The organism is Stenotrophomonas sp. (assembly GCF_032066555.1).
GTDB lineage: Bacteria > Pseudomonadota > Gammaproteobacteria > Xanthomonadales > Xanthomonadaceae > Stenotrophomonas.
This window is the reverse complement of sequence record NZ_DAMBKV010000025.1, coordinates 1-47,815: the sequence shown is the minus strand read 5'-3', so window position 1 is coordinate 47,815 and position 47,815 is coordinate 1. Positions and strand designations below refer to the sequence as shown.

Here is a 47,815-nt window from a genome sequence, read left to right as displayed (position 1 = left end):
CGAGGTCGAACATCGGCCGGTTCTGCTTGTCCACGATCTGGATGCGCAGGCCTTCGGGGGTGATGTCCAACAGCAACTGGTCCTTGAACGGCTCCAGCGCCTGGCTCTTGCTGATCGCCTCCTGCAGCTCCTGCTTCAGCGCCTCCAGGCGTTGCCTGTCGCGTTCGCGTTCCTGCACCGGCGTGGGCACGGCTTCCTGCTGGTTCTGGAAGGGATCATTGCTGTTGCCGCGCGACACATCGGTGGCGCCGCCCAGTTTGATCATCGAGGTGCTGGCGCCGCCAGGGCCGGCCATGCCCGGGGCAGGGGTGCTGCTGGTACCACTCAAGGGGCTGGGGTTGCGGAAGTATTCGGAGATTGCAGCGCGCTCGGGCTTGGTGGTGGCCGCCATCAGCCATAGCACCAGGAAGAAAGCCATCATCGCGGTGACGAAGTCGGCATAAGCCACCTTCCAGGAACCGCCGTGATGGCCGCCGCCCTGGACTTTCTTCACCCGGCGCACGATCACCGTGGGTTTGGTCTCGGTCATGGCACGCGCCTTACTTGACCGACTTCAGGTGCTGCTCGAACTCGCTGAAACCCGGACGCAGTGCCGAAGGCACGGTCTTGCGGGCGAACTCCAGCGCGATCTTCGGGTTGTAGCCACGCAGGCAGGCCAGCAGCGCGGTTTTCACTGATTCGTAGATGCGTGCGTCCTGCTCGGCACGGGCTTCCACCGCTGCTGCCAGCGGGCCGATGAAGCCATAGCCGAGCAGGATGCCGAGGAAGGTGCCGACCAGCGCCCCGGCCACGTGTGCACCGACTTCCTTGATGTCGCCGCCGATCGCGCCCATGGTGATGACGATGCCCAGCACCGCGGCGACGATGCCGAAGCCCGGCAGACCGTCGGCTACCTTGTTCAGCACGTGCGCAGGTTCCAGCGCTTCGTGGTGGTGCTTTTCCAGCTCCAGTTCCAGCAACGGTTCCAGCTCGTGCGGCTCGATGTTGGAGCCGATCATCAACCGCAGGCAGTCGGTGATGAAATCGAGCAGGTGGTGGTCGGCCAGGACCTTGGGGTAGTTGGCGAACACCGCGCTGTCCTGCGGGTTCTCGACGTGGTCTTCCAGCGCCATGAAGCCTTCGCGGCGGGCCTTGTTGAGCAGTTCATAGAGCAGGCTGAGCACGTCCAGGTAGTCCTGGCGCTTGTACTGCGGGCCCTTGAACACGCTGACGGTGGCCCGCAAGGTCTGCTTGACGGTCTTGAGTGGCGTGGCGATCAGGAATGCGCCCAGCGCCGCGCCACCGATGATGACCAGTTCGTAGGGCTGCCACAGCGCGGCCAGGCGGCCATGCGCACCGACGTAGCCGCCCAGGACAGCAAATATGACAACGAGCAGGCCGACGATGATAAGCATGGTGACAGACAAGGGATGGGGATATCCCGTTGTCGGCCGTCAGCGAAGAATCTGTAGCGCCGGGCGGCTCCTGTAGAGCCGAGCCATGCTCGGCTGAGGCTTTACCGGTAATGCTGCTCTGTAGAGCCGAGCCATGCTCGGCTGAGGCTCTACTGGCGATGCTTCTGCCGAGCATGGCTCGGCACTACAGGTGGTGCGCTTGCTCAGGCTGCGGGCTGGGATTCGGCGCCGCCGCGCTGCAGCGGGTCAGGGTAGGGCTGGCCATTGTCGACAAAGGCCAGCGACACCGAGTTCAGGCAGTGGCGTTCGAAGGTCGGCGGCGGGCCGTCCGGGAACACGTGGCCGAGGTGGCTGCCACACCGTGCGCAGACGATCTCGGTGCGGATCATGTTGTGGCTGGTGTCGCGGATCTCGCGTACATGTGCCGGTTCGAACGGCGCGAAGAAGCTGGGCCAGCCGGTGCCGGAATCGAATTTGGTGCTGGAGCGGAACAGCGGCAGTGCACACAGCCGGCAGCAGTACACGCCCTCGCGCTTGTTATCGAGGAACACGCCACAGAACGGCGCCTCGGTGCCGTGATGCAGCAGCACGCGCTGTTCCTCGCTGCTGAGGCCAGCGATCAGCGCCTCGCGCTGGGCGGTGCTGGGGGGAGTCAGGTCGAAAGCGGTCATGGCGTGGCATCCGTGGGACAGGTATTGATGGTGGGGGCGGGCCGCGGCCAGTCCAAGGTCGCATTCATGGCGGCGCAAGCCGGGCAGGTGCATGCTCGGCGAGTGGACGCAAAGGAGACGCTGATGAAGCTGAAGGGATATCTGGCGCTGGTTGTGCTGGCGGCATTGCCGGCGTTCGCACAGGCCCAGCTCGCACAACCGCCCGCGCCGACGGCAACGCGGCCGGTGACCTTGCAGGCGCCTTCGCCGCCCGCCAGCGCGCCGCGCGAAACGCCGCAGGATCCGGCGCGTCCGGAACCGTCGCGTCCGCCCAACAAACCCAAGCCGGTTCCGAAGCCGAAGCTGGTTGTGCCGCCGCCGCCGGCGCGGCCGATCTACGACAGCAAGGGCCAGTTGGCGCCGCATATGCGCCAGACCAGCCCGGGCCGGGTGCTGGACACGCGTACCAACCGCTATTACGACACCGTGCCCAGCGGCATCGGCCAGAAAGTGGTGCCCCCGCCGGTAGGCACGCGATGACCCTGTAGTGCCGAGCCATGCTCGGCAGAGGCTTCACCGATAGAGCCCACCCTGTAGTGCCGAGCCATGCTCGGCAGGGGCTTTCCAAGCCAACGTCAAAAGCACCCCTCCCCAGCCCTCTCCTTGACCTGCAGCCAAAGGGAGGGGGCGTAGTGCCGAGCCATGCTCGGCAATGGGGCTTTACCGGTAGAACCCCTGCCGAGCATGGCTCGGCACTACAGGGTGGGATTGCCGGTAGAACCCCTGCCGAGCATGGCTCGGCACTACAGGGTGGGATTGCCGGTAGAGCCCCTGCCGAGCATGGCTCGGCACTACTCGGCGATTGGCAGGCACAGGGTCTCTTTGACTTCTTCCATCACGATGTAGCTCTTGGATTCACGTACGTGCGGCAAGGTCAGCAGAGTGCTGCCCAGCAGTTTGCGGTAGGAGGCCATTTCATTGATGCGCGCCTTGAGCAGGTAGTCGAAATCCCCGGACATCAGGTGGCACTCCAGCACGTTGGGCAGCTTCAGCGCGGCGCGGCGGAATTCCTCGAAGATGTCGCCGGACTTGTAGGCCAGGCTTATCTCCACGAACACCAGCAGGCTGGCCTTCACCGAGGACGGGTCCAGCCGCGCGTAATAGCCGGTGATCACGCCTTCGCGCTCCAGCCGGCGCACCCGCTCGGTGCAGGGCGTGGTCGACAGGCCAACGCGCTCGCCCAGCTCGGTGAAGGAGATGCGCCCCTCCTGCTGCAGGATGCGCAGGATCTTGCGGTCGATCTTGTCCAGTTCGCGGCTGCGGGTGGCCATGGCGGCTCTGCTTTTGATGAACGAAACGGGAAATTAACCTGATTCGGCAAGCTAATACAGGGAAAACAACTGGCTGACCCTGAATATACTGCGCCGTTCCTAGCCCCTGCCGTCCCGTGTGCAGGGAATGATGTGGTCCGGAGAAAGAAAATGCGCGTTCTGGTGCTTGGCAGCGGTGTGATCGGCACGACCAGTGCCTGGTATCTGCGGCAGGCCGGCTTTGAGGTCACCGTGGTGGATCGGCAGCCGGCCCCGGCGCTGGAAACCAGCTTTGCCAATGCCGGCCAGCTGTCCTTCGGCTATACCTCGCCGTGGGCGGCACCGGGCGTGCCGTTCAAGGCGATCAAGTGGCTGTTCGAGGAACACGCGCCGCTGGCGATCCGCCCCACCGCCGACATGGCCCAGTACCGCTGGCTGTGGCAGATGCTGCGCAACTGCACCTCGGCCCGCTATGCGGTCAACAAGGCGCGCATGGTGCGGGTGTCCGACTACAGCCGCGATTGCATCAACGAGCTGCGTGCGGTCACCGGCATCGACTACGAAGGCCGTCAGCTGGGCACCACCCAGCTGTTCCGCACCCAGCAGCAGCTGGACGCCGCCGCTCAGGATATCGAGGTGCTGCGCGAATACGGCGTGCCCTACGAAGTGCTGGACCGCCAGGGCATCGCGCGGGTGGAACCGGCGCTGGCCGGCAAGACGGAGATGCTGGTCGGCGCACTGCGCCTGCCCGAAGACCAGACCGGCGATTGCCAGCTGTTCACCACCAAGCTGGCCGCGCTGGCCGAAGCCGCCGGCGTCGAGTTCCGTTTCGACCAGGACATTGCCTCGATCCAGCGTGACGGCGACCGCATCACCGGCGTGCGCATCAACGGCAAGCTGGAAACCGCCGATCACTACGTGGTCGCACTGGGCAGCTATTCGCCGCAGCTGCTGGCACCGCTGGGCATGCAGCTGCCGGTGTATCCGCTGAAGGGCTATTCGCTGACCCTGCCGATCACCAATGCGGCGATGGCGCCGAACTCGACCATCCTCGACGAGAGCTACAAGATCGCCATCACCCGCTTCGAGGACCGCATCCGCGTTGGCGGCATGGCCGAAGTAGCCGGCTTCGACCTGTCGCTGGAGCCGCGTCGTCGCGCCACGCTGGAGAAGGTGGTCAAGGACCTGTATCCGGATGGCGGCGACCTGTCGCAGGCCAGCTTCTGGACCGGCCTGCGCCCGGCCACCCCGGACGGCACGCCGGTGATCGGCGCAACACCGTATCGCAACCTGTTCCTCAACACCGGCCACGGTACCCTTGGCTGGACCATGGCGGCGGGCTCGGGTCGTTACCTGGCCGACCTGATGAGCGGGAAGCAGCCGCAGATCAGCACCGAAGGCCTGGATATCTTCCGCTATGGCAAGGGGCAGCACTGATGCGCCCGGCACAGGCACTGATCGACCTGGAGGCCCTGCGCCACAACTACCGCCTGGCCCGCCAGCTCGGTGGCGGCAAGGCGCTGGCGATCATCAAGGCCGATGCCTACGGTCATGGCGCGGTGCAATGCGCGCGCGCGCTGCAGGACGAGGCCGATGGCTTTGGCGTGGCCTGCATCGAAGAAGCCTTGGAACTGCGCCAGGCTGGCATCCGCGGCCCGATCCTGCTGATGGAAGGCTTCTTCGACGCGGCCGAACTGCCGTTGATCGTCGAGCATGATTTCTGGGTGGTAGTGGCCACGTCCTGGCAGCTGGAGGCGGTGGAGGCGTTCAAGACCGATGCCACGCTGCGTATCTGGCTGAAGCTGGACAGCGGCATGCACCGCCTGGGCCTGTCGCCGGAAGAATTCCGCGATGCGCATGCGCGCCTGAGCGCGTTGCCGCAGGTGGGTCCGCTGGTGCTGATGACCCATCTGGCGCGCGCCGATGAGCTGGACAGCAACCGCACCCGCGAACAGCTCGATGTTTTCGTGCGTGCGACGGAAGGTTTGGCAGGTGAAACCAGCCTATGCAATTCGCCGGCACTGTTGGGCTGGCCGGACGTGCGCAGTGACTGGGTACGCCCGGGCCTGATGCTGTACGGCGCCGATCCGCTCTATCCGCAGCCCAGCCCGCATGCGGGTCAGCTGCGGCCGGTGATGACCCTGCAGTCGCGGGTGATCGCGGTACGCGAACTGGCTGTCGGCGAGCCGCTGGGTTATGGCGCACGTTTTGTGGCGGAAAAGCCGACCCGGGTGGGCGTGGTGGCGATGGGCTATGCCGATGGCTACCCGCAGTTCGCCCCCAATGGCACGCCGGTGCTGATCGACGGCGTGCCCGGGCAGCTGATCGGCCGCGTGTCGATGGACATGCTGACCGTGGACCTGACCGATCACCCGCAGGCCGCGCGTGGCAGCATCGTGCAGTTGTGGGGCAATGCGCCGACCATCTCGGAGCTGGCACCGCGCTGCAATACCAGTGCGTATCGCCTGCCGTGCAGCCTCAAGCGCACGCCGCGGGTGTATTTGTCGGCGTGAGGCCTTTACTCCCTCCCTTGCGCCGTAGGCGGAGGGGAGGGCTGGGGAGGGGTTGGCTCTTTGCTGATGGGGTGCCGGTAGAGCCTCTGCCGAGCATGGCTCGGCACTACCGGTGAAACAGATGCGCCGGCAAAGCCTCTGCCGAGCATGGCTCGGCACTACAGGTAAAAAAAGGGCCGCATTGCGGCCCTTTCTGTTTCCATCAATCCCGGATCACAGCCCGGCAGTACTGCGATCGCTCTGCAGCTCGCGGCGCAGCCAGTCATTGAGCATGCGCTTCTCATAACGCAGCGGATCGGTATTGCTGGGCAGGCTGCTGTTGAGCAGGTAGCCGGTGTCGGACAACTTGCGCTCGCCCTGGTCGATGACCTGGCCATTGGCGTCGGTCAGGGTGAACTGCAGCTCGATCCGCGGCGGATAGATGTCGCGCATGATGCGCACATCATCCAGGCGCGGGCCGTGCCACGGCTCGTAGTCGCCGGCGCGCTTGATGTCGGTAATGGTCACGTCCAGTTTCTGTCCGGGCTGCAGCTGCTTGCTGGCCTGCTTGCGAAGGTGTTCGGCCAGGTCCTCCACCCAGTTGCCACGCTGCGCGTCCCAGCGGTTGCGGCTGTAACGCAGCTCGGTGAACTGGCTTGGATCGGTCCATTGCACCTGCACCGGGCCTTCGACGTTCAGGGCGTGCGGTGCCTGCGGATCGGACACAGTGCGGGGCTTGGCATCGGCACCGCCAACAGCCAGCAGGCAGGCCAGCGCAAGTCCGGTAACTGTCAGGGTTTTCATGACGTACTCCTGAGGACTTTGATGCTGGAAGTGTGCAACTGACACTCCTACGCTGCAATGAATCCAGTGCCAGTTCGCAACAGCGGATTGCGCGATGGTTCATCATCACAGGGTGTGGATGCTTGCTCGCCCAGACTGGCCACCACGTCCCACCCCCTCTTTGCCGCGCCCCCGCCTTCAGCCCATGCCCGCTCCCCGCCCGGACTCCCACCTGTCGTTGCTGTCCCTGGATGAAGAGGATCTGGAAAGCTCCAGCCTTTATCGGGAGGTATTCAACGCGGTGGCCAGCGGTTTCTGTGTGATCGAGCTGGTGTTCGAGGACGGCGCCGCGGTGGATTTCATCTACCGCAAGGTCAATGCCGGTTTCCAGAAGGTGACCGGCCTGAGCAATGTCACCGGTCGGCGCGCGAGCGAGGTGGTGCCGGCGATGGAGGCCGATTGGTTCCAGGCCTTTGGGCGGGTCGTCAGCGAGGGTGGGATCAGCCAGTTCGAGCGCCAGGTGTCGGAGCCGTCGCGCTGGTATTCGGTGGAGGCGGTCCGCATCGGCGCGCCGGAAAAACACCAGGTGGCGGTGTTTCTGTTCGATATCTCCGCACGCAAACGCATTGAAACCGAGCTGGCGGAAAGCGAGGCCCGTTTCAGCGCCTTGGCGGACGGCCTGCCGATGCCGGTCTGGGTGGTGGATGACCTGGGCCAGCTGCGCTTCGTCAATACCGCGTTCTTCACCTTCTTCGGCTTGCCGGCCGATCAGGATCTGGGCCCTGATCCCTGGCAGCGCTTCCTGCACCCGGATGAGCGGGCGTCATTCGAGTACGAGCTGCAGGCGGCCTTGAACGGCCGTACCGAGCTGCACACCAACACTCGTGTGCGCCGCCACGATGGGCAGTGGCGCTGGTTGGAAATGAACGCCGTGCCGCGTTTCTCGGCCGATGGCCGCTTCATCGGCCTGGCTGGCAACAGCCCGGATATCACCGAGCGCCGCGAGATCGAGATGGCACGTGAAGACCTGCTCACCGCCGAGCGCGTAGCGCGCAACGCGGCCGAAGGCATGGCGCGGATGAAGGATGAGTTCCTCGCCACCTTGTCGCATGAGCTGCGCACGCCATTGACCACGGTGCTGGGCTGGAGCGAGTTGTTGCTGCAGCGCATGGAGGACGATCACCCGATGCGTCGCGGCATGGAAGTGATCGCCAGCAGTGCGATGACGCAGAAGAACCTGATGTCGGACATGCTCGACCTGAGCAGCATGTTGCTGGGCAAGGTGCAGCTGGAGGTGGAGGTCCTGGATCTTTGCGAGCAGCTGCGCGAGGCGGTCCGCGCGCAGGAGCTGGTGGCCGAGGGCAAGGCGCAGACCGTGGTGCTGGACCTGCCCGAGCTACCACAGCCGGTACTGGGCGATGCCACCCGTCTGCAGCAGATCCTCGGCAACCTGCTGTCCAACGCAATCAAGTTCACGCCGGTGGAAGGGCGCATCGAGATCAGCCTGCTGCACGAAGCCGGGCACCTGGTGGTACAGATCAAGGACGACGGCGACGGCATCGCGGCGGAGTTCCTGGAGCATCTTTTCAGCCGTTTCAGCCAGGCCGACAGCACCACCACCCGCCGTCACGGTGGCCTGGGGCTGGGCCTGGCCATCGTCCAGCAGCTGACGGAGTTGCATGGCGGTACCGTCTCTGCGGCCAGCGCCGGGCCGGGGCTGGGTTCCACGTTCCGCGTGTGCCTGCCGGAGTTCCAGGCGCAGAAGGCGGCGCGCCACCCGCGCCGGCGCGTCCAGCGCGGCCGCATCGGCGAGCAGGTGGTGGTGCCCAATGCCCTGCAGGGCCTGCGCGTGCTGGCGGTCGAAGACCAGCTCGACATGCTCGGCTACATCCGCCGCCTGCTGGAAGAGCAGGGTGCGTCGGTGGTCACCGCCGGTACTGCCGCCGAGGCGTTGGAACTGCTGGACCTGCGCGGGCATACCGCGTTTGATGTGCTGATCAGCGATATCGGCATGCCGGGCATGGACGGTTATGGGCTGATCCACACCCTGCGCCAGACCCTGGGGGTCAGTGGCGAAGAACTGCCGGCGGTGGCGGTGACCGCACTGGCGCGGGCCGATGACCGGCGTCGTGCGTTTTCCTCGGGTTTCCAGGGGCATCTGGCCAAGCCGTACAGCGTGGCTCAACTGATTGCGGCGATCCGCGATGCGCGTTTGCCGCGCTGAAATAGTTGGTTCTTCTCTCAACTGAAGGTGAAAGATCCGATGCCAGGGGACGTGCAGCGGATTGCGGGTGACTCAAATGCTCTGTGGATGGGGCAGAAGATGTGGGAGCGGCGTGAGCCGCGAAGCTCAGGGTGCTGACGCTGCTGGCATCTGCCCCATCTGCGGATGCACCTGCTTCGCGGCTCATGCCGCTTCCTCAAAATCTTTGCACGGATTTCACGCGGAAAAACGCTACTGTGACGGTGTTCACTCATGGACGCTGCCATGCCCCTGTACGCGCCCCATGTTTACTCCGACCCGATGCTGATCGCATCGCTGGAGGCCTTGCTCGGCGAGTTGCCGGAGCAGGCCCGGGTCATGTTGGTCCTCAAGGATGGCAGCCGCGTGGCTGGCACGGTTACCGCGCAGCCGGCGTTGCAGCACTTCGCGGACCATAACGAGGAGCCAGGGGTGAATGCGACGGTGCGTCTGGAAGACCTGCTACGGGCCTGCCAGCAGCATGTGGTGTGGCTGGACAGCGTATTGCAGGTACTGCACCTGCCGCCCGCCGAGCCTTGAGGCGGCGTCTGGCCAGAGCCCATTCAGCTGCGCGGGGCCGGTGATCGGGGTCGGCCCGGTAGAATGGCGGGCCCTGCTAGACGAATGACCGGCATGCCTGCTCCGCACGACGCTCCGTTGGAAACCCTGTTCCTCCCGTTCTCCAAGGCTGGCCTGCGCTGGCCACAGGGACCGGTGCTGTTCCTGCGCGCGCGCGATGGTTGGCCGCTGCGCGAGTATGCAGACAGTAACCAGTTGGTCTGCGCACAGAGCTTCCGCCCGTTTGCCGAGGCGCTGCAGCGTAGCGGCTGGGAAGTGCGCGACGAGCAGGCACTGGAGCAGTCCGACGAGCGTTACGCGCTGGTGCTGGTGCTGCCACCGCGGCAGCGCGACGAAGCCCGCGCGCTGTTCGCGCAGGCGCTGGGCAAGCTGGCCCCGGGCGGCATCATCCTCGCTTGCCAGTCCAATAACGAGGGCGCCCGCTCCGGTGAAAGCGACCTGCAGCAGTTGGCGGGGCTGGGCGGCACGCTGACCAAGAACCACTGCCGCGCCTACTGGTCGCTGCCGGCCGAAGGCCAGCACGACGCGGCGCTGTACCAGCGCTGGGCGGCACTGGATGCACCGCGCAAGATCGTCGACGGCCGCTTCCTGAGCCGCCCGGGCGTGTTTGCCTGGGACCGTATCGATCCGGCTTCGGCCCTGCTGGTCGAGCAGCTGCCCGCGGATCTGGCCGGCCGTGGCGCCGACCTGGGCGCCGGCTGGGGCTATCTGTCGGCCGAAGTGCTGGCACGCTGCCCCAAGGTCACTGCGCTGGATCTGTACGAAGCCGAGGCGCGTGCGCTGGCCCTGGCCCGCCACAACCTGGCCGACGTCGGCGAGCGGGTGAAGCTGGATTTCCGTTGGCAGGACGTCACCGCCGGTATTGATGGCCGTTACGACTTCGTCGTCTCCAATCCGCCGTTCCACACCCCGGCGCGCGAAGACCGGCCCGACATCGGCCGCCGCTTCATCGCCGTGGCCGCGCAGTCGCTGCGTCCGGGCGGGCAGTTGTTCATGGTTGCCAACCGCCATCTGCCCTACGAGCAGATCCTGACCGAGAGTTTCGGTGAAGTGCGGGTTGCTGCCGAGCGTGATGGCTTCAAGGTCATCGTCGGCACCCGGGGCCGCGCATGAAGCTGGTCAAGCACATCGCCAACCTTGGTTACGGCAGTCGCAAGCAGGTCCAGCAGATGTTCCGCGAAGGCCGCATCACCGATGCACAGGGTGATGTGCTGTATGCCGACGACAAGGTCGAGCACGACAATATCCGCATCGATGACGAAGTGCTGGACCCGCCACCTGGCTTGACCCTGATGCTGCACAAGCCGGCTGGCTACACCTGTTCGACCAAGGACCAGGGCAGGTTGATCTATGACCTGCTGCCCGATCGCTTCCGCGACCGTGATCCGGTGCTGTCCAGCGTGGGCCGGCTGGACCGCGACACCTCGGGGCTGCTGCTGATGACCGATGACGGCCAGCTGCTGCACCGCATCGTCTCGCCCAAGTCGAAGCTGGACAAGGTCTACGAAGCGCAGCTGGCGCAGGATCTGGACGGCAGCGAAGGTGCACGTTTCGCCAGCGGCACGCTGCTGCTGGAGTCGGACGACAAGCCCTTGCTGCCGGCCGAGCTTGAGGTGCTGGGTCCACGCGCCGGGCGCCTGACCCTGCACGAAGGCCGCTACCACCAGGTGAGGCGCATGTTTGCCGCGGTCGGCAACCACGTGCAGGCGCTGCACCGCTCGCGTATCGGCGGCCTGGGGCTGGGCGATCTGCCTGAAGGCCAATGGCGTCAGCTGGACGCCGCCGACCTGGCCGTGTTGTTTGGAGAAAAGGCGTGATGGAATTGCGTTTCCGCCCGAAGGCGGTGGTGTTCGACATGGACGGCCTGATGCTGGACAGCGAACGCGCCTTGATGGGCTGTCTGGAACACACCGCACAGCAGCATGGCTATGTATTGCCGCACCCGCTGTTGCTGTCCCTGATCGGCTCGTCCGATGCGACCACCCGGCAGAAACTGGCCGACGTGCTGGGTTTCGAACGTACCGATGCACTGCTGGCCGCTTCCTATGCACGCTATGCCGGCATCGTTGATGCCGGTGTGCCGCTGCGGCCGGGCATCATCGAGTTGCTGGAACTGCTGCGTGAGCACGAGATGCCACGTGCGGTAGCTACCGCCACCCGTTCACCGTTGGCCCAACGCAAGCTGGAGGCGGCCGGGCTGCTGCCGTATTTCCAGTTCGTTGCCACCAGCAGCGATGTTGCCCATTCCAAGCCGGCCCCGGACATCTACCTGCACGCCGCACGCGGCCTGGGCGTCCCTCCCGCGCATTGCCTGGCATTGGAAGATTCACCCACCGGTGTACGTGCCGCTTTGGCCGCCGGCATGACCACGATCCAGATTCCGGACCTGTTGGAGCCGGACGAAGAGGTGCGCGGCTACGGCCACCACATCACCGCCTCGCTGCACGATGTGCGCGAGCTGCTGCAGCAATGGCTGCCGGTAAGCGCAGCCTAGGCCTCACCGTAGTGCCGAGCCATGCTCGGCAAGGGGCTTCACCAGGAATGCCGCAGCCAGACGTTCCACCTGTAGTGCCGAGCCATGCTCGGCAGAGGCCTTGCCGGTAACGCCTCTGCCGAGCATGGCTCGGCACTACATTGGACATTACCGGTAACGCCCCTGCCGAGCATGGCTCGGCACTACATTGGACATTGCCGGTAACGCCTCTGCCGAGCATGGCTCGGCACTACAGGTGCATCTCTCAGGCGTTGCCTTCACCGCCGCCCAGCACCCGATGCCAGCCTTCCACGCCCAGCTTGTCCAGCGTGGCGATGTTGCGCTCGACAATCACATCCGGGTCGGGGAAAGCGGCCACCGCGCGCTCCACGCTGTCTTCGCGCAGCAGGTGCAGGGTCGGGTAGGGCGAGCGGTTGGTGTAGTTGCTCACGTCATCGGCAGCAGCACCGGCGAACTGGTACTGCGGGTGGAAACTGGCCACCTGCAGGATGCCCTGCAGATCCAGTGCTTCCACCGCCGCGTCCGCGTTCTCGAGGAAGTCGTTGTAGTCCAGGAAATTTTCCAGCACGTCCGGATGGATGATCAGCGTGGTGTCGATCTGCTCGGCCGGGGTGTCGCGCAACAACACCAGCTCCTCGGCCAACTGCTCCAGCAGCGCCTCGGGCGTGCTCGCATCGCTCAGCACGAAACGCACCTGCTGCTTGACGTAGACGGCCTTGGCGAACGGGCACAGGTTCAATCCGATCACGGCCTTCTCCACCCAGTTGCGGGTGACGGCGATGGGATCGATGGCGGCTTCGTCGTTCATGGCTGGTTCGTTCATGGCTGGCGCTTGGGCTGGCAGGGCAGGCGATTGTAGTGGCCAACCACGTCGGCTGCCGTGCTGGTGTCATCGCGGTGACGTTCACTGTCCACAAACTGGACAGCATGCATTGTTGAAATCCCCATGCTTTCAGCGGCTTGCAAGGATCTCGCCGGCGGCTAATAGGCAGCTGCCGGGCGCAGGTATTCAATGTCGGCACAGACCCCGCCAGGAGTACAGGCAATGGCAGAACAGGTATTTCTTCCCCCCGCGCTATGGGCAGGCAAGCAGTTTGATGGTCAATGGCAGGCCGGCAGCAGCCAGCAGGATGTGATCGAGCCGGCCACCGGCAAGGTGCTGGGCAGCATTGCGATGGCCGACCCGGCGCAGATCGCGCGCTCGGCCGCAGCCGCCGCCAAGGCACAGCGCGACTGGGCCAACGCACCTTATGAAACCCGCGCGCAGGTGCTGCGTCGCGCCGCGCAGCTGGCCGATGAACACGCTGCCGAGATCATCGACTGGCTGGTGCGTGAGTCCGGTTCAACCAGGCTCAAGGCCGGCTTCGAGAACAAGGTAAGCACCAAGGCCCTGCACGAGGCCGTCGCGCTGCCTTCGCGCAGCGTTGGCGAGATCCTGCCGTCGGCGTCGGGTCGGTTGAATCTGGCGCGACGTCGACCGCTGGGTGTGGTCGGAGTGATCTCGCCGTTCAACTTCCCCTTGTACCTGGCGATGCGTGCCGTTGCGCCGGCGCTGGCGCTGGGCAATGCGGTGGTGCTCAAGCCGGATCCGCGTACGGCGGTCTGCGGTGGATTCGTGATTGCGCGCCTGTTTGAACTGGCCGGATTGCCGGCGGGTGTGCTTCACGTGCTGCCTGGCGATGGTGCCGCCGGTGCCGCGCTGACCAGTGATCCCAATATCGCCATGATCCAGTTCACCGGCTCCACCGCTGCTGGTCGCAAGGTTGGTGAAGCAGCCGGTCGGCACCTGAAGAAAGTGTCGCTGGAACTCGGCGGCAAGAACGCGCTGATCGTGCTCGACGATGCCGACATCGACCTGGCTATTGCCAATACCGCCTGGGGTGTCTACCTGCACCAGGGCCAGATCTGCATGGCCACCGGCCGCGTGCTGGTCCAGCGTGGCATCTATGCGCAGTTCCTCGAAAAGCTCGTCGCCAAGGCGCAATCAATCACCGTCGGTGATCCGGCGCTTGCCGATGTCGCGCTGGGCCCCTTGATCAACGCACAGCAGCGTGACCATGCCGCGCGCGTGGTGGCCGAGGCGGCAGCGGCCGGGGCGACACTGGAAACCGGCGGCACCTATCAGGATCTGTTCTTCGAGCCCACCGTGCTCAGTGGCGTGGACAAGACCAATCCTGCTTTCCGTGAGGAGATCTTCGCACCGGTGGCGGTGGTGGTGCCGTTCGACAGCGATGAAGACGCCGCAGCGTTGGCCAACGACACCGAGTACGGCCTGTCGATGGCCATCGTCTCCAGCAATGTTGGCCGTGCCCTGAAGCTGGGCGAACAACTGCACACCGGCATCCTGCATATCAACGACCAGACCGTGAATGACGAGGTCGTCAATCCGTTTGGCGGTGTCGGTGCCTCCGGCAATGGCAGCAGCATCGGCGGCCCGGCCAACATCGAAGAGTTCACCCAATGGCAGTGGCTGACCATCAAGGGCGAAGCCCCGGCCTATCCACTCTGAACAGGAGAAACCCATGAGTGCATCTGCAGAACTGCGTGACATCACCGTGGCGGTGGTGCGCGAGAAGGAAAAGCCGTTCACCATCGAGAAGGCGCGCATCCGCGGGCCCAAGGATGACGAGGTGCTGGTGCGTGTCGTTGCGACCGGCCTGTGCCATACCGACCTGATCGTGCGCGACCAGTACTACCCGGTGCCGTTGCCGGCAGTACTTGTCCATGAAGGTGCGGGCGTGATCGAAGCGCTGGGCCCGGGTGTCAAGGATCTGAAGGTCGGCGACCATGTAGTGCTCACCTACGGTGCCTGCGGGCATTGCAACCCCTGCAGTGGCGGTCATGGTGCGTACTGCAAGGATTTCTACGGGCTGAACTTCGGCGGTGGTGAACTGGACGGCAGCACCGCCATCCAGGACCCGCACGGCCAGCCGCTGCACGATCATTTCTTCGCCCAGTCCTCGTTCGCAACCTACGCGCTGAGCCGCGAGAACAATGCGATCAAGGTGCCGGTCGATGCGCCGTTGGAGCTGCTCGGCCCGTTGGGCTGTGGCATCCAGACCGGTGCCGGTGCGGTGATCAACTCGCTCAAGGTCGGCGCTGGCAGCAGCTTTGCGTCCTATGGTGCGGGTGCGGTTGGCTTGAGTGCGGTGATGGCTGCGCGTGTGGCCGGTGCCACCACCATCATCGCCATCGACGTGGTGCCGTCGCGGCTGGAGCTGGCCAAGGAACTGGGTGCCACCCATACGATCAACAGCCGCGAGGTGGATGTGATCGAGGCGGTGCGTGCCATCACCGACGGCGGTGCTGACTTCGCGCTGGAATCCACCGGTCGCCCGGAGGTGTTGGCGCAGGGCATCGAAGCGCTGGGCGGGTTGGGCATGATCGGCGTGGTGGGTGCGCCCAAGCTGGGCACCAAGGCCGAGTTCGATGTCAACAACCTGTTGCTGGGCGGGCGCAGCATCCGCGGCATCGTCGAAGGCGACAGCGTGCCCAAGGTATTCATTCCACAGCTGGTACAGCTGTACCAGCAGGGCCGCTTCCCGTTCGACAAGCTGGTGAAGTTCTATCCGTTGGAGCAGATCAACCAGGCAGCCGAGGACAGCACCAAGGGCATTACCTTGAAGCCGATCCTCAAGATCGGTTGATGGAACAAACCATCGCGGGCCGAACGGCTCCGCGATGGCAATTCAGTCAGCGAGCGAGGTGTAGGCTGGGTGCAGTTGTCTGGAGGACGCCCATGGCCACCACGCTCGTGCAGCAGCAACGCCTGGCAGCAGCGCGACAGCGCTTCGCGGAAGGCGGCAGCCTGCCTGCGCAACTGCTGGCACCGGCCGTGCTGCGTTCCTGGGAGCGCTCGCGGCAAGCGGGCGTGCGTCCGCAGCAGGCGCCACAGTATTCTGCGTTGGTGCAACGCAAGCTGCGTCTGGACGATCCGGTGGATCGTTTGTTGGCGCGGTGCGTGCGCCAGGACATGGATGATCTATGGGCGGCGTTCGGTGGTCGCCGTTGGACCCTGTTCTGCGTCAACCGCGACGGCCTGATCATCGCCCAACGCGAACACGGCCTGGGCGATGAGGCGATACTGCGGCCGATCCAGCTAGGGCGGCGCGTGCGTGAGATCGAGATCGGCACCACCGCGCCGTCCTGCGCACTGGCCGAGGATGCGCCGGCCCTGGTACGCGGGAACGAGCATTACCTTGATGAGTTCTCGCAGGTCTATTGCCTGAGCGTGCCCCTGCACGGCGCCGATGGTGAAGTACTGGGCGCACTGGATATCACCGGCATCGGCGAGCGTGACAGCGAGTTGCTGCGCGGCTACTTCCGCCAGGCCGCGTTGTCGATAGAGAACCAGTTGATCCAGCAGCAGCGTGATTGCTATCTACTGGCCGTGCAGCACGACGCGCGTTGGCTGGGCACGCCGCTACAGGGCGTGCTGGCGGTGGGCGAAGACGGCCAGCTGCGTGCCGCAAACAGCGTGGCGCGGCGCCTTCTCGGCCTTCCGCGCAGTGGTGTCCTGCCGTTGATGACATTGGACGCAATGTTTGCCGAAGCCAGCACGCACCAGCGTCGCCGCCTGCTGCAGGCCGGGCCGGTACATCGGGTACCGCTGCGTGCAGACAGCGCCTTGCAGGTGCAGTACCTGCGCGGACCGGTGCGCGCGCGTGCCAGTACCCAGGCGGTTGCGGTGGCAGCGACGGGTTCGCTACGTAGCCAGGGCGCACAGGCGGTGCGCGAGGCGGTGGCGGCGCATGCCGGCAATCTCAGCGCCGCGGCACGTCAGCTGGGTATTTCGCGCACCACCCTGTACCGCAAGCTGCAGCAGGCCGGTTGAGCCTGCTGCAACGGGTTCAGATCAGTCGCGGAAGTTGTCGAACTGCAGCGGCTGTTCGAAGTCGCCCTTCTTCAGCAGCGCCATCACTTCCTGCAGGTCATCGCGCTTCTTGCCGTTGACGCGCAGCTTGTCGCCGTTGATCTGGGTGTCGACCTTGATCTTGGATTCCTTGATCTTGGCGGCGATCTGCTTGGCCAGCTTCTGCTCGATCCCCTGCTTGACCGTCACCTGCTGGCGCGCGCCACCCAGGTTGGTCTCGATGTCGCCGAATTCCATGCAACGGAAGTCGATGTTACGCGCGGCCAGGCGCTGCTTGAGGATGTCCGACATCTGCTTGAGCTGGAAATCGGTGGGCGCGGTGAGCTTGATCAGCTTCTCGCCATCCTGCTCGAAGCTTGCGGCCACACCCTTGAAATCGAAGCGGGTGGACAGCTCGCGGTTGGCCTGGTCGATGGCGTTGGTCAGCTCGTGCTTGTCAACTTCGGATACGACGTCAAAAGAAGGCATGGGGCCTGCTCCAATCAGAAAACAGCGGCCATTCTAGGCGATTGGCGGGGAGGGGATGGTGGAGGACGGACGGTGCCGATGCCGATAGGCGTCGGCGGTGCTTCTGCCTTGGCTTCTGCCGTTGCTTCTGTCTTGGCTTGTGTTGTTGCTGTTGCCGTTTCTTTTGCTTTTCAAGCTCGTCATTCCCGCGAAGGCGGGAATCGCTCCTGCCCTTGCTCCTGTATTTGCTGTGCTTTGGTTCCTCTTTCGTACGGAGGAATCGAAGCCAGAGCCAAAAGCGATTCCCGCCTTCGCGGGAATTACGATCCAGGGGCGAAGGCCACTGCCACAGCCAGGAGCCAGAGCCAAGAGCGATTCCCGCCTTCGCGGGAATGACCAGCCAGGGGCGAAGGCCGCCGCCACAGCCAGGAGCCAGAGCCAAAAGCGATTCCCGCCTTCGCGGGAATGACCAGCCAGGGGCGAAGGTCAGAGGCAGAGTCAGAGCCGCTCACAACCCCAAGCGCAACTTCACCTCAGCCGCAATGCGGGTGGTCTCGCGCAAGGGTTCAACCGCCATGCCCAAATCAACATCAAACGCGGCCAGCCCATCCAGCAACCGCCCACGCTCCCGCAAGGCCTGCTGGAAGCGTGCCATCCGTTCCTGCGAGCGCTGGCCCAGCAGCACGCCGACCGGCACACGGGTAGCGCAGGCTTCCGACAGCAGGTTGACCGAGTCCGGCGTGCAGACGATGCGGTCGGCCCAGCCCAGCAGGCCGGCATAGGGATTGGAGCCATCACCGCCGTCGGCCCATATGACCCCCGGCACGTCGTCGAAGGCGCGCAGCAGGGCGGCCGTCACCGCCCGCGGGGTGCGCCGCGAGGTGGTGGCCAGCACGCTGCCGCCGTCGGCGCGGATGCGGGCAGCCAGTTGCTGGAACAGCGGCTGGATGTCGTCGTCCTGCCACGGTGCATGATCGGTGGGGCCGCCCACCAGCAAGGCGGTGCGTGGCCCCGGCAGTTGCTCGAAGCTGGAGAAGGCGGCCCGGCCCCAGGCCAGCCAGTCATCGCTGACCGGGTTGAGGCTGCCCAACAGGGTCAGCACATTGCCCGCGCGCAGGCGGTCGTGCTCGGGCACCACCAGCAGGTCCCAGTGGCGCGGCGGAATACGTGGGTCGAGGATCTGTACGGTGCGGCTACCGCGTTGGCCGAGTACCCGCAATGCGCCCGCCGCCTGCCGGCCGCAGCCAATCGCCAGCGCTGGCGGGTTGCCGGCCAGCTGCGCAAACTGCGGTCCAAAGCCCTGTGCGGCACCCGGCAGCAGCCGCGGCGACAGCCAGCGCCACGGCGCCCGTGGCAGCAGCTGCAGACGCTGCTGGCCGCCCAGCGCCAGCGCGGACGCCAGTGCCACCGCCTGGCGCACGTTGCCTGCGCGGCCGTCGGTGATCGTCCAGGGGAGCGTCGATCGTTTCGCGTATGGCATTAATTCGTTTCAATAAGGCTGGGTGTTGCAACAGCCAGAGGGCTCTACACTGCGACCTCTGATCGGTGTGCCATTGTCCCGGCCTGACCGGTCCAATGTCACGACCGTAGCCAATTCATCACGGAGTTTCCATGTCCGACATCTTCAACGATGCCGCGCTTGACCAGCTGTTCCGCACCGCCCGCACCCAGAACACGTTCCAGGACCGTCCGGTCGAGGATAGCCAGCTGCGCGCCCTGTATGACCTGCTGAAGTGGGCCCCCACCTCCGCCAACGCCAGTCCAGCCCGCTTCGTGTTCGTCAAATCGGCCGAAGCCAAGCAGAAGCTGGCCCCGGCCCTGTCCGAGGGCAACCTGGCCAAGACCCTGGCTGCACCGGTCACCGCGATCATTGGTTTTGACCTGGATTTCCACGAGAAGCTGCCGTACCTGTTCCCGCACACCGACGCCAAGGCCTGGTTTGATGGCCCGCGCGAAGGCCGCCACGAGGCTGCGTTCCGCAACGGCAGCCTGCAGGGGGCCTATCTGATCCTCGCCGCGCGCGCGCTGGGATTGGATGCAGGCCCGATGTCGGGCTTCGACCCGGCCAAGGTGGATGAAGCGTTTTTTGCCGGCACCGCCATCAAGTCCAATTTCCTCGTCAATCTGGGCTATGGCGACCCGTCCGGCATCTTCCCGCGCCTGCCGCGGCTTTCGTTCGACGAAGCCGCGCGTATTGCCTGATTGTTGAAGTGTTCCACGCGGCGTCCGTCACGTTGGCTGACGCCTTGCTTGTCCAGAATTATCCCGTCTATCACCTCCAAGGAGAGATCCATGTCCGCTATGACCAAGTTGCTGCTCCCGCTGGCCCTGGCCGCCGCCATCACCGCCTGCTCCAAGCCGGCTGACACCGCTGCCCCGGCTGCCGCCCCGGCCGAAACCGCCGCTGCGCCGGCCGATGCCGCTGCTGCTGCCCCGGCTGCCCCGGAAGCTGCTGCGATCCAGATCGCCGCCGGCACCTACAAGCTCGACCCGACCCACACCGACGTGCTGGTGCAGTGGAGCCACATGGGCTTCTCCAACCCGAGCGCGCATTTCGGCAACGCTGACGGCACCCTGGTGTACGACGCCGCTGACGTGGGCAAGTCCAGCGTGGAAGTGACCCTGCCGCTGTCCGGCTTGAACAGCTTCACTGCCAAGTTCGACGAGCACCTGCGCAGCGCCGATTTCTTCGACGCCGCCAAGTTCCCGACCGCTACCTTCAAGAGCACCAAGGTGGAAGCCGCCGGCACCAACAAGCTGACCGTGACCGGTGACCTGACTGTCAAGGGCATCACCAAGCCGGTGGTGCTGGACGTGACCGTCAACGGTGCCGGCGAGCACCCGATGGCCAAGGTGCCGTCGGTCGGCTTCGATGCCACCACCACCCTCAAGCGCAGCGATTTCGGCGTGGGCGCCTACGCCCCGGCCGTCAGCGATGACGTCAAGGTCCGCATCACCACCGAAGCCTCGATCCCGAAGGCAGAGGAAGCTGCCGCCAAGTAATCGCGCCAGCGGTTTCTTCGCAGTTCGCAGCAAACGCAAAGGCCCGCCATTGGCGGGCCTTTGTCGTTAAGCCCTGAAGCCCCTCTCCCTCAGGGAGAGGGGTTGGGGTGAGGGTAGGCGAAAGCGCGTCAAGCAAGCCACAAGCAGCAACATGGCTTCCTTGCCTTTGTAGGAGCGGCGTAAGCCGCGAAGCCGATACATCATCAGTTGGCAAAAATGCGGATGGCTTCAATACCGTCAGCTTCGCGGCTTACGCCGCTCCTATAAACCAGGGGTCAAGCAACGCGCGCTGGCATCCCTGCAAGCCGCACATGCCCGGCCAACTGCCGCAGATAGCCGCCTGCTGCACACAGCAGCGCATCACCAACCGGCTTCAATGCGCGCCTGCCCCAGCGCTGGTGGAAATGCCGCGCATGCGGCAACAGCACATCCGAAAAGATCACCATCAGCTGTGCGGAGAAAAGCGCGAGCAGCACGTCCAGCCCCAATGCATCCAGCACAGGCACCAACGTAGCCAGTTCCGGGTTGGAGACGATGCACAGGATCACGACGGTGGTAAGCAAGGCGGCCGCTCGGCCGCGCCAGTGGTGGGTTTTCATCTGTCGAACCATACCAAGTAGCGGCGGGGTTGATGACGGAGAGGCGGGCCTGCGCTGCTGCACACGGATCGGAACGGGCGGGCTTCAACGATTCGAGCAGGCGCCCGTTGGCAGGGACATCGCGCGCGCCGGGGCGTCTACGGGTTCATGACTGCGCTCATCCCTGCGCGTCCTGCCAACGTCGCTTGCGCCCTCGGCTGCGGCGGCTGTGCCGTCTTCGCCCGCCAACTGCCTCGCCAGCTCGACATTGACGATATGTCCTTGCATGAACAGCAGGTCGGTATAGACGCTCATTTCCCTACTCCTTGTTGAGAGAATTCGAGGTTAGTCCCGGGCTATAGTCAGGAAAAGCGAGCATCCTTCAATCAAGTGTTGAGTAAAACTCAAATCTTATGTCCAGGCCGCCACTCCAATTCCTGCAGGGTTTCGTGCTTGCCGCACGCATGGGCAACATGTCGCGTGCTGCCGAGGCGATGAACGTCACCGTCAGTGCCTTGAGCCACCAGATGCGCCAGTTGGAGCAGCGGCTCGGCTATCCGCTGCTGCTGCGGCAGGCACGGGGCGTGGCACCGACGCAGGAAGGGCGACGTCTGCTGGACCAGATTGGTCCGCACCTGGATGCGATCAACGAGGTCTTCCGCCCGTTCCAGGCGCGCCGCGATTGTGTGTTGTCGATCAGCGCGGTGCCGACGATGGCATCGGCATGGCTGGTGCCGCGTCTGGGTCGTTTCGTGGCGGCGCATCCGCAGATCGAGATCAACCTGCAGTCCAACCAACTGCTGGTCGATTTCGAACGGCAACTGCAGTTTGATGGGGCGATGCGTATCGGCGATGGTCGTTGGCCGGGCGTGATCGCCGAGCCCCTGATCGATGAATGGCTGGTGCCGATGGCCAGCCCCGCGCTGGTTGAACGCATGGGCGGCATCGATGCGAAACCATTGTCGGAGTGGCCGCTATTGGGTGACCCGGATGGAGAATGGGATCGCTGGTTCGCCTTGACCGACGCAGAAGCCCCCAAGCGCTACGTTGCCATCTTCGATGACTCCGAATCGCACCACCGTGCGGCATTGGAAGGCGTGGGCGTGGCGCTCGGGCGGGTGACGCGCGCGCAGTTGTTGCTGCAGTCAGGCCAGTTGCAGTTGCTGTCCGATCAACGGCTAAAGACAGCATGGTCGCATTGGTTGGTCTACCCGGAGCGTTCGACCAGTCATCGCGGCTTCCTGGCATTCCGCGAATGGCTGCACGCGGAAGCTGCCGCGTATCGTGAACACATGGGCGAACAGCGCTGAGCTTGGCAGTCAGCATGCATTGCCTGCCGACTGCGTTGTTACCTGATCCAAGGCGCAAACACGCGCAAACGCTGCGGCTGCGAAGACAGCATAAACGCCACCAACATTGCTGCAGCGCTCAAGGCCATTACCCAGACCAGCACCGCCATCGTGGCGTGATCCACCGCCAGGCACAGCACCAATGCAACGCAGACGCTGAAGCTGCCGAGGATGCGTAGCAAGCGCAGGGTGGTCGGCGATGGCTGGCGTGGCCACACCTGCAGCGCATGTACCTGCATCGACAATGCCAGCCATGCCATGCCGGCAAGGCTGCTCAGCAGTGCGGCGGCCAGCATCAGGTTGGCAGACAGCGACTCATGCATGGGCGTTCTCCCGCTGCGCGGCCTGTTTGGCATGCGCGTGCTGGCCGAGCTTGCGGGCAGCGATCATGGCCACGCACGCACTGCCGAGCAGGAACAGATCGATACCCGCCACCGGCCAATAGCCGCGCGCCAGTGTGCGCAGCAGATGGTCGCCGGTGGTGATCCAGTTCAAGGCGACGGCTGCGACTGCCATCACCGCGATGGCCCAGGTCTGTTCGCGCCACGCCGGGTTGGCCAGGCCGCGTGCCACCGGTGCACCGCGCACACCCGCATGCACGAGCGCCAACGCCCACACCGCCCAGAACGCATGGCGCTCCCAGTCGCCACGGCCGGGCAGGGCCTCGGGCAGCAGGCGGTTGGCGATCAGGATGCCCAGCGTGGCCAGAACCATGCCGGTCACCGTGGTCACGGCCAGCGCATCCACGATGCGTGCACCTTGGCTGCCCTGCAGGGCGTGCTGACGCTTGCGTTTTTCGACGAAGAAGATGAAGCCGGTGGCAATGCACACCGCACCGGCAAGGCCGCCGAATACGTACAGCCAACGCAGCAGCCAATGGCGGAAGTGCTGCAGGTGCAGGCCGGTGAGGAACTCGGCCATGCGTGCCACCGGCGTGGCGGCCGGATCTTCGCGGATCAGCTTGCCGTCAGAGGATTTGAAGTGGATGCCATCGCCTACCAATGCGATGCGGTCGGTGCCGGCGCGGTAGACGCTGACGTAGCCGTTGGCATCGCCAACATGCTGCAGCACCAGGAAACCGACATCGCCAGCCTTGTCATTGGCCTCCCAGCGCCGCTGCGCCTGCGCGACCATCGCATCCACCGAAGCCAGCCCAGCGGCAACGCCTGCGCGCTGATGCGGCAGTCCGGTTTCCTGCGCTTCCATCCGTTCGTGCAGGTCGTGCAGATCATGCAGCTGGGTGTGCCCGACCGGAAAATAATAGGTGCCGGCAAAGATCAGCAGGCCGGTCAGTGCGAAGAAGAAGTGGAACGGCAGCGCCACCACGCCGGTGAGGTTGTGCAGGTCCAGCACGCTGCGCAGCCTGGCCTTGCCCGGGCGGAACGTGAAAAATTCGCGGAAGATTTTCCGATGCATCACTACGCCACTGATCAACGCGGTCAGCATCACCAGGGCGGAGAAGCCAACGATCCAGATGCCCAGGTTTTTCCAGTCCAGGGTCAGGCCGTAGTGCAGCGGAAAGAAGAAGCCGCTGCCGATCTTCAAATGGTCGTCGGGAAGCACGCTGCCATCGCGTGGATCGATGGTGGTATAGGCCCAGATCAGTTCTTCCGGGTCCTTGGCATTGGGCACCTGGTAGCCCGCATACAGGGCCAGCACCGGGTCGCGGTGGGTGGTGTAGGCACTCCAGCTGGCGACCTTGTCGAAGTGCGTGGGCATCGGCCCGTTGACACGTGGGCGCATCGCATCGATGGCCTCCTTGGTCGGCTGCATGCGCTCGAAGGCAGGCCGCAGGATCTTCTCGAAGGACGGCATCGGTTGCGCGTCGATGCGGGTGGCGGGAATCGCCCAACGATCGATTTCGCGGTCGAAGACGGACAGCGCGCCAAAGAAGAACGCCGCCATCAGCACGAAGCCCAGCACCAGGCCGAACCAGGTATGCAGCCACGCCATTGCTTGCCGGAAACTATTGAACATGGACTTCTCCGGTCATGCGAGCAGGGATTGGACCAGCGATGCAGCGCCCGCCATCAACAGTCCGCCGCCGAACAGGACGATCCAGACGCGCAGCAGGCGCTGGGTCGCGATGCTCCACAGGAACACCGTCACGTAGACGAGCAGGCCGATGAAGGCGCCGAGGAACTCTGCATCGTGGAAGTCGAGCTTGGCCGCGAACAACAGGCAGGTCGCCAACGCCACCGTGCCCCAGGCAAAGACGTAGCCGCCGAACATTGCGGCCAGCACGTGCAGCACGATCTGGCGTCGTGAGCGGGAGGGCGTGGCGATGGTGGTTGATTGGGACATGGTGTCGTGTCGGTTCGGGTGAAGCGTTGCTTGAAGCCCCTCTCCCTGCGGGAGAGGGGTGGGGAGAGGGCGAGGGTCAGGGAGGGGGGTAAGGTTGGCAGTGAAGTGCTACCCCGCCCCTTCGGGGCACCCTCTCCCGCAAGGGGAGAGGGGATGAAGCAAAAGCCAAAAGCCAAAAGCCAAAAGCCAAAAGCCAAAAGCCAAAAGCCATGACTGCTTCGCTATACGCCGTCCTCAGAACCGCCAGTCAAAGCTCAACTGGTAATTGCTCGGGGCACCGTAGTAACCAATCTGGTACAGGCTGTTGATGTACTTCTGGTCGGTGAGGTTGTTGATGTTGGCGCGTACCGTTGCGTTGGGCAGCACGTCCCAGGCGACGAAGGCGTTGAGCACGGCATAGCTACCCTGGCGCACCACCATGTTGGTATAGCTTTCCTTGGTGGAGGTATCGCTCTGCCAGCGGCCACCCAGGCCGAACGACAGTGCTTCATGGTTCGGCAGGCGCGAGGTCAACATCAGGTTGGCGGTGCGGCGCGGCACCCAGGTATAGGTGCTGCCACCGTCCTGGTTGCTCATCTTCAGCTGGGTGTAGCCGAATACCAGGTTGGTGTTGTCGCTGAGCTTGCCGGTGGCTTCGAACTCCACGCCCTTGGATTCCACGTCCACGCCGTAATACCAGTAGTTGGCGGTGGCGAAGTCATAGCCGCCATAGGTAGACAGGTTTTCCTGCTTGGCCTTGAACAGCGCCAGCGTGGTCAGCAGGCGGCGGTCCAGCCATTCGGCCTTGATGCCGACTTCGTAGTTCACGCCCTTGGTCGGGTCCAGGTAGACATGCTTGATGTCGTACTGGTCCTGCGGCTGGTAGATGTCGGAGTAGCTGACATAGCCAAGCACGCTGTCATTGAAGTCCCAGGTCAGGCCGGCATAGGGACTGATATGGTCTTCGGTCTGGTTGAAGGCAACGCCGTTGTTGCCGTCGCGGTGGTACTCGGCCCAGTTGAAGCCGATCACCGACTTCAGGCGATCGGTGAAGCTCAGCCGGGTCGCACCATAGCCGCGCTTCAGGCGCTGGTTGGTCCAGTTGGATCTGGTACGCGGACCCCATTGCGGCTCGGCAATGGCGTTGCCTGCGTAGGGGAAGGCAGGCAATGCGCCAAACGAAGGATCGCTGCTATCCACCGGGTGGTCCCAGGTGGTCTCTTCGCTCTTGGCGATGCTGAAGCCGAACACCGCTTCCTGCTCGCGGCCGAACAACTGGAAACGACCATTCAAGGTGATATCGCCCAGGTGCGAGCTGCCCTCGTCGATGCCCTTGTACGACCAGCCAACCAGGCCTTCGGCGGTGAGCGGATCCAGGCCGGTGGTGGTGTAGGCGAAGAACAGCTGGTCATCGCTGCCACTCTTGCGGTAGTTGTACGAGGCCTTCACCTGCCAGTCCGCACCCAGCTGGTGGGTGTATTCGGCGAAGGCGGTTTCGGTCTTGGTATCCCAGTAGGTCCAATCCTGGGTGGTGGAGGCGCTGCGGCGCCATGACGCCTGCGTGCCATCGGCGTTGACGAAGGTCAGCGCACCCCACATGTTCTGGTCGCTGTTGGCCTTCTGCCAGGAATAGCCCACGGTCAGCGTGCCGTTGTCGCCAATCTGGCCATCGACCACGCCGTAGAAGAAATTGCGGTCGGTATTGAAGCCGCGCAGGTAGGAGTCGGCGTCTTCATGCGCAGCCGCCACCCGACCGGCCCAACGGCCATCCTCGGTGAAGGGCGTGGAATAGTCGATCTCGACGCGGCGCTTGCCCCAGGAGCCGACGCTGACGCCCAGTTGGCCCTTGGCCTCGTTGGTGGGGCGCTTGCGCACGTAGTTGATGGTGCCGGAGGCATTGCCCACGCCGGTGAGCAGGCCATTGGCGCCGCGGATGACCTCGAGCTTCTCGTAGCCGAAGGCATCCATCGCACCGGTGACGATGCCCCAGTCATTGGGCAGGCCGACGCCGTCGATCTGGGTGTTCTTGATGTCGAAGCCGCGCGCCACGTAGTTGGTGCGGTTGGTTTCCCATTCCTCCACCTGGATGCCGGTGGCCAGGCGCAGCGCGTCGTTGATGTTGTCGATGCCGAACTGCTGCATCTGCTCGCCGCTGACCAGGCTGATCGACTGCGGGGTTTCCTTGATATCCAGATCAAGGTTGGTGGCACCGTTGCTGACCCGGTTGGCGCGCTGGGAAACCACGCGCACCGTATCCAGCTGGGTGGCGCTGTCATTTCCCGTGCTGGGAGCGCCGCCTGTGGCGGCCTGCGGTGCCGCCAGGACGCCACCGCTGGTGGCTGCCAAGGCAAGGCAGATGGCAGCCTTCAGTGGTGCGCTGGCAATAGTGAACGGGAACGATGAAGCGGCGGCGTGAGCCGGGCGGCGGGTGGGGCGATTGGGGTGCATGGGCGGGCCTGAACGGGGGAAAGCAGCGGATTGGCCACGGGCGGGGGCGATGCCCGCTTCCGATGCGGGGCGAAACGGCGCTCTGGCGGGCGGCGATGCAAGTGGGAAATTAAATGCGAATGATTTGTATTTTGCAACAACTGGCCCAGTCAGCAAGAAGGGAACCGCAGTCTCCCCACTTCCGTTGATGCACACGTCGTTGCCTGCGGCATGCTTGAACGTGGTCTACAGCGCACCGGCCGGGACTTGTATGCTCAGACCGACGCCCCCGCCGAGGTGAGCATGTCCGACCCGTCGCAAGCTGTCTCTGGACGCCGTGGTTCCCTGCAGCGCTTTGCCTGGGCACTGTTGTGGCTGGCATTGGCGGCGCTCAGCCTGCACTTCCTGCTGGCCGTATACGGTCAGTACCGGCATCTGGATCCGGCGCACTACACCATGTACTGGTCGCGCCGTGGCTGGCTGTGGCTGCATATCGTGGGTGGTGTGCTGGGCATCGTGCTCGGCCCGCTACAGTTCCTGACGCGTTGGCCGCGAGCCTGGCCTCGTCTGCACCGTTGGCTGGGACGCAGCTATATCGGCGGCATGTTGCTCGCCTGTGTGGCGGCGGTCGGCCTGATCGCGACGTCACCGGCACCTGCGGCGATCACCACGGCGTTTGCCGGCACCGCATTGGCGTGGTTGCTGACCGCCCTGGTGGCGATGAGCAGCATCCGCCGCGGCAACATCGCAAGGCACCGACGCTGGATGACACGGGCCTATCTGGTCACGTTGGCGCCGGTGGTGTTCCGGCTGTTGTTGCCGGCCTGGATAGCGAGTGGGCGTGCGCCGAGCCCGGATGCCATCGCACTGCTGTTGTGGAGCAGCTGGGTGGTGCCGTTGTTGCTGCATGGCGTACTGTCGGGTGTGTGGATGAGGTGGCGGGAAAGAGTGCCGTCGATGGCATCCCCCGCGGGCTGATGGGTGATTCAACGCTCAGCGGTCGGCAAGGAAGCGCCACGTAGTACGGGAATGAGGCGTACTGCCATACCAACCAGCAGGAAGGCCACCAGCATCGCCACCGAGTTCACCATTACCTTGGCAAAGCCAATCCTGGTGACATCGATGAAGTAGTACGGATACATGCCAGTCAGTCCGCCACGAATCAGCGCGTAGATGAAATAGCCGATCGGATAGATGCACCATGCCAGCGGCGCGAGCACACCAAGTCGGGCGCGGGGCGCAAACACCACCCAATAAGCAAGCGCACCGAGCGGCACAACGTAATGCAACAGGTAGTCGGCAAGCAGCTGCAAACCCTGCGGACTCCAGGCATTGCGCAGCAGCAGGTGATAGCCCGCACCCACCATGACAATCGAGGTGATCGCACAACCCAGCACCTCGGGCTTGGCGAAGAACCGGCCATGAGGTGTGGCTCCGGCAACCAGCGGCAAGGTGGCTGAAAGCGCGACGAACAGATTGGTAAGCACCGTGAAGTAGGCGAGGAAGGCAAGCGTTCCATGGAGGACGCCACGGCCATTGGAAAACGCCAATTCGATGGACAGGTAGAGCTGCAGCAGCAGCGCTGACCATGCGACGACTGCCAGTGTTGCCAGCATCTTCCTGTGGAGCGGGTGAGGCGTGGTCTGCATCTGCTCTCCGAAGGAGTTCAACTGCCAAGGTAGGCAGAGTAGCGCAGTACCTGCATTCAGCCCGCAAGCAAGCTGGTTCGGCAGTCTGCAGCTACTGAAAGCCCCTCTCCCTGCACGGGAGAGGGGTTGGGGAGAGGGCGACGCAAGCACCACTGGCACCGGGGGTGAGGAAAGCTCCGAAGCTGATGCTCCGTTTAGGCCAAGCCGTAGTGCCACTCATCCCACAGGCAGGAACCGCGTCACCTTCTGCTTGAGCAGCTGCACCAGTATCGGGTCCATGTAGTCGTAGTCGTCCGGGATATCCAGGCAGATGACACGCTTGCCATCCAGATGTGCGCGGAACTTCTTCGACAGCTTGTTGCGATGGGCTTTCTCCATCACGAAGATCAGGTCCGCCCAAGCCAGCAGCTCTGGCGACACCGGCGTATTGGCATCGTTTCCAAGCCCGGCCGACTGCGTTTCAATACCCGGCCAGTCGGCGAAGACCTGTTCTCCGGTGGGACTGCGCAAGCGGTTCTGGGTGCAGATGAAAAGGACGTTGCGCGGCATGGCGGCTCTATCAAGGTCCAGCGCCTGATCAGGCGGAAGGTGCAGGTGCTGCGGCACGGGTGTCGTGGCGCAGCAACATCGCGGTGAACGCAACAACAGCAAGCAGCGGCCAACCGAAGAACAGTCCCCGGAAAAGCAGCGAACCGTTCACCATCCCGATCAGCATCAATGAAACCAGACTGCCACAGCCGAAACCGATCCAGATGCGTGTGGTGCTGAAGGTGCGCTGGTCAGTAGCAAGCACAAAATAGGCGCGCCACAATGCGACGATGCCGAGCCAGCCGCCGACCAGACAGCTCAGTACCAGCACGGCATTGCCCTGATGCTCCTGGCGTTGGATCGAGTCCAGCGCGAACATCAGGCCCAGCGCGCTGTAGAACAACGCCACCAACGTACTCGGCACGAGCACCATGAAGCCGATCAGGTGGGCCAGCAGTTTCGTTCGCATGTGATCCTTCACGATGGAGTGCGGATTACGCCGCAGGCAGTTTCAAGGCGAGATTGGCAGCGTGTGGTCGGCTCGGCCGCTGCAGGCTTGCCGCAGACCCGTTCGGCGTCCTTGGGTCAGAGGTCAGCGGCTATCCGTTTCAACTACCACCGCAGTCCCGTAGCAGAGCACTTCGGTGAGCCCGGTCATCAGCTCGGTGGCGTCATAGCGCACGCCAATGATGGCATTGGCACCCAACTGGCGGGCGTGGGCAACCATGTCGCGGTAGGTTTCATCGCGGGCCTGTTCGCACAGTTCCGTGTAGATGGTGATGTTGCCGCCGAACAGGGTCTGCAGCCCACCCAGGAAGTTGCCGACGATGGAGCGGGAGCGCACGGTGATGCCACGTACCAGGCCGAGATTGCGCACGGCGCGGTAACCCGGCAGCTCCAGTGCGGTGGTGATCATTGCGTCGTTCAGCAGGGCGGCAGGCGTACGGCTGGACGAGGTGTTGTAAGGGTCGGTCATGGTCGGGGCTGGCGGGACGCATCGGGGATTCGAGTATGCGTGCATTCCGATGCCCGGCACCATGGCCTCCGCGCAAGCGACGTAGAAGCCGGCCCGCAGGGCGGGCCGGCGCAATCTGGAATGTCAGGCCGACCGGACCAATGCCGCAGTCGCCTTGCGTACCAGGGGCAACAGCAACAGCAGGATGGGGAAGGCGACCAGCCACGAAACACCCCAGGCAGCGAGCCACTTGGAGCCCAGCAGCGGCGACATCCCGATACTCTTCAGCGTGCTGATCAGGGAGACGACGCAGGTCATCAGGACGGAAAGCAGCAAGGGCATGACCAGGGCGCCGTAGCGCAGGGGCAGCTTGGGAATGCCGAATGCAATGGTGTTTTTGTTTGTAGCGTTCACAGTGATCTCCTGGATCCGGTCAAGCAGTGGCGCCTTCCGCCCATGGATGGGCGAACAGCCCCGGCAGTGCCGGAGTTGATGGGCGCGTTGGTTGACGTGAACGCTTACGGTCTCCGCGTGGGCAGCGAGGACGCGCAGATGGTAGGAGTTGGCTGTGTTTCTGGCAAGCGCTTCTACGTGGCCGTCGATGAGGCAACGTGCCTCATTGCCCAACCAGTTCGCGCAGTTCAATGACCCGGTCGATGTTGAGCTGCATCGGGCAGAACGAATACATCGGCGAGCCAACGTAGGAGCCCGCGAGTTCGCAGTGCAGGTCCCGGTACACCAGCCAGGCTTTCTGGGCGCGCTCGAGCCTTGCTGCATCGTTCGCGTTCTCTGCAAGCAACTTGCGGTAGAAGGCACGGTAAAGGCGTGTCATCTCCGCTTTTGCGTGCTCCGAGGTCACTGATGAGCAGGCCTCCACTGTGCCGTTGTTGATGCCACCGGCCTTGGCCAGGCAGTCGTTATAGGCCTGCTGGTAGTCCAGCGACGTAGCGGCAGCGGGCCACGCCATGCCTGCAAGCAATAACAGGGAAACTACATTGGGTCGCATCGGGTAGTGCCTGTGCTGTGGCAGCGGCGGCTGCCGTGGTGATCGGCTTCGCGGATCTGCAAGGGGCAATCGGCTCAGCGTCGCGTAAGCTCCTGTCCATCGACCGTCATCTTCCAGCTGCCATCCACTTGGTGTGGCGGCGCGGATACCACGAAACGCGAGGTCAGCGGGCCAACTCCAACGATGAAGTCATCGCCTTCATAGGCCTTGATCGGTGCGTCCAGTGATTTGCTCACCGATGGACTGGGTTGGTGCTTGTAGATGACGCGCCCGCTGGCGTCGATGAGCAGCGAGGTGGTGGCCGATTCCCAGGTGCCGACATAGGCCTGTTTGTCCGCCGGTACGGGCTTGCCACAGGCAGCAAGCACAAGGGTGAACAACAGGGCCAGCAGGGCAAGGCGGCCGCGGCGCAGCACTTCCGGCAGCAAGATGTTGGGGGCAGTGCGGTGGGTTGTGATGGATCGCATCCGTGGCTTCCTTCTGGTGGATGGATGGCAGATCAGCCGGTTCACTGCTGATCGGGTATTCGATGTGCGCAACTCTGCCTATCAAAGTGATGGGTAGCAAGCGCGCGGAGTCTGGAATTGCCTGTTGATAGCCATGCGAAGAGCAAACGCGTGTGATGTTGGCCCTGTTTGAATCCGGCAACCGCAAACGCTGCACGCAGGTGTACGTAATAGCGCTATTCCTGCGCCGAGAACGAGGCGTGGTATGCAACGGTTCCCTGCGGCATCTGCGCATCGAACGAGAGCGCCTGGAAGTACTCGGCGGGCACGCCGGGCAGGGTAAGCGCATCGGTGGCCTTGAATCCGAAACGCGCGTAATAGCCTGGATCGCCAAGTACCACGCAGCCTCCTGCAGCAAGCACACGCAGCTGATCAAGCGCGGCTTCAATCAGCTGGGTGCCAATGCCCTTGCCCTGCAAGTGGGGCAGGACCGATACCGGCCCAAGCCCGTACCAACCCCTATCCGCACCGGCGATGGTCACCGGCGAGGCGGCAACGTGGCCAACGATGGCGCCCGATTGTTCCGCCACCAGGGAGACGGTCAGCTGCCCTGATCGGCGCAATGCCGCCACGATGAACTGCTCGGTGTGATCGGTATGCGGCGCCTGCAGAAAAGCCGCGATTGTCACTGCTTCGATGGCTGCGATGTCGGCGGGCGTTTCCTGGCGGATCTTGATGTTCATGGGAGCAGGGAGCGTTTGCGGGGAGGCTTGGGTACGAAAGCATATCGGTTGGGCTGTGCGACATCAGTCACATGCAAGCAGGTGTGACGACAGGCTCAAGCCAAGCCGGAAGCTCACCCTGAGCACCGTAGCCCGGGTAAGCGCAGCGCACCCGGGGCCGTTCGCTGGCAACAATGGCAGCTAGCGGTTTCGCCAGCCCGTCTTCGACTACTGGCAGCCAAGGGTGACGATAGGCTCAAGGTAGGCGGCGAGGCTGCCTTCGGCATCCATGGCGACCAGTGTGTCGAAGCGTGGGATGCGCGCGGCAGGATCGGTGGCAAGCAACGCCCGGTAGGCCTTGAGCATGCTGCGCATGCCGGCCAGTTGTGAAGGCTGCAAAGCCCCTTTCTGCGATGGGTTGGCAACCTGGAAGGCCGCGCTACCGAAGATGAACTGCGCCAACAGTTCCTGGCTGTTGGCGATGCCGGCAGCGGGCACCGGCGTCAGCACGTCGGGGCAGACGTAGTCCACCGCGTCCTCGGTGCCGTCTTCCCATTCCAGCAGCAGGGCGCGGATGCTGGTCGCCTCGGGGTGGTGGGGCTGTGCTTCGAGCAACGCGGTCAGCCCAACCACCTGGCTGCTGTCGATCTTCAGCGCAGTGCCGTGGTCTTGGGCGCCGACACCCAAAGGCAGGAGAAGGGCAATTGCGAGCATCGGGCGGGCAAATCGCATTGCACGGACTCCTCGGGCGATGACGGCCTGCCTGCCCAGGACCATGCCGGTCGGGCACGACAGCGCGCCCGGCGATCATTGAACGTATGACGCGGAGGTTCAACCACTTCGCAACAGATCAAACCAGAGGGTGTGGTGCGCTTGGCCTGGCCGGTAGCTGCCACTGGCAGAACAGGAAGCAACGGCCGGCGCGCCAAGGGCCTGTTGGCGGGTGCTCCCAGCCCTACCTGCAGGCGGCGCTGACCTGCTGGTCCAGGCTGGCACGCATTCCGGCATTCGCCTGCGACCCTGCCGCAGCCAGCGCGGCAGTGCGCGTGGCCTTGGCACCGTCACAGTTCTCGTTGCCTGCGGTCGTGGTATAGCGCACCTGCACGCGCCGCTGGCCGGCCTCGACCGGCGCGGCGGACAGGGCCTGGGTCGGGTTGGAAGTGGAGGGCGTTGCATAGCGCCGCGAGGAGGTCTCTCCTTCGCTGCAGGGGATCGACTGGTAGCTGGTTTCACCCTTCGGGCCGGTGCACTTGTACACAGCCTGGGCATGCGCGGCCGGACTGGCGAAGCAAAGGACGGCGGAGGCGAGCAGGGTGAGGCAGACCTTTGTCATCGAAGCTCCGTACGGAAATCTGAATAGGGAAAGAGCGCAGATTATGTCCGTTCCGCGGCAAGGAATCCGGAACCATTCCGCGCTTTCCGGAAAGGAAAGGCGCGCCGACGCACTGCGCTGCCGTCACCCGCATGCGAGGGCTGCGCGCAGGATCAGTCGGCAGCGGAAGGAGACGCCGACATCACGCCATCGATCCAGTCGGCGTAATGGCTCAAACGCACGTTGCAGGTGACCTGGCCATAGCGCCCGGGTCGCGTCGTCAGCACATTGCCCTGTACGACCTTCCAGGAGCCGAGTCCGGCCAGTCGCCATTGCCCGTCGTGTTCGATCAAGGCGGGGCCACCACTATCGCCGTTGCCGAGCACGCCCTCGCGTGGCAAGGCTGAAGGTGGCGCATCGAACACGTAGCAGAACCAACGGTCGTATGCGCTGCTGACCTTGTTGAAGGCACGTCGCAGCTCGGTGCGGTTGGGACCGCCGGGATCGTGCCCGGTATCGCCGGTTCCGGTCGCGCCCTTGCCGATCAGCTGGATGATCTGCCCCAGCTCATCATTGCCAGCATGGCGCGCGACCGGAACGACATCGGTGACCGGCTGGCGCAATCGGATCAATGCCACGTCATCCGAGGCCGCAAGGAAGGCGACGATCAACATGGCCTCGCCACTGGCCATGGCTTGGTCGATCAGGGCCTGCGGCAGGGGCTTGTAGCCCGGATGGACCACCACCTGCTCCACGTCCCGCGGCTGCCCGTTGATGACGACCTGCTTCAACACCGTATGTCGCGGAAGGGTGTGCGCCGCGGTGATAGCCCATTGCGGGGCAATCAGGCTGCCGTGCCCTTCGCCGGGCATATCGACCAGGGCGGGAAAGGCGCTGGCTGGTATCCGATACGTCGCGTCGTCCACATCATGGCGGATGACGATGGCCGCAACGGGGGAGGACATCGCGAGAAGAAGTGTGGACAGCAGCAGGCGCTTCATGTGCAGGCTCTGGTCGTGGAATGGACATGGAGTTCGACAGCGACACCGCAACAGCGCAACACGGCCGGCGGTCCTGTGTTTCCTCAACGACGAAGGTATCTCGCCAGCGCTCCAACCGTGCATAGTGCGGCGACTGCAAGCGGTAGATAGCCAATCCGAGCGCCCTGCGCAAGCAGCCCTGCAGCTGCCAGTGACGCCGATGCGGCGGCGATCGCCAACTGTTGTGCGGTGAGGCGATTCAGGTGCTCCATTCTATGCCTCCGATTGAAGTATGACTGTCCCGGCAAGCGTCCGGGAGCGAAGTGCCAGTCTGCAACACTGGCATGAAGGCGGTCCGGGCGGGTACGTGGCTCAGCACTGGAACCCCAGGATCCGCTCGTTGCCCGCGGCATTGCTGCGATCAAGATCGCTGCGACGCTCAAGTGCCTGCGTGCAGCCGCGTGGCTTGATGTACTCGCTGACCATGTCCAGCAGATCATCGGTCTCCCAGGCCTGCGTGTCCTTCGCGCGCACGTGGATGTAGTACGGCTGCTGGAACATCACGATGTACGTGTCCAGCACATAGTCGCGACCGGCATGGGAAACTTCGGCGTGGTTTTCATCCACCTTCACCCAGTTGCGTTCAACCAGACCGCTGTCGGCGGCAACGCTCGACGCTGAGAGAAGGGCGGCTGCGATGATGACTGTCGTGGTGATTCCTTTCATGTATGACGCTCTCGAACGGGGATTGGGATGGCTTGCCAGGCCGAAGATCGGACCTTCGGCCTGCATGGATAGGTGCGTGCGGATTCCTCGGCATGCCTGCCGTACGCTACCAACGATAGCTTGCGGCGTTCACGAATGCACCGCGCTGTGGCTCAAACGCCTCGTATCCCAGTGATTCGAGGACTGCAATGAGCGTTATCAACGTTCCCAGCGTGTCCGGATCACTGGTGTCAGGGTGCCAGTCGGAAATGTGCGCCTGCTGCAAGCCAATGAGGATTTCAAAGGACGCGTCGGGATCGCCCGGCAAGGGGATGTCGATACAGATTACCTGCTCCTCCGCCTGTTGATATGGGCTGGGCGCGGAACCCGGGATGGTGCCGAGAATGGCGGATGCCACGCGTCGAATTTCCAGAAGTTGCCCTGCATCGAGCGCAATGTCTTCCTGGTCCTGCAGTTGTTCCATCTGGTCGAACTTTGGCGAATTGCCAACGAATCGATAGAACGAAATATCAAATCCCATTTGAAATCCTATCGTGGCGCTGTGTGCCCGGGCGCAGCGCTTGGTGCATGGCCCGCTGTTCCGCGGATACGCAAGTCTGCTGATCCCGAAGCCTGCGGCGCTGCCAAAACCTGTGCGGTAGCCGAGTCCCCATCTTGGCAACAATGGCCATGAGTGGCAAACCAACGGAGTGCAGCACATGGAACGGCGCACAGAAAGGCACGTACGGCGGATGGATGCTTGGCTGGTCGGCCCTTCGAGCGGGACCTTGCCTGTGGCAGTTATCGGGTATCGAACGCCTTTCTCTATGCGGACGTTGTCCAGAAGTAATGGATGAACTCATCTTCGTACTCGGCCAGCACGGAGACGGTGAAATCGGTCCTCATCGAGTACATGAGCAGTGCTCCGACAAAGCCAGTTGGTGGGTGCAGTGGGAGCGGGAGCGGTGCAACAAGCTCGCTGGAGCTCTCCATGACCATGCGGTTGAACGTTTCTTCGGAGATAGGTTCAAATTCGGCACCATGCAGGTAGGGCGCGAAATAATGTTCCCGGGTACTCCAGTCGTCAGTCCGCTCAGCCGAGCACCAGAACCTCAAGCCGTTGTCTGCAGTCAGCCGCGGAGCACGGGTGATACGAATGAGCTCCTCGGAACACGGCGTACGGAACGCATGCTGCGGATAGGTGGTGAAATGGAGGCCGGGGTAACACCCTGAAAACGTCCAGTGAATCAGCTTGCTGTGTTCTATTGCGGCGAGATCGGTGCGGGTGAACATAGGTCAGGTATCGAATGAGAACATGCCGGTGTTGGTGCATCGGGGGGAACCAGGTGCGTCAATCCGTAGGGAGGCAATCCACGGATCTTGCGCGGGTGTCGGGCTGCAGGGAGGGGGAGTCCCGTGCCCAACGCGGCGGACTGCATGAATCCCATGCGCAGGTCCTGGCCAACCAGCAGCGCAACGTACGGCTCATCCGGCTAAGGCGAGGACTTGCTGGGCAGCAACGACCGGGTCTGATCAGGCGCATCATGAAAGCAGCCACGCACCTGGAAGATTGCCAACGCCTCGTCGGCTGCCGCGGCCAGTAGCTGCCACTGCGTGCTGGCCCACAGTGTATCCAGTGAAGGCAGCTGCTGCGGCGTGGCTTCCGCCACCGCATCCCATGCAGCGTGGAACCTTTCGACAGCGGTCACTTCCTCGGAGCAGAACACGGGATCGGTGATATAGCTGCGCCAATCTTCCTGCACCAGGTCCTGCCATTGGTTGATGATCTCGTTCGCGACATTGATGCTGGGCGCAGCACGCTGGTACAGCGCTTGCTCCTCGAACGAACTGGCCAGCGCAAGGTAGCCAATCATCTGGTTCCGTACTCGGCAGGTGACTGCGGGGTCTGTCATATGGTCATACACGGCATTGAATCGAGCGGCACAGCGCCCCAACATGGACGAACCATCAATTGCCTGTCCCGTCTGGCCAGACCTTGTCGACGAGTGCACCAATCTCCAACGGTTCGGCGTGCCCCTGCATCGCGCTGTTCCATTCCTGTGGGCTGGGAAACCCTGTTGGCGCTGGCGCGCCCCAGAGGGAAGAGTTCAGTGCAAACACTACCGCGCCCTCTTTGGCCTCAAATGCTGGCACTTCCAGAATGGCTGCGCGAAGTCTGGATGCCGTCGGCTCGGGTAGTGCCGGTTTGAAGTCGAACCACACCCTGGAGCGCCCGCCGGGTCGCACGGCAAGAACAAGATAGCCGGTGGCTGGCGTGGCGGTGGTGCCCGACAAGGCCTGCTCCGCCGAGGCCTGAACCGCCTTGATATAGGCTGACAATGCAGCGATTGAGGTGACCCGCTCGTTCAGAACGAACTCGGGTTGAAGCAGGGTGACGCCGTGCATGCGATAGGGAGTCGCCGCGACGGCTGCGACAGCAAGGGAGGCAGTGATTGCACCTGCGAATAATTTCATTCTGGCACCTGATTCCGAGACTGAGCCAAGCTGTGGGTCGAACTCGACATGATTGAGCTGCGGGATGCTGTCGCCCCGCGTGAGGATCGCTGACGGCTTGTCCTGTCGAGGTTGGCCGTCATCCGCAGCAGCTTCATGTGCGGCGATTCTCTCGAGCAGAGTGTCGATCGCGGTTTCCATCGCGCGCGCAGTCTGGCCACTGCTTTGGTTGGTGATGACGGATATGCTGACCCCAGACCTCGGGATGATGAGGATGTAGCGCTGCGAACGAGGTACGCCGAGCTGGATGAGCTGCCAAGTGCGCTCGGGTTGAATGAACTGTTAGGCCTCATTGAGCACAAGGATTCCGTTGTTGATCGCCGAGTTTGCATGCGTGTCGGCAATCGCTGATTGCTCAATGAATCCTGATTCCCTTGAGATCATGAGGTCTATCTTCCCCGGGCTGGCTTTTCGCGCCTCGGAAAGCAGTTGCCGATACAAGCGATCATGGATTGTTCCACCGGTACGGACGCCATCTGGCGCGGAGTCCGCCACAACTGCATAGAAGTCATGATCGCTATTGGGTCGGGGCGTCCCTGAAGCCCTGCTGCCGAATAGATAGATGCGGCGGAGGCCGTAGTTCGATAGGTTTTCCTTGCAGAAGCTGACAACGAACTCAACAGTTGCTTTATCGGCGGTTGCTGGAAGGATAGGCATGAGGTCCAACTCCTGAACTAAGCCGCACGATGGAGCGGCGTTGGCTTGAATGAATTGTCAGCCTCTTGGGGCTCACTGGAAGAGCCGGCGCCATAGTGGCTTGGCAGGGGGCATGTACACCTCAGCAGGTATGCCGACAAGGGCGGGGCCCGAGAGTGTCGCGCCCTCAAGTGAGCTGCCTTGGTTTAGGGCCTCATTGACAGCCGCCAGGGTGGAGCTGCGAAGCGCGATGTTGCCAAACGTGCTTCTTTGCTCGGAATGGTACATGTCCATGCCGAGGCGAACCGCTGCTTGGAAGATCGGCTCCAGTTGAAATGAAAGCTCTATCCAATTGCCACTTTTGGACCTTGCACTGAACGTGGTTGGCAGATTGACCTTGGCGATGTGAGGGAGCAGAACCAGAGCGAACGCCTCAGGTGGCCAATCAATAAGCCGCCTGGCAAGCATCGAGTCCTGAGCCAACGCCAGGACGTTGGACTCAATCTCCGTATCGGTAATGCCATCCGTGCCAAGGACGGCAACGGCTTGCGCGACTAACTCCGGGGGAACTGTGGGCATTGGGAAGGGTGATGACGCTTGAATTGAACCGAGCCGGGCCGAGCCGCGGAGTGGCTTCGGCTTGAATGAACTAGCTTGTGGATGGATGGGCTTCAGTTCTTCATTACTTGGGCAACATGGAGCCATGCAGGTGAGTTGTACCAGTTCCCTACGTCGATATCACGAGCTGGTTCAAGCCATTCCACTCCGTCTTCAAGTGCATCCTCCTGGAGCGAGTAGCGGCCCATGGAAAGATCGTCCTCGAATCTCTTGAGATAGCGCGATACGGAGTCCGCCAGCTTGAGGGCAACTCCGTATTCACTGTCCACGAAGATCACCTGACCGACTTCACCTCCAGCCGTTGGCGCCAAGTCAACGAGGATCTTGGATCGACCATTGTCGTGGCCAATTTCCAGACGTAGTCGCCCGAAGTTGTACCCGGTAGCGATCCCAGGATCGGCAAAGCTCAGTGGATCACCGTCACCCTCTTGGAGCAGGCGGGGAAGTCCCTCCAAAAGCGATCCGATATCCGTGAAGACAAATCCGAAAGCGAAGTTTGCGGTGCTTCTCGGGTCGGTGCCAGCAGTAGCTCGATAGAGCCTGACAAGGTCGTTCGGAAGTGGCCTGCCGACGGCGGCCTCCAACTCTCTTATTTGTTCAGCGCTTGCACCCGGAAGCAACGCTTCTTCAACGCTTGGGGCTAGATTACCGAGAAGAGCGCGAATTCCATCGATCATTGAAGAATCCTGTTGATGTTGTTCAGGGCATGCCAATACTTGAATCAGGGCGACCCGCGAAGCGGGTTCGGCTTTGATGAACTGTCAGGGCGCGCCCCGGATGCCCTTTGCGTATGAGTTATAGAACTCATGCGCGCTGTCCACTTCATGGTGTATTTCAATGGGATAAGGGTCGGGCTCTCGGGGAATCGTGTTCAGCACGGTGAGAAAGCTGTCTCTGTCTCGGGAGAGGAATACGTACTCCCGGTATCCAGGCTTGGTGAAGACCATGCACAAGATAGCCTGATTGTCTGACTCTATGCGTTCGCAGACTCGATCTTCGAACCTCTTCATGGCCTCAGAATCTGAAGCTGACGGAGTACCGGCGTTGGTGGGATATTGGAAATCCCAAATCACGTTGAATCTCTCAGGAAAGGCACCGAAGTCGAACTCGGGTTCGATCGTCTTTAGACGGAGTAAAGACAGTCCGGCTTCGGTCTCTCTTCGTGCGAGAACCCAGCCTCTTTGGTCTTCCATAAACCCTCCCTGGCGCCCGGACGCCTGAATTGAGCCGAGCAGCGAAGCGGCTACGGCGTGAGTGAATTGTCAGGCGCCACCCTTGGAGAGTTGCACCCACTCCAATGCATCAACGTCATGAACAGCAAGGGTTGTCGGCACGGGATATGCCCACCCACCGGCTTTCCACCATGACTCCGAGAGCCAACGCGACAGTAGCGAAGTCGTTAGTTGAAGACCCGGGAACTCGTCAGGCTCTACAAAGTATTGCTCGTCAATATTCGGGAGGCCTTCGAGGCCAAGGTCAAGCCTAAGTGATCTCCCGGGAAAGAGGCTTGGATCTGCGTGATCTACCTTGTTGTTCTTGCCCCGCCAGTACGCCCAGATGCTTGGTGTTCCACCGTACTCGTCTGGGAATATCTCAATGTGTGCCTCATCAACTCCGCGGCCAATCGGCTGCACCAGGAGGTCTCGGAGCGCGTGGATAGCTCGATCTGAAAGGCCGTCCAACTTGCGCTGATACATCGACGCAAATTGCTCTTTGCTCAAACCATATGGAACCATCGGTAGCACCTGATGCCTGAGTTAAGCCGCGCAGAGCAGCGGTGTCGGCTCGAATGAGTTGTTAGACTGCGGCGCCATTGCTCTCAGCCATAGGGTCGACGAAAGGAATGCCGGAACCGGAGGCGCGTTCATAAAATGTGGCTTGTGGCGGATGGAGATCCACAATTCTGTAGGCGCCATTTGGATTGACGAATATCTGATGAGCGAGAAGCATCACTCTGATGGTTCCGTCAGGGAAGGTTTTGTTCATTCCCTCCGGGTGACCAAGTGGTGGGACAGTCCATTTCGGATTAACTGTACGGGACGCATTGGCCAGGCCTTCGATCGCTGCCTTCGGATTGCCCGCGTCGGGAAGGGCATCGAGAAGTCCCTTGAGCGCTTCCAGCGCCTGAACGATTTCGGGTCTTCTTGTTCTTTCTGGGTCCATTTTGCATGCGCCTCCTGCGACCTGGGTGTGGAATTATGCGCGACTCGCGAGGCGAGTTCGGCTTGAATGAACTGGCAGGTACCCTCCGTGAACTGGAGGTACTGCCGCTTGTGAAGTTTGGCAATGCCCGCGCCGCTTGAGCTTCACAGGCAAAGTACGACGCACCGTTTATTGAACTCGCGGGCACGAGACCATCCAGATGGAATTCGGTTGGTGCCACAAAAGCGTATCAGTGCGTCATCAACGTCTACGAACAGGATGCGCCGTCCGATGGGATCTAACGCCGGAGTTATGTCTGGCCGCGGAGCGGCATTGGCTTGAACGATTTGTCAGGCATCAGCCAGCGACCAACTGCTGATGCCAACAACGCCCCAATGAGCCATGAAGTCAAGGCGTTGAAGCTCGTGGGCAGCAGGCCCTTCCACGCCAAGGCAGCAACGGTGATCCCCGTGAACCCGATCAATGTGGGGATAAGCAGGGAGGAGAACATCCGCAACGCAGCGATTTGAACCAGGAATGCGACTAGCGCCGCACCCAGGCCAAAGACAACGACTGCGTTCCAGAGCGCGATAGGGAAACCAGAAGGCATTGCGATTGCTGCGGTATGGCCGATTGCATATACGGACGCGAGGCAGGTGACCGCTCCGGATCCAGTTCCAACAAGAAGACTTTTTAGAAGCTGAGGCATTTCTTCCTCCTGAGGCCAGCTATGGGATAAAGCCGGGCCGCGGAGCGGCTACGGCTTGAATGAATTGTCAGGGTTCAGCAAAAGAATCAACCGCCTACTTCTTTGCAGGATGTGCCGCGTCGAGCTGCGCGCTATTTTCCACTGCAGCATCGTATATTTCAAACAGCGATACCCTGGCAGACCAGATGCCCATGCATAGCAGAAGCAAGGCCAGTGGCAAAAACCTGTGAATTCGTTTTTCAATCATGGGAATTACGTCCTTTGTAAAAGTTCGATTGAACAACCTAACTCTGAAACCACGCCAACATGGGTAGTAAGTTGGGCTGGGATGAGTTGTCAGGAAATTTCCCAGACATAGACCTCTCCCTCATCTCCGACTATCCGTGCCCCAATTTTTGTGCAGAGTGCGATGGCTGCCTGCCTTACAGGGTCGAGCGGATCCTGCAGGAGTGCAGGGGTGGCCGCAAACGTCACGCGACCGATGCTGTAGGAAAAAGCCGGCTGCCACTCGGACTCCGGGCCAGTACCGGTCTGGATGTACACCTGGGCATTGCTGTGCGGCAGCTGGATCTCGATTCGTTCCCCTGTGTTTTGGTTCACGGTTGCCACTGTCCCGGTGCCTTTGCGGACGTAAGGGGTGGATAGCACTGCTGCATTCCACTCTGCCTCTGAGATGGGTTAGCTGTTATTTTTCTCAATATGCAGGTCGTATGCCACGCGAGCCCCCTGGCTCTGGAATGAAGCCGCGCCGTGCAGTGGCTTCGGCTTGAATGAATTGTCAGGGCTCACACGCATACAGTTGGAGCCCGCAGTTGGAACAATAACGCGTTGCGGCCAAGGCAGGTTCTTGACCAGCAAGGAATGGCTTGGAGCAGCGAGGGCATGGAAATCGAGTGACACGGAAGCACAGCCAAAGCCAGGTACAGCCCCAAGCCACCCCCGCAATGGTCAAGGCGATGCCTGGATCCAGATCCACTACAGAAAACATGAGATAGCCCACGGAGCATGCTGCTGGAAGGCCAAGCAGAAGCCCGAGGCACGCAGCCCAATGACGGCGTCGATAGCTGCTCCATTGTTGTACATAGCGCTCTGACATTTCTTGTGAGTCCAAACCCTGGAGCCAAGCCGCGTTGCGAAGCAACGGCGGCTAGAATGAATTGTTAGGCATTGCTGGCATAGGCCAAGCAATGAACGGTGACGGGAAACTTCTCATTGCCAGGCATCCAGCCACTGACGATCTTCGACTCAACAAAGCCAATAGACTTGTAGAAGTCCAAAGCGGCTTCGTTTCCTTGCAGGACCTCAATGCAGAGGCCTTCAGGGCGCTCCGCAAGGACTGACCTTGCCAAGAGACCTCCGATCCCTGTGCGGTAGCACGCCGGATCTACATATAGCCAAGTAAGCTCATCTTTACTGTAGGCCACGAAGCCGAGGACTAGGCCGTCCTTATCAGCAACAAGAATATCGTAATCAAATAGGTTCTCTCTTTCCGCGGCAATTTCCAGAGGCAGGAAAGCATGCTCCAGGCGTGCTCCGCGTAGCTCATCCATACGAGCGAGATCATGAATCTCGCAGATGCGGTGCCAATCATCCTTCTGATAGCGACGAACTTTCATGCAATGCATAACACCAGAATTGAGCCGCGCCGCGCAACGGCGACGGCGACGGCTTGAGTGAATTGTTAGGTCGCAACGCTATCAATCTTGCGTGCAACCGTCAGAACAACGGTGGAGAGCAGCTCAAATGCAAGATAGCAGACGCCAAAGATGGCAAGGAAGAGCGCGATTAGCGCCGCAATGCATCTCTGTGAGGCAACGGAATACTCCAGCAATCTGAGGTATGCCAATAGCTACGGCAGCAATGGCCGAAACAGCCACAAGAATGAGAGAAATATTGCCGAGGACGGACGCGTGCCAGAGAAATGCGTTGCGCCGCAGTGCGAGGAAGGCTCGGAGAGGAAGCAGCGAAACGCCGAATAGCCCGACGAACCCCAAGGCATAGATGGAAGAAGCAAATAGCAGATACGACTATTCTGTCATTGCAACCTACGTCTGAAATTAAGCCGCGGCACGTAGCGGCATCGGCTTGAATGAATCGCTAGGCGCGTCTGTCATAGGGTGTCATTGGACAGAAGCGAACCATCACGAGCAATCTTTGCGCTACAGGAGGGGCATTTCCAGCCACCTAGCATGGCTTCACGGGTGTTGGATGGTTTGCGGAATCTAGGCAGCAACGTCTTGCACTTGGGGCAGGTTTTTCGAGGAATCAGGAATGCAAGAAGAAGCACAGCTAATCCACCGGCGATACCGCCAACCAGCCCAGATGTCAGAAGCGTATCCATGTGTCTCCTTTAAGCGCTTAACGACTGAGTAAGGCCGACCCGAGAATCGGGTTCGGCTTGAATGAACTGTTAGGCGTGAGCTACTGCCATGCTAGCGCCTCGGCTTTTCCGGTCGTCTTGTCAACCGTCACGGTGAATCCCTTGCAGTCAAAAGTCCACTTTTTTCCGCAAGTTGAGTAGTCGAATGACCATGCCGAACTCGTTGGGTCAGCGATTCCGGATGGGCCAGTGTTGGTTGGTTCCCCAAATTCACTCAAGTCATATCCCACTCTAATTGCTTCGGCGTTGGCTATAAGTACGGCGTCATGGCGAGTATCCAGTGAGACGACGCGCTTGTCTGCAGGAGTGTGGGTGACCGTGCAGCCAACGGCAATAAGCATGGTGGACGTGGTGATAGTCAGCAATGCTGCTTTCATGCCTAACACCTGAATTAAGCCGAGCCGCGAAGCGGGTTCGGCTTGAATGAACTGTTAGGCCGCTCTAGGGGACTTGCCATACGATCTCCAACTCGGCGGATCGCATCCCCGGAATAGGCCATTTCTTTCCCCCATGCCGGCGGGTTTCCGCTAGATATCTTTCCGACAACTTAACAAGGCCACGCTGTTGATGCGCGGCGCTGTGCAGATCTTCGGCCTGAGTCGCGATCTGCTCTTGGAGCTCTAGAAATCGAAGGTTATTGCCTTGGATGCCGGGATGAGTACTTAGCTCCACTTCCCCTGCGTGGTAGGCGAGGTCCCACTCGCGCCATATTGTCTCGAACTCAGACACCGCCTCTAGGAAGGGTTGGTCAATTGGAACAATGTCAAAGACTGCAGTTCCCAGCACAGGGAGAGGATCGCGGAGCCAGAAGTAGTGAGGCCTGCCGCTATGGATTGCCACGCCCTCTTCTGGCAGCTCCATTTCACCGTCGTATACGAAGTAAGTGAGAACCGGATTTCTCATAGCGGCCTAACTCCGGAATTAAACCGACCCGCCCAGCGGATTCGGCTTGAATGAATTGTTAGCCCCTAGCTGGCACATTGGCAGCCCATAAGCTCTCGAAGCTTTGAGCGCTGATAGTAACGCCATTGAACTCATGTGATTGATTGATCTCCGTCAGCGGTGGAACCGGGACAATGCCAAGCTCGGTGCCGGGCGAACCGCTTTGCTGGGATGCATAGCCAACCTTACCCATAGGGAAAAATTCCAGCTTGCGCGTTTCGTATCGGTCTGCGTTGAGTTCGGAGACTAGGCGCACTGGATCAGTAGTGTTCTGGTGTTTCCACTCGACGTCGATGTATTCCATAGGGCCCAGCGCCTGAATTAAGCCGCGCCGCGAAGCGGCGTCGGCTTGAATGAATTGTTAGGCTCCAACCATGAAGTGCAGCCAACCAATGAGCAGCAAGGTAGGAATAACTCCAAGGAGCCCAAGTGCTATTCCTGTTTTTCCCGGCATGCTATTCCTAGTCATAAATCCGAAGCCTAACGCACATAGTCCGAGAGCGAGGCTGAGCCAGTAGATTGCAGAAGAACCCCAGCCCAATAAGAAGAATGCAACAACCCCAAGGACTGAAAGTATCCCTGCGAGAATCGAAATTTTTCCCATCTTACACCCACCAATTTTTCATCATGCAGCCTAACTCTGGAATTAAGCCGCGCCGCGAAGCGGCGTCGGCTTGAATGAACTGTTAGGCGGCTGTGGCCCTTACCGCTCCCCGGGCCAATGCTGCCCTGCTTGTGCAACTCAACGCTAGCCGATCATGCCACAGCTTGCGGGATGGAGCTTGCCCGGGAAGCCTTGCCGAGCGCTGCCGCCGAAGTGCGATGAATTGATTGCGGCAGAGCAGTGAGGTGTAAGACGAAGTGGCCGGCTTGCCGCTGCCAGGAACAGTTGGAACTGTTACCCGGAGCCGACCGGTGACTTGCCGATGTTGCTGCCGAAAGAAGAAGGGCCAGCCAACCAAACCCACTGCCGCCTAACGCCTGAATTAAGCCGAGCCGCGAAGCGGCTTCGGCTTGAATGAATTGTTAGGGCCCACCCCGGACCCTGGAGAGCAGTTTATCCCTACGCGCCTCGAGCTGATCAGGGTGTTGTGCGTACAAGCTTGGCCCCCATGTATAGGCAACTACCGTTGCCGCCTCTTGGTCCGAAAGTGCGCTGAGTGGTTTAGCGAACATGCGAGTGGATAGGGCGTTTAGGCCATGTCCCTGCCCGTTAAATACGAGAGTGGAGTACAACCCAAGAACCTCATCCTGGGAAAGGTGTAGCGAAACAAGCCGCTCCCAGAGAATGCTGCGTATGTGCCAGTTGAGCGTTCCTTTGCGCGGGAGAAGGCGATAGTGCAGCTGCCGGGCCACCATGGCGGAAGGCGATACGCCTCCTTGTTGCTGCGCAATGATGTATGTGCGGATCTTGGGTGGAGGCGTGCGGTCTAGAGGGTCTGCCTTAGCCAAGATGGCTTGAATGTCATCTCGGTGGGGCCAGAACACCAAAGCGTCATAAGCCAAGAAGCCTAAAGCTGGCAGAAGTATGAGCGTAGCGAGAAGGGCGACTACGAACTTTGCGAGACGCTTCATGTGGGCCCTAACTCCGGAATTAAGCCGGCCCGCGCAACGGGTTCGGCTTGAATGAATTGTTAGCCATCGCCAGGAACCACACCGGAGATGAACTCCTCGTAGGTGCTCCACGCGGGGTCAGGCGCCGCATGTATCTTGATGGGAAAGGCTGGACTGTCCTTCAGAGCCGAGTTGAGCTTGGTCATGAACTCATCCTGAGACTTGGTGTAATAGATCCATTCGCGGAAATTTTCGCCAGTTGACACCAGAGCTAGCGTTGCAAAGCCATTGCTCTCGATGGTTGGTGAAATAGCGTCCTCCAGCTCGTCCATACTCCTGCGCTCATCAGCGGATGGCATGCCGCTCTCCGACTGATAGTCCCAGACCAAGATCACCCGATCTGGTTGCTTGGAGCGGCGGAAGTCTACCGAAAAGGATTTGACGTACCGGAAGACGATGGAGCGGTCCTCCGCCTGGTGCCTAGAGACGGCCGTTGCCCACTCTTGGGCGGATGCTGACGTGGTCATGAAAAGGCCGATGATCGCGAGCAGGAGCTTTGACATGGCTAACACCTGAATTAATCCGAGCCGCGAAGCGGCTTCGGCTTGAATGAATTGTTAGAGGGCGTGCCGCGATACGCCAACGCGACAAACGCGAGACCTGTGGCCACGGATATGGCTAGCGGAAGCCAGGCGAGCGAGCCACGGGTGCCGCCAAGGAACCAAATACACAGACCAGGGAGCGTGGCGATTAGTAGAGCCGTAGCTGGACCCGCAAGGCGAAACCTTAGAGCAAGCCAAAGTGCAGGAAGCCCATATGCCAACAGCAGTAATGCCATTGCGGCGTAACCGATGGATGAGACAAACAAGGCATCGGCGATGAGTGTCAGAGACTGCTTGAGCGAGGTGGACTGGAACAGGGCGAGAAAGAGCGAAACTACGAGACTCCCTGCGGGGACCCCGACCAGTGCGGCCAAAAACAGGTTGCGATAAGGCCGGTTTGGAGGACGGGAGAGAATGTTCATTAGCCCTCTAACTCTGGAATTAAGCCGCGCCGAAAAGCGGCGTCGGCTTGAATGAACTGTTAGGCGGCTGTGGCCCTTACCGCTCCCCG

General features: G+C 62.1%; 60 protein-coding genes. 16 read left to right on the top strand and 44 right to left on the bottom strand.

What is annotated here, in order from left to right:
- From RT131_RS18515 to msrB, 3 genes are all read right to left on the bottom strand, one after another.
- Positions 1-529: flagellar motor protein MotB (locus RT131_RS18515; RefSeq protein WP_313174337.1), on the bottom strand; the 529-nt coding region annotated here is incomplete at its 3' end.
- 10 nt (positions 530-539) lie between these two features.
- Positions 540-1,394, bottom strand: a complete 855-nt coding sequence (motA, locus tag RT131_RS18510; protein WP_057626758.1) for a flagellar motor stator protein MotA — start codon at positions 1,392-1,394, stop codon at positions 540-542.
- A 203-nt stretch (positions 1,395-1,597) separates the two neighbouring features.
- Positions 1,598-2,065, bottom strand: a complete 468-nt coding sequence (gene msrB / locus RT131_RS18505; protein WP_313174333.1) for a peptide-methionine (R)-S-oxide reductase MsrB — start codon at positions 2,063-2,065, stop codon at positions 1,598-1,600.
- A 123-nt stretch (positions 2,066-2,188) separates the two neighbouring features.
- Between msrB and RT131_RS18500 the strand changes: the two genes are divergently transcribed.
- Positions 2,189-2,584, top strand: coding sequence for a classical arabinogalactan protein 4 (locus tag RT131_RS18500; protein WP_313174331.1), 396 nt, complete (start codon positions 2,189-2,191; stop codon positions 2,582-2,584).
- 311 nt (positions 2,585-2,895) lie between these two features.
- On the opposite strand, the gene RT131_RS18495 is transcribed toward RT131_RS18500, so the two are convergent.
- Positions 2,896-3,375 (bottom strand): winged helix-turn-helix transcriptional regulator, encoded by a 480-nt coding sequence (locus RT131_RS18495; protein WP_057626761.1) that lies wholly within the window; start codon positions 3,373-3,375, stop codon positions 2,896-2,898.
- A 150-nt stretch (positions 3,376-3,525) separates the two neighbouring features.
- Here RT131_RS18495 and RT131_RS18490 point away from each other — a divergent pair, with 150 nt between their 5' ends.
- Positions 3,526-4,791 (top strand): D-amino acid dehydrogenase, encoded by a 1,266-nt coding sequence (locus RT131_RS18490; protein WP_313174330.1) that lies wholly within the window; start codon positions 3,526-3,528, stop codon positions 4,789-4,791.
- On the top strand, positions 4,791-5,867 hold the full coding sequence (gene alr / locus RT131_RS18485; protein ID WP_313174329.1) for an alanine racemase: 1,077 nt from the start codon (positions 4,791-4,793) through the stop codon (positions 5,865-5,867). The genes RT131_RS18490 and alr overlap by 1 nt, the downstream gene beginning before the upstream one ends.
- Positions 5,868-6,080: 213 nt before the next feature.
- Here alr and RT131_RS18480 read toward each other — a convergent pair whose 3' ends face one another.
- Entirely contained in the window at positions 6,081-6,650 is a 570-nt protein-coding gene (locus RT131_RS18480) for a DUF3016 domain-containing protein (protein ID WP_313174327.1), read from the bottom strand.
- Positions 6,651-6,834: 184 nt separating this feature from the next.
- On the opposite strand from RT131_RS18480, the gene RT131_RS18475 reads away from it, so the two are divergent.
- From RT131_RS18475 to RT131_RS18455, 5 genes are all read left to right on the top strand, one after another.
- Positions 6,835-8,853, top strand: coding sequence for an ATP-binding protein (locus RT131_RS18475; RefSeq protein WP_313174326.1), 2,019 nt, complete (start codon positions 6,835-6,837; stop codon positions 8,851-8,853).
- A 264-nt stretch (positions 8,854-9,117) separates the two neighbouring features.
- Positions 9,118-9,411 carry a DUF3247 family protein gene (locus tag RT131_RS18470; RefSeq protein ID WP_313174324.1) on the top strand — a complete coding sequence of 98 codons (294 nt, stop codon included), beginning with the start codon at positions 9,118-9,120 and terminating at the stop codon, positions 9,409-9,411.
- 93 nt (positions 9,412-9,504) lie between these two features.
- Positions 9,505-10,563, top strand: a complete 1,059-nt coding sequence (locus tag RT131_RS18465) for a methyltransferase (protein WP_313174322.1) — start codon at positions 9,505-9,507, stop codon at positions 10,561-10,563.
- Complete coding sequence (locus RT131_RS18460) at positions 10,560-11,267, top strand: 16S rRNA pseudouridine(516) synthase (RefSeq protein WP_313174320.1); 708 nt, start codon at positions 10,560-10,562, stop codon at positions 11,265-11,267. The genes RT131_RS18465 and RT131_RS18460 overlap by 4 nt, the downstream gene beginning before the upstream one ends.
- Positions 11,267-11,944: an HAD family phosphatase gene (locus RT131_RS18455; protein WP_313174338.1), complete on the top strand. Its 678-nt coding sequence runs from the start codon at positions 11,267-11,269 to the stop codon at positions 11,942-11,944. The genes RT131_RS18460 and RT131_RS18455 overlap by 1 nt, the downstream gene beginning before the upstream one ends.
- 244 nt (positions 11,945-12,188) lie before the next feature.
- Here the strand turns inward: RT131_RS18455 and RT131_RS18450 are convergent, their stop codons facing one another.
- Entirely contained in the window at positions 12,189-12,767 is a 579-nt protein-coding gene (locus RT131_RS18450; RefSeq protein WP_313174318.1) for a DUF1415 domain-containing protein, read from the bottom strand.
- A 222-nt stretch (positions 12,768-12,989) separates the two neighbouring features.
- Here RT131_RS18450 and RT131_RS18445 point away from each other — a divergent pair, with 222 nt between their 5' ends.
- The 3 genes from RT131_RS18445 (at position 12,990) to RT131_RS18435 (ending at position 16,778) form a co-directional block, all read left to right on the top strand.
- The gene (locus tag RT131_RS18445) at positions 12,990-14,453 is read left to right on the top strand and encodes a benzaldehyde dehydrogenase (protein WP_313174316.1); all 1,464 of its coding nucleotides are present in this window, start codon (positions 12,990-12,992) and stop codon (positions 14,451-14,453) included.
- A 13-nt stretch (positions 14,454-14,466) separates the two neighbouring features.
- The gene (locus RT131_RS18440) at positions 14,467-15,591 is read left to right on the top strand and encodes an NAD(P)-dependent alcohol dehydrogenase (protein WP_313174315.1); all 1,125 of its coding nucleotides are present in this window, start codon (positions 14,467-14,469) and stop codon (positions 15,589-15,591) included.
- A 92-nt stretch (positions 15,592-15,683) separates the two neighbouring features.
- Positions 15,684-16,778, top strand: a complete 1,095-nt coding sequence (locus tag RT131_RS18435; RefSeq protein ID WP_313174313.1) for a helix-turn-helix domain-containing protein — start codon at positions 15,684-15,686, stop codon at positions 16,776-16,778.
- Positions 16,779-16,799: 21 nt separating this feature from the next.
- On the opposite strand, the gene RT131_RS18430 is transcribed toward RT131_RS18435, so the two are convergent.
- Entirely contained in the window at positions 16,800-17,285 is a 486-nt protein-coding gene (locus RT131_RS18430) for a YajQ family cyclic di-GMP-binding protein (protein WP_293705345.1), read from the bottom strand.
- Positions 17,286-17,772: 487 nt separating this feature from the next.
- Entirely contained in the window at positions 17,773-18,744 is a 972-nt protein-coding gene (locus RT131_RS18425; protein ID WP_313174312.1) for a mitochondrial fission ELM1 family protein, read from the bottom strand.
- Positions 18,745-18,875: 131 nt separating this feature from the next.
- On the opposite strand from RT131_RS18425, the gene RT131_RS18420 reads away from it, so the two are divergent.
- Both RT131_RS18420 and RT131_RS18415 read left to right on the top strand, forming a co-directional pair.
- Positions 18,876-19,466 carry a malonic semialdehyde reductase gene (locus RT131_RS18420; RefSeq protein WP_282272292.1) on the top strand — a complete coding sequence of 197 codons (591 nt, stop codon included), beginning with the start codon at positions 18,876-18,878 and terminating at the stop codon, positions 19,464-19,466.
- A 90-nt stretch (positions 19,467-19,556) separates the two neighbouring features.
- Positions 19,557-20,267 (top strand): YceI family protein, encoded by a 711-nt coding sequence (locus RT131_RS18415; RefSeq protein WP_313174310.1) that lies wholly within the window; start codon positions 19,557-19,559, stop codon positions 20,265-20,267.
- 275 nt (positions 20,268-20,542) lie between these two features.
- Here the strand turns inward: RT131_RS18415 and RT131_RS18410 are convergent, their stop codons facing one another.
- On the bottom strand, positions 20,543-20,866 hold the full coding sequence (locus tag RT131_RS18410; RefSeq protein ID WP_313174309.1) for a hypothetical protein: 324 nt from the start codon (positions 20,864-20,866) through the stop codon (positions 20,543-20,545).
- Positions 20,867-20,950: 84 nt separating this feature from the next.
- On the bottom strand, positions 20,951-21,160 hold the full coding sequence (locus RT131_RS18405) for a hypothetical protein (RefSeq protein WP_313174308.1): 210 nt from the start codon (positions 21,158-21,160) through the stop codon (positions 20,951-20,953).
- Between the two features lie 98 nt (positions 21,161-21,258).
- Between RT131_RS18405 and RT131_RS18400 the strand changes: the two genes are divergently transcribed.
- On the top strand, positions 21,259-22,155 hold the full coding sequence (locus tag RT131_RS18400; RefSeq protein ID WP_313174306.1) for a LysR substrate-binding domain-containing protein: 897 nt from the start codon (positions 21,259-21,261) through the stop codon (positions 22,153-22,155).
- A gap of 38 nt (positions 22,156-22,193) precedes the next feature.
- Here the strand turns inward: RT131_RS18400 and RT131_RS18395 are convergent, their stop codons facing one another.
- From RT131_RS18395 to RT131_RS18380, 4 genes are all read right to left on the bottom strand, one after another.
- Positions 22,194-22,517, bottom strand: coding sequence for a DUF3325 domain-containing protein (locus tag RT131_RS18395; RefSeq protein WP_313174305.1), 324 nt, complete (start codon positions 22,515-22,517; stop codon positions 22,194-22,196).
- Positions 22,510-24,171, bottom strand: a complete 1,662-nt coding sequence (locus tag RT131_RS18390) for a PepSY-associated TM helix domain-containing protein (RefSeq protein ID WP_313174303.1) — start codon at positions 24,169-24,171, stop codon at positions 22,510-22,512. Before RT131_RS18390 ends, RT131_RS18395 begins: the two co-directional genes overlap by 8 nt.
- A 12-nt stretch (positions 24,172-24,183) precedes the next feature.
- On the bottom strand, positions 24,184-24,498 hold the full coding sequence (locus RT131_RS18385; RefSeq protein WP_313174301.1) for an iron uptake protein: 315 nt from the start codon (positions 24,496-24,498) through the stop codon (positions 24,184-24,186).
- Between the two features lie 234 nt (positions 24,499-24,732).
- Complete coding sequence (locus RT131_RS18380) at positions 24,733-26,925, bottom strand: TonB-dependent siderophore receptor (protein ID WP_313174299.1); 2,193 nt, start codon at positions 26,923-26,925, stop codon at positions 24,733-24,735.
- 282 nt (positions 26,926-27,207) lie between these two features.
- On the opposite strand from RT131_RS18380, the gene RT131_RS18375 reads away from it, so the two are divergent.
- On the top strand, positions 27,208-27,882 hold the full coding sequence (locus RT131_RS18375) for a DUF2306 domain-containing protein (RefSeq protein WP_313174296.1): 675 nt from the start codon (positions 27,208-27,210) through the stop codon (positions 27,880-27,882).
- An 8-nt stretch (positions 27,883-27,890) separates the two neighbouring features.
- On the opposite strand, the gene RT131_RS18370 is transcribed toward RT131_RS18375, so the two are convergent.
- The 22 genes from RT131_RS18370 to RT131_RS18265 form a co-directional block, all read right to left on the bottom strand.
- On the bottom strand, positions 27,891-28,553 hold the full coding sequence (locus RT131_RS18370) for a Pr6Pr family membrane protein (RefSeq protein WP_313174294.1): 663 nt from the start codon (positions 28,551-28,553) through the stop codon (positions 27,891-27,893).
- A gap of 216 nt (positions 28,554-28,769) precedes the next feature.
- Complete coding sequence (locus tag RT131_RS18365) at positions 28,770-29,102, bottom strand: low molecular weight protein tyrosine phosphatase family protein (protein WP_313174293.1); 333 nt, start codon at positions 29,100-29,102, stop codon at positions 28,770-28,772.
- Between the two features lie 28 nt (positions 29,103-29,130).
- A complete protein-coding gene (locus RT131_RS18360; RefSeq protein ID WP_313174290.1) occupies positions 29,131-29,550 on the bottom strand; it encodes a hypothetical protein in 420 nt (139 codons plus the stop codon).
- Positions 29,551-29,673: 123 nt separating this feature from the next.
- Entirely contained in the window at positions 29,674-30,057 is a 384-nt protein-coding gene (locus tag RT131_RS18355) for a YbjQ family protein (RefSeq protein WP_313174288.1), read from the bottom strand.
- 123 nt (positions 30,058-30,180) lie between these two features.
- Positions 30,181-30,681 (bottom strand): DUF2798 domain-containing protein, encoded by a 501-nt coding sequence (locus RT131_RS18350; protein WP_313174286.1) that lies wholly within the window; start codon positions 30,679-30,681, stop codon positions 30,181-30,183.
- A complete protein-coding gene (locus tag RT131_RS18345; RefSeq protein ID WP_313174284.1) occupies positions 30,653-31,003 on the bottom strand; it encodes a lysozyme inhibitor LprI family protein in 351 nt (116 codons plus the stop codon). Before RT131_RS18345 ends, RT131_RS18350 begins: the two co-directional genes overlap by 29 nt.
- A 113-nt stretch (positions 31,004-31,116) precedes the next feature.
- Entirely contained in the window at positions 31,117-31,509 is a 393-nt protein-coding gene (locus RT131_RS18340; protein WP_313174282.1) for a hypothetical protein, read from the bottom strand.
- A gap of 215 nt (positions 31,510-31,724) precedes the next feature.
- Positions 31,725-32,231 (bottom strand): N-acetyltransferase, encoded by a 507-nt coding sequence (locus RT131_RS18335; protein ID WP_313174281.1) that lies wholly within the window; start codon positions 32,229-32,231, stop codon positions 31,725-31,727.
- A gap of 207 nt (positions 32,232-32,438) precedes the next feature.
- On the bottom strand, positions 32,439-32,942 hold the full coding sequence (locus RT131_RS18330) for a hypothetical protein (RefSeq protein ID WP_313174278.1): 504 nt from the start codon (positions 32,940-32,942) through the stop codon (positions 32,439-32,441).
- A gap of 223 nt (positions 32,943-33,165) precedes the next feature.
- Positions 33,166-33,543, bottom strand: coding sequence for a DUF4124 domain-containing protein (locus RT131_RS18325; RefSeq protein WP_313174276.1), 378 nt, complete (start codon positions 33,541-33,543; stop codon positions 33,166-33,168).
- A 152-nt stretch (positions 33,544-33,695) separates the two neighbouring features.
- The gene (locus tag RT131_RS18320; protein ID WP_313174274.1) at positions 33,696-34,523 is read right to left on the bottom strand and encodes a trypsin-like serine protease; all 828 of its coding nucleotides are present in this window, start codon (positions 34,521-34,523) and stop codon (positions 33,696-33,698) included.
- A 351-nt stretch (positions 34,524-34,874) separates the two neighbouring features.
- A complete protein-coding gene (locus RT131_RS18315; RefSeq protein WP_313174273.1) occupies positions 34,875-35,228 on the bottom strand; it encodes a hypothetical protein in 354 nt (117 codons plus the stop codon).
- A 106-nt stretch (positions 35,229-35,334) separates the two neighbouring features.
- Positions 35,335-35,748 (bottom strand): hypothetical protein, encoded by a 414-nt coding sequence (locus RT131_RS18310; RefSeq protein ID WP_313174272.1) that lies wholly within the window; start codon positions 35,746-35,748, stop codon positions 35,335-35,337.
- 284 nt (positions 35,749-36,032) lie between these two features.
- Entirely contained in the window at positions 36,033-36,500 is a 468-nt protein-coding gene (locus RT131_RS18305; RefSeq protein ID WP_313174271.1) for a hypothetical protein, read from the bottom strand.
- Between the two features lie 200 nt (positions 36,501-36,700).
- Positions 36,701-37,081: a hypothetical protein gene (locus RT131_RS18300; RefSeq protein WP_313174269.1), complete on the bottom strand. Its 381-nt coding sequence runs from the start codon at positions 37,079-37,081 to the stop codon at positions 36,701-36,703.
- 94 nt (positions 37,082-37,175) lie between these two features.
- Positions 37,176-37,862: a hypothetical protein gene (locus RT131_RS18295; RefSeq protein WP_313174267.1), complete on the bottom strand. Its 687-nt coding sequence runs from the start codon at positions 37,860-37,862 to the stop codon at positions 37,176-37,178.
- A 141-nt stretch (positions 37,863-38,003) separates the two neighbouring features.
- Entirely contained in the window at positions 38,004-38,378 is a 375-nt protein-coding gene (locus RT131_RS18290) for a nucleotidyltransferase domain-containing protein (RefSeq protein ID WP_313174266.1), read from the bottom strand.
- Between the two features lie 72 nt (positions 38,379-38,450).
- Positions 38,451-38,936, bottom strand: a complete 486-nt coding sequence (locus RT131_RS18285) for a hypothetical protein (protein WP_313174264.1) — start codon at positions 38,934-38,936, stop codon at positions 38,451-38,453.
- 92 nt (positions 38,937-39,028) lie between these two features.
- Positions 39,029-39,652 carry an SMI1/KNR4 family protein gene (locus RT131_RS18280; RefSeq protein ID WP_313174263.1) on the bottom strand — a complete coding sequence of 208 codons (624 nt, stop codon included), beginning with the start codon at positions 39,650-39,652 and terminating at the stop codon, positions 39,029-39,031.
- A gap of 84 nt (positions 39,653-39,736) precedes the next feature.
- A complete protein-coding gene (locus RT131_RS18275; protein ID WP_313174261.1) occupies positions 39,737-40,168 on the bottom strand; it encodes a DUF695 domain-containing protein in 432 nt (143 codons plus the stop codon).
- A gap of 69 nt (positions 40,169-40,237) precedes the next feature.
- On the bottom strand, positions 40,238-40,711 hold the full coding sequence (locus RT131_RS18270) for a hypothetical protein (RefSeq protein ID WP_313174259.1): 474 nt from the start codon (positions 40,709-40,711) through the stop codon (positions 40,238-40,240).
- A 61-nt stretch (positions 40,712-40,772) separates the two neighbouring features.
- The gene (locus RT131_RS18265) at positions 40,773-41,138 is read right to left on the bottom strand and encodes a hypothetical protein (protein ID WP_313174258.1); all 366 of its coding nucleotides are present in this window, start codon (positions 41,136-41,138) and stop codon (positions 40,773-40,775) included.
- 317 nt (positions 41,139-41,455) lie between these two features.
- Here RT131_RS18265 and RT131_RS18260 point away from each other — a divergent pair, with 317 nt between their 5' ends.
- Complete coding sequence (locus RT131_RS18260) at positions 41,456-41,647, top strand: hypothetical protein (RefSeq protein ID WP_313174256.1); 192 nt, start codon at positions 41,456-41,458, stop codon at positions 41,645-41,647.
- 273 nt (positions 41,648-41,920) lie between these two features.
- Here the strand turns inward: RT131_RS18260 and RT131_RS18255 are convergent, their stop codons facing one another.
- The 8 genes from RT131_RS18255 to RT131_RS18220 all read right to left on the bottom strand — a co-directional run bounded on the left by RT131_RS18255 (position 41,921) and on the right by RT131_RS18220 (position 47,726).
- Positions 41,921-42,073: a hypothetical protein gene (locus RT131_RS18255; protein ID WP_313174254.1), complete on the bottom strand. Its 153-nt coding sequence runs from the start codon at positions 42,071-42,073 to the stop codon at positions 41,921-41,923.
- Positions 42,074-42,162: 89 nt separating this feature from the next.
- On the bottom strand, positions 42,163-42,426 hold the full coding sequence (locus RT131_RS18250; protein WP_313174252.1) for a hypothetical protein: 264 nt from the start codon (positions 42,424-42,426) through the stop codon (positions 42,163-42,165).
- A 560-nt stretch (positions 42,427-42,986) separates the two neighbouring features.
- On the bottom strand, positions 42,987-43,442 hold the full coding sequence (locus tag RT131_RS18245) for a GNAT family N-acetyltransferase (RefSeq protein WP_313174250.1): 456 nt from the start codon (positions 43,440-43,442) through the stop codon (positions 42,987-42,989).
- Between the two features lie 494 nt (positions 43,443-43,936).
- Complete coding sequence (locus RT131_RS18240) at positions 43,937-44,167, bottom strand: hypothetical protein (RefSeq protein ID WP_313174248.1); 231 nt, start codon at positions 44,165-44,167, stop codon at positions 43,937-43,939.
- Positions 44,168-44,247: 80 nt separating this feature from the next.
- Positions 44,248-44,583: a hypothetical protein gene (locus RT131_RS18235; protein WP_313174246.1), complete on the bottom strand. Its 336-nt coding sequence runs from the start codon at positions 44,581-44,583 to the stop codon at positions 44,248-44,250.
- A 584-nt stretch (positions 44,584-45,167) separates the two neighbouring features.
- On the bottom strand, positions 45,168-45,452 hold the full coding sequence (locus tag RT131_RS18230; protein WP_313174245.1) for a hypothetical protein: 285 nt from the start codon (positions 45,450-45,452) through the stop codon (positions 45,168-45,170).
- Positions 45,453-46,782: 1,330 nt separating this feature from the next.
- Positions 46,783-47,265, bottom strand: coding sequence for a DUF695 domain-containing protein (locus tag RT131_RS18225; RefSeq protein WP_313174243.1), 483 nt, complete (start codon positions 47,263-47,265; stop codon positions 46,783-46,785).
- A 14-nt stretch (positions 47,266-47,279) separates the two neighbouring features.
- The gene (locus tag RT131_RS18220; protein ID WP_313174242.1) at positions 47,280-47,726 is read right to left on the bottom strand and encodes a hypothetical protein; all 447 of its coding nucleotides are present in this window, start codon (positions 47,724-47,726) and stop codon (positions 47,280-47,282) included.
- Positions 47,727-47,815: the final 89 nt, after the last annotated feature.

Bases quoted from the DNA above. Each gene is read 5' to 3' on its own strand.
- motA (WP_057626758.1), bottom strand. From the start codon at position 1,394: ATGCTTATCATCGTCGGCCTGCTCGTTGTCATATTTGCTGTCCTGGGC.
- msrB (WP_313174333.1), bottom strand. From the start codon at position 2,065: ATGACCGCTTTCGACCTGACTCCCCCCAGCACCGCCCAGCGCGAGGCG.
- RT131_RS18500 (WP_313174331.1), top strand. From the start codon at position 2,189: ATGAAGCTGAAGGGATATCTGGCGCTGGTTGTGCTGGCGGCATTGCCG.
- RT131_RS18495 (WP_057626761.1), bottom strand. From the start codon at position 3,375: ATGGCCACCCGCAGCCGCGAACTGGACAAGATCGACCGCAAGATCCTG.
- RT131_RS18490 (WP_313174330.1), top strand. From the start codon at position 3,526: ATGCGCGTTCTGGTGCTTGGCAGCGGTGTGATCGGCACGACCAGTGCC.
- alr (WP_313174329.1), top strand. From the start codon at position 4,791: ATGCGCCCGGCACAGGCACTGATCGACCTGGAGGCCCTGCGCCACAAC.
- RT131_RS18480 (WP_313174327.1), bottom strand. From the start codon at position 6,650: ATGAAAACCCTGACAGTTACCGGACTTGCGCTGGCCTGCCTGCTGGCT.
- RT131_RS18475 (WP_313174326.1), top strand. From the start codon at position 6,835: ATGCCCGCTCCCCGCCCGGACTCCCACCTGTCGTTGCTGTCCCTGGAT.
- RT131_RS18470 (WP_313174324.1), top strand. From the start codon at position 9,118: ATGCCCCTGTACGCGCCCCATGTTTACTCCGACCCGATGCTGATCGCA.
- RT131_RS18465 (WP_313174322.1), top strand. From the start codon at position 9,505: ATGCCTGCTCCGCACGACGCTCCGTTGGAAACCCTGTTCCTCCCGTTC.
- RT131_RS18460 (WP_313174320.1), top strand. From the start codon at position 10,560: ATGAAGCTGGTCAAGCACATCGCCAACCTTGGTTACGGCAGTCGCAAG.
- RT131_RS18455 (WP_313174338.1), top strand. From the start codon at position 11,267: ATGGAATTGCGTTTCCGCCCGAAGGCGGTGGTGTTCGACATGGACGGC.
- RT131_RS18450 (WP_313174318.1), bottom strand. From the start codon at position 12,767: ATGAACGAACCAGCCATGAACGACGAAGCCGCCATCGATCCCATCGCC.
- RT131_RS18445 (WP_313174316.1), top strand. From the start codon at position 12,990: ATGGCAGAACAGGTATTTCTTCCCCCCGCGCTATGGGCAGGCAAGCAG.
- RT131_RS18440 (WP_313174315.1), top strand. From the start codon at position 14,467: ATGAGTGCATCTGCAGAACTGCGTGACATCACCGTGGCGGTGGTGCGC.
- RT131_RS18435 (WP_313174313.1), top strand. From the start codon at position 15,684: ATGGCCACCACGCTCGTGCAGCAGCAACGCCTGGCAGCAGCGCGACAG.
- RT131_RS18430 (WP_293705345.1), bottom strand. From the start codon at position 17,285: ATGCCTTCTTTTGACGTCGTATCCGAAGTTGACAAGCACGAGCTGACC.
- RT131_RS18425 (WP_313174312.1), bottom strand. From the start codon at position 18,744: ATGCCATACGCGAAACGATCGACGCTCCCCTGGACGATCACCGACGGC.
- RT131_RS18420 (WP_282272292.1), top strand. From the start codon at position 18,876: ATGTCCGACATCTTCAACGATGCCGCGCTTGACCAGCTGTTCCGCACC.
- RT131_RS18415 (WP_313174310.1), top strand. From the start codon at position 19,557: ATGTCCGCTATGACCAAGTTGCTGCTCCCGCTGGCCCTGGCCGCCGCC.
- RT131_RS18410 (WP_313174309.1), bottom strand. From the start codon at position 20,866: ATGAAAACCCACCACTGGCGCGGCCGAGCGGCCGCCTTGCTTACCACC.
- RT131_RS18405 (WP_313174308.1), bottom strand. From the start codon at position 21,160: ATGAGCGTCTATACCGACCTGCTGTTCATGCAAGGACATATCGTCAAT.
- RT131_RS18400 (WP_313174306.1), top strand. From the start codon at position 21,259: ATGTCCAGGCCGCCACTCCAATTCCTGCAGGGTTTCGTGCTTGCCGCA.
- RT131_RS18395 (WP_313174305.1), bottom strand. From the start codon at position 22,517: ATGCATGAGTCGCTGTCTGCCAACCTGATGCTGGCCGCCGCACTGCTG.
- RT131_RS18390 (WP_313174303.1), bottom strand. From the start codon at position 24,171: ATGTTCAATAGTTTCCGGCAAGCAATGGCGTGGCTGCATACCTGGTTC.
- RT131_RS18385 (WP_313174301.1), bottom strand. From the start codon at position 24,498: ATGTCCCAATCAACCACCATCGCCACGCCCTCCCGCTCACGACGCCAG.
- RT131_RS18380 (WP_313174299.1), bottom strand. From the start codon at position 26,925: ATGCACCCCAATCGCCCCACCCGCCGCCCGGCTCACGCCGCCGCTTCA.
- RT131_RS18375 (WP_313174296.1), top strand. From the start codon at position 27,208: ATGTCCGACCCGTCGCAAGCTGTCTCTGGACGCCGTGGTTCCCTGCAG.
- RT131_RS18370 (WP_313174294.1), bottom strand. From the start codon at position 28,553: ATGCAGACCACGCCTCACCCGCTCCACAGGAAGATGCTGGCAACACTG.
- RT131_RS18365 (WP_313174293.1), bottom strand. From the start codon at position 29,102: ATGCCGCGCAACGTCCTTTTCATCTGCACCCAGAACCGCTTGCGCAGT.
- RT131_RS18360 (WP_313174290.1), bottom strand. From the start codon at position 29,550: ATGCGAACGAAACTGCTGGCCCACCTGATCGGCTTCATGGTGCTCGTG.
- RT131_RS18355 (WP_313174288.1), bottom strand. From the start codon at position 30,057: ATGACCGACCCTTACAACACCTCGTCCAGCCGTACGCCTGCCGCCCTG.
- RT131_RS18345 (WP_313174284.1), bottom strand. From the start codon at position 31,003: ATGGCGTGGCCCGCTGCCGCTACGTCGCTGGACTACCAGCAGGCCTAT.
- RT131_RS18340 (WP_313174282.1), bottom strand. From the start codon at position 31,509: ATGCGATCCATCACAACCCACCGCACTGCCCCCAACATCTTGCTGCCG.
- RT131_RS18335 (WP_313174281.1), bottom strand. From the start codon at position 32,231: ATGAACATCAAGATCCGCCAGGAAACGCCCGCCGACATCGCAGCCATC.
- RT131_RS18330 (WP_313174278.1), bottom strand. From the start codon at position 32,942: ATGCGATTTGCCCGCCCGATGCTCGCAATTGCCCTTCTCCTGCCTTTG.
- RT131_RS18325 (WP_313174276.1), bottom strand. From the start codon at position 33,543: ATGACAAAGGTCTGCCTCACCCTGCTCGCCTCCGCCGTCCTTTGCTTC.
- RT131_RS18320 (WP_313174274.1), bottom strand. From the start codon at position 34,523: ATGAAGCGCCTGCTGCTGTCCACACTTCTTCTCGCGATGTCCTCCCCC.
- RT131_RS18315 (WP_313174273.1), bottom strand. From the start codon at position 35,228: ATGAAAGGAATCACCACGACAGTCATCATCGCAGCCGCCCTTCTCTCA.
- RT131_RS18310 (WP_313174272.1), bottom strand. From the start codon at position 35,748: ATGGGATTTGATATTTCGTTCTATCGATTCGTTGGCAATTCGCCAAAG.
- RT131_RS18305 (WP_313174271.1), bottom strand. From the start codon at position 36,500: ATGTTCACCCGCACCGATCTCGCCGCAATAGAACACAGCAAGCTGATT.
- RT131_RS18300 (WP_313174269.1), bottom strand. From the start codon at position 37,081: ATGATTGGCTACCTTGCGCTGGCCAGTTCGTTCGAGGAGCAAGCGCTG.
- RT131_RS18295 (WP_313174267.1), bottom strand. From the start codon at position 37,862: ATGGAAACCGCGATCGACACTCTGCTCGAGAGAATCGCCGCACATGAA.
- RT131_RS18290 (WP_313174266.1), bottom strand. From the start codon at position 38,378: ATGCCTATCCTTCCAGCAACCGCCGATAAAGCAACTGTTGAGTTCGTT.
- RT131_RS18285 (WP_313174264.1), bottom strand. From the start codon at position 38,936: ATGCCCACAGTTCCCCCGGAGTTAGTCGCGCAAGCCGTTGCCGTCCTT.
- RT131_RS18280 (WP_313174263.1), bottom strand. From the start codon at position 39,652: ATGATCGATGGAATTCGCGCTCTTCTCGGTAATCTAGCCCCAAGCGTT.
- RT131_RS18275 (WP_313174261.1), bottom strand. From the start codon at position 40,168: ATGGAAGACCAAAGAGGCTGGGTTCTCGCACGAAGAGAGACCGAAGCC.
- RT131_RS18270 (WP_313174259.1), bottom strand. From the start codon at position 40,711: ATGGTTCCATATGGTTTGAGCAAAGAGCAATTTGCGTCGATGTATCAG.
- RT131_RS18265 (WP_313174258.1), bottom strand. From the start codon at position 41,138: ATGGACCCAGAAAGAACAAGAAGACCCGAAATCGTTCAGGCGCTGGAA.
- RT131_RS18255 (WP_313174254.1), bottom strand. From the start codon at position 42,073: ATGATTGAAAAACGAATTCACAGGTTTTTGCCACTGGCCTTGCTTCTG.
- RT131_RS18245 (WP_313174250.1), bottom strand. From the start codon at position 43,442: ATGAAAGTTCGTCGCTATCAGAAGGATGATTGGCACCGCATCTGCGAG.
- RT131_RS18240 (WP_313174248.1), bottom strand. From the start codon at position 44,167: ATGGATACGCTTCTGACATCTGGGCTGGTTGGCGGTATCGCCGGTGGA.
- RT131_RS18235 (WP_313174246.1), bottom strand. From the start codon at position 44,583: ATGAAAGCAGCATTGCTGACTATCACCACGTCCACCATGCTTATTGCC.
- RT131_RS18230 (WP_313174245.1), bottom strand. From the start codon at position 45,452: ATGGAATACATCGACGTCGAGTGGAAACACCAGAACACTACTGATCCA.
- RT131_RS18225 (WP_313174243.1), bottom strand. From the start codon at position 47,265: ATGTCAAAGCTCCTGCTCGCGATCATCGGCCTTTTCATGACCACGTCA.
- RT131_RS18220 (WP_313174242.1), bottom strand. From the start codon at position 47,726: ATGAACATTCTCTCCCGTCCTCCAAACCGGCCTTATCGCAACCTGTTT.